The sequence below is a fragment of the Veillonella parvula genome (genome assembly GCF_040097785.1).
GTDB classification, from domain to species: Bacteria; Bacillota; Negativicutes; order Veillonellales; family Veillonellaceae; genus Veillonella; species Veillonella parvula_D.
This window is the reverse complement of sequence record NZ_JBBNNS010000001.1, coordinates 461,371-519,041: the sequence shown is the minus strand read 5'-3', so window position 1 is coordinate 519,041 and position 57,671 is coordinate 461,371. Positions and strand designations below refer to the sequence as shown.

General features: G+C 38.1%; 57 protein-coding genes and 1 tRNA gene (2 of these 58 only partly in view). 56 read left to right on the top strand and 2 right to left on the bottom strand.

Annotated elements, in window-relative coordinates; translation table 11 throughout:
* The 20 genes from AAA071_RS02455 to AAA071_RS02360 form a co-directional block, all read left to right on the top strand.
* On the top strand, positions 1-1,060 hold the 3' portion of the coding sequence (locus tag AAA071_RS02455; RefSeq protein WP_287508979.1) for a type II secretion system F family protein. 116 nt of this gene lie to the left of the window's left edge; the window shows 1,060 of its 1,176 coding nt (coding positions 117-1,176); its start codon lies off the left edge, out of view; the stop codon is at positions 1,058-1,060.
* Between the two features lie 36 nt (positions 1,061-1,096).
* Entirely contained in the window at positions 1,097-1,543 is a 447-nt protein-coding gene (locus AAA071_RS02450) for a competence type IV pilus major pilin ComGC (protein ID WP_004697182.1), read from the top strand.
* Positions 1,544-1,596: 53 nt separating this feature from the next.
* Positions 1,597-2,139, top strand: coding sequence for a prepilin peptidase (locus AAA071_RS02445; protein ID WP_287508980.1), 543 nt, complete (start codon positions 1,597-1,599; stop codon positions 2,137-2,139).
* Entirely contained in the window at positions 2,118-2,579 is a 462-nt protein-coding gene (locus tag AAA071_RS02440; RefSeq protein ID WP_024061885.1) for a hypothetical protein, read from the top strand. Before AAA071_RS02445 ends, AAA071_RS02440 begins: the two co-directional genes overlap by 22 nt.
* Before the next feature lie 7 nt (positions 2,580-2,586).
* On the top strand, positions 2,587-2,943 hold the full coding sequence (locus AAA071_RS02435; protein ID WP_120054854.1) for a hypothetical protein: 357 nt from the start codon (positions 2,587-2,589) through the stop codon (positions 2,941-2,943).
* Positions 2,940-3,584 carry a hypothetical protein gene (locus AAA071_RS02430; protein ID WP_120054853.1) on the top strand — a complete coding sequence of 215 codons (645 nt, stop codon included), beginning with the start codon at positions 2,940-2,942 and terminating at the stop codon, positions 3,582-3,584. Before AAA071_RS02435 ends, AAA071_RS02430 begins: the two co-directional genes overlap by 4 nt.
* Entirely contained in the window at positions 3,565-3,975 is a 411-nt protein-coding gene (locus AAA071_RS02425) for a hypothetical protein (protein WP_349234016.1), read from the top strand. Before AAA071_RS02430 ends, AAA071_RS02425 begins: the two co-directional genes overlap by 20 nt.
* 9 nt (positions 3,976-3,984) lie before the next feature.
* Complete coding sequence (locus AAA071_RS02420) at positions 3,985-4,839, top strand: hypothetical protein (RefSeq protein ID WP_004696134.1); 855 nt, start codon at positions 3,985-3,987, stop codon at positions 4,837-4,839.
* A 322-nt stretch (positions 4,840-5,161) separates the two neighbouring features.
* Entirely contained in the window at positions 5,162-5,419 is a 258-nt protein-coding gene (locus AAA071_RS02415; protein WP_349234015.1) for a hypothetical protein, read from the top strand.
* On the top strand, positions 5,409-5,816 hold the full coding sequence (locus AAA071_RS02410) for a hypothetical protein (RefSeq protein WP_042986426.1): 408 nt from the start codon (positions 5,409-5,411) through the stop codon (positions 5,814-5,816). Before AAA071_RS02415 ends, AAA071_RS02410 begins: the two co-directional genes overlap by 11 nt.
* Before the next feature lie 119 nt (positions 5,817-5,935).
* Complete coding sequence (locus AAA071_RS02405) at positions 5,936-6,778, top strand: shikimate kinase (RefSeq protein ID WP_302131579.1); 843 nt, start codon at positions 5,936-5,938, stop codon at positions 6,776-6,778.
* Entirely contained in the window at positions 6,750-7,664 is a 915-nt protein-coding gene (locus AAA071_RS02400; protein WP_021148252.1) for an ATP-dependent 6-phosphofructokinase, read from the top strand. Before AAA071_RS02405 ends, AAA071_RS02400 begins: the two co-directional genes overlap by 29 nt.
* A 159-nt stretch (positions 7,665-7,823) precedes the next feature.
* Positions 7,824-8,906, top strand: coding sequence for an efflux RND transporter periplasmic adaptor subunit (locus tag AAA071_RS02395; RefSeq protein ID WP_021148251.1), 1,083 nt, complete (start codon positions 7,824-7,826; stop codon positions 8,904-8,906).
* A gap of 12 nt (positions 8,907-8,918) precedes the next feature.
* Positions 8,919-9,641 (top strand): ABC transporter ATP-binding protein, encoded by a 723-nt coding sequence (locus AAA071_RS02390; RefSeq protein WP_004696122.1) that lies wholly within the window; start codon positions 8,919-8,921, stop codon positions 9,639-9,641.
* On the top strand, positions 9,634-10,845 hold the full coding sequence (locus AAA071_RS02385) for an ABC transporter permease (RefSeq protein ID WP_316581500.1): 1,212 nt from the start codon (positions 9,634-9,636) through the stop codon (positions 10,843-10,845). The genes AAA071_RS02390 and AAA071_RS02385 overlap by 8 nt, the downstream gene beginning before the upstream one ends.
* Positions 10,846-11,070: 225 nt before the next feature.
* Complete coding sequence (locus tag AAA071_RS02380; protein WP_004696117.1) at positions 11,071-11,535, top strand: PaaI family thioesterase; 465 nt, start codon at positions 11,071-11,073, stop codon at positions 11,533-11,535.
* A gap of 36 nt (positions 11,536-11,571) precedes the next feature.
* On the top strand, positions 11,572-12,594 hold the full coding sequence (gene pheS / locus AAA071_RS02375) for a phenylalanine--tRNA ligase subunit alpha (RefSeq protein WP_012864477.1): 1,023 nt from the start codon (positions 11,572-11,574) through the stop codon (positions 12,592-12,594).
* Between the two features lie 9 nt (positions 12,595-12,603).
* Entirely contained in the window at positions 12,604-15,048 is a 2,445-nt protein-coding gene (gene pheT / locus AAA071_RS02370) for a phenylalanine--tRNA ligase subunit beta (RefSeq protein ID WP_316581499.1), read from the top strand.
* Positions 15,049-15,136: 88 nt separating this feature from the next.
* Positions 15,137-17,560, top strand: a complete 2,424-nt coding sequence (locus AAA071_RS02365; protein WP_302131582.1) for a U32 family peptidase — start codon at positions 15,137-15,139, stop codon at positions 17,558-17,560.
* A gap of 13 nt (positions 17,561-17,573) precedes the next feature.
* Positions 17,574-19,952, top strand: coding sequence for an endonuclease MutS2 (locus tag AAA071_RS02360; RefSeq protein WP_302131583.1), 2,379 nt, complete (start codon positions 17,574-17,576; stop codon positions 19,950-19,952).
* A 153-nt stretch (positions 19,953-20,105) separates the two neighbouring features.
* On the opposite strand, the gene AAA071_RS02355 is transcribed toward AAA071_RS02360, so the two are convergent.
* Positions 20,106-22,196 (bottom strand): transglycosylase domain-containing protein, encoded by a 2,091-nt coding sequence (locus AAA071_RS02355; RefSeq protein ID WP_302131584.1) that lies wholly within the window; start codon positions 22,194-22,196, stop codon positions 20,106-20,108.
* Positions 22,197-22,353: 157 nt separating this feature from the next.
* On the opposite strand from AAA071_RS02355, the gene tyrS reads away from it, so the two are divergent.
* The 6 genes from tyrS (at position 22,354) to AAA071_RS02325 (ending at position 29,437) form a co-directional block, all read left to right on the top strand.
* On the top strand, positions 22,354-23,562 hold the full coding sequence (gene tyrS, locus AAA071_RS02350; protein ID WP_302131585.1) for a tyrosine--tRNA ligase: 1,209 nt from the start codon (positions 22,354-22,356) through the stop codon (positions 23,560-23,562).
* Positions 23,563-23,790: 228 nt separating this feature from the next.
* Positions 23,791-24,432: an NUDIX hydrolase gene (locus AAA071_RS02345; protein ID WP_302131586.1), complete on the top strand. Its 642-nt coding sequence runs from the start codon at positions 23,791-23,793 to the stop codon at positions 24,430-24,432.
* Between the two features lie 77 nt (positions 24,433-24,509).
* Positions 24,510-26,891, top strand: coding sequence for a phosphoenolpyruvate synthase (ppsA, locus tag AAA071_RS02340; protein WP_123137890.1), 2,382 nt, complete (start codon positions 24,510-24,512; stop codon positions 26,889-26,891).
* 98 nt (positions 26,892-26,989) lie between these two features.
* Complete coding sequence (locus AAA071_RS02335; protein ID WP_004696095.1) at positions 26,990-27,619, top strand: helix-turn-helix transcriptional regulator; 630 nt, start codon at positions 26,990-26,992, stop codon at positions 27,617-27,619.
* Between the two features lie 10 nt (positions 27,620-27,629).
* Positions 27,630-28,451 (top strand): pyruvate, water dikinase regulatory protein, encoded by an 822-nt coding sequence (locus AAA071_RS02330; protein WP_008601139.1) that lies wholly within the window; start codon positions 27,630-27,632, stop codon positions 28,449-28,451.
* The gene (locus AAA071_RS02325; protein ID WP_302131587.1) at positions 28,448-29,437 is read left to right on the top strand and encodes a deoxyguanosinetriphosphate triphosphohydrolase; all 990 of its coding nucleotides are present in this window, start codon (positions 28,448-28,450) and stop codon (positions 29,435-29,437) included. Before AAA071_RS02330 ends, AAA071_RS02325 begins: the two co-directional genes overlap by 4 nt.
* An 85-nt stretch (positions 29,438-29,522) precedes the next feature.
* Here the strand turns inward: AAA071_RS02325 and rpmB are convergent, their stop codons facing one another.
* Positions 29,523-29,711 carry a 50S ribosomal protein L28 gene (gene rpmB, locus AAA071_RS02320; protein ID WP_008601135.1) on the bottom strand — a complete coding sequence of 63 codons (189 nt, stop codon included), beginning with the start codon at positions 29,709-29,711 and terminating at the stop codon, positions 29,523-29,525.
* A 223-nt stretch (positions 29,712-29,934) separates the two neighbouring features.
* Between rpmB and recG the strand changes: the two genes are divergently transcribed.
* The 30 genes from recG to AAA071_RS02170 form a co-directional block, all read left to right on the top strand.
* Positions 29,935-31,977 carry an ATP-dependent DNA helicase RecG gene (gene recG, locus AAA071_RS02315; RefSeq protein ID WP_008714077.1) on the top strand — a complete coding sequence of 681 codons (2,043 nt, stop codon included), beginning with the start codon at positions 29,935-29,937 and terminating at the stop codon, positions 31,975-31,977.
* Positions 31,978-32,109: 132 nt separating this feature from the next.
* Positions 32,110-32,295, top strand: coding sequence for a 4-oxalocrotonate tautomerase (locus AAA071_RS02310; protein ID WP_004696087.1), 186 nt, complete (start codon positions 32,110-32,112; stop codon positions 32,293-32,295).
* Positions 32,296-32,371: 76 nt separating this feature from the next.
* Positions 32,372-33,826: an IMP dehydrogenase gene (gene guaB / locus AAA071_RS02305; RefSeq protein ID WP_004696085.1), complete on the top strand. Its 1,455-nt coding sequence runs from the start codon at positions 32,372-32,374 to the stop codon at positions 33,824-33,826.
* A gap of 15 nt (positions 33,827-33,841) precedes the next feature.
* The gene (locus AAA071_RS02300; protein ID WP_012864466.1) at positions 33,842-34,564 is read left to right on the top strand and encodes a WecB/TagA/CpsF family glycosyltransferase; all 723 of its coding nucleotides are present in this window, start codon (positions 33,842-33,844) and stop codon (positions 34,562-34,564) included.
* Positions 34,565-34,578: 14 nt separating this feature from the next.
* Complete coding sequence (locus tag AAA071_RS02295; RefSeq protein WP_004696080.1) at positions 34,579-35,220, top strand: phosphatidylserine decarboxylase family protein; 642 nt, start codon at positions 34,579-34,581, stop codon at positions 35,218-35,220.
* Entirely contained in the window at positions 35,213-35,884 is a 672-nt protein-coding gene (pssA, locus tag AAA071_RS02290) for a CDP-diacylglycerol--serine O-phosphatidyltransferase (RefSeq protein ID WP_302131588.1), read from the top strand. Before AAA071_RS02295 ends, pssA begins: the two co-directional genes overlap by 8 nt.
* Positions 35,885-35,903: 19 nt before the next feature.
* The gene (locus AAA071_RS02285) at positions 35,904-37,166 is read left to right on the top strand and encodes a glycosyltransferase family 2 protein (protein WP_221740955.1); all 1,263 of its coding nucleotides are present in this window, start codon (positions 35,904-35,906) and stop codon (positions 37,164-37,166) included.
* Between the two features lie 17 nt (positions 37,167-37,183).
* Positions 37,184-37,945, top strand: coding sequence for a 5'/3'-nucleotidase SurE (gene surE / locus AAA071_RS02280; RefSeq protein ID WP_004697320.1), 762 nt, complete (start codon positions 37,184-37,186; stop codon positions 37,943-37,945).
* Positions 37,946-37,999: 54 nt separating this feature from the next.
* A tRNA-Leu gene (locus AAA071_RS02275) sits at positions 38,000-38,083 on the top strand.
* A 94-nt stretch (positions 38,084-38,177) separates the two neighbouring features.
* Positions 38,178-38,969 carry a hypothetical protein gene (locus AAA071_RS02270; RefSeq protein ID WP_221740956.1) on the top strand — a complete coding sequence of 264 codons (792 nt, stop codon included), beginning with the start codon at positions 38,178-38,180 and terminating at the stop codon, positions 38,967-38,969.
* 68 nt (positions 38,970-39,037) lie between these two features.
* On the top strand, positions 39,038-39,409 hold the full coding sequence (gene acpS, locus AAA071_RS02265; RefSeq protein WP_302131589.1) for a holo-ACP synthase: 372 nt from the start codon (positions 39,038-39,040) through the stop codon (positions 39,407-39,409).
* 1 nt (position 39,410) lies between these two features.
* Positions 39,411-40,988: an NAD(P)H-hydrate dehydratase gene (locus tag AAA071_RS02260; protein ID WP_302131590.1), complete on the top strand. Its 1,578-nt coding sequence runs from the start codon at positions 39,411-39,413 to the stop codon at positions 40,986-40,988.
* Positions 40,985-41,929 carry a ComEC/Rec2 family competence protein gene (locus tag AAA071_RS02255; protein WP_302131592.1) on the top strand — a complete coding sequence of 315 codons (945 nt, stop codon included), beginning with the start codon at positions 40,985-40,987 and terminating at the stop codon, positions 41,927-41,929. Before AAA071_RS02260 ends, AAA071_RS02255 begins: the two co-directional genes overlap by 4 nt.
* A gap of 244 nt (positions 41,930-42,173) precedes the next feature.
* Positions 42,174-43,271 (top strand): N-acetylmuramoyl-L-alanine amidase family protein, encoded by a 1,098-nt coding sequence (locus AAA071_RS02250; protein WP_221740960.1) that lies wholly within the window; start codon positions 42,174-42,176, stop codon positions 43,269-43,271.
* Between the two features lie 3 nt (positions 43,272-43,274).
* On the top strand, positions 43,275-43,835 hold the full coding sequence (locus AAA071_RS02245; RefSeq protein WP_004696063.1) for a GerMN domain-containing protein: 561 nt from the start codon (positions 43,275-43,277) through the stop codon (positions 43,833-43,835).
* Positions 43,836-43,947: 112 nt separating this feature from the next.
* Positions 43,948-44,928, top strand: coding sequence for a thiamine-phosphate kinase (gene thiL / locus AAA071_RS02240; RefSeq protein ID WP_221740961.1), 981 nt, complete (start codon positions 43,948-43,950; stop codon positions 44,926-44,928).
* Complete coding sequence (gene tsaE, locus AAA071_RS02235; protein WP_349234014.1) at positions 44,918-45,412, top strand: tRNA (adenosine(37)-N6)-threonylcarbamoyltransferase complex ATPase subunit type 1 TsaE; 495 nt, start codon at positions 44,918-44,920, stop codon at positions 45,410-45,412. Before thiL ends, tsaE begins: the two co-directional genes overlap by 11 nt.
* Positions 45,396-46,154: a tRNA (adenosine(37)-N6)-threonylcarbamoyltransferase complex dimerization subunit type 1 TsaB gene (gene tsaB, locus AAA071_RS02230; protein ID WP_195213184.1), complete on the top strand. Its 759-nt coding sequence runs from the start codon at positions 45,396-45,398 to the stop codon at positions 46,152-46,154. Before tsaE ends, tsaB begins: the two co-directional genes overlap by 17 nt.
* Entirely contained in the window at positions 46,154-46,603 is a 450-nt protein-coding gene (rimI, locus tag AAA071_RS02225; protein ID WP_012864456.1) for a ribosomal protein S18-alanine N-acetyltransferase, read from the top strand. Before tsaB ends, rimI begins: the two co-directional genes overlap by 1 nt.
* A complete protein-coding gene (tsaD, locus tag AAA071_RS02220) occupies positions 46,600-47,631 on the top strand; it encodes a tRNA (adenosine(37)-N6)-threonylcarbamoyltransferase complex transferase subunit TsaD (protein WP_195213185.1) in 1,032 nt (343 codons plus the stop codon). The genes rimI and tsaD overlap by 4 nt, the downstream gene beginning before the upstream one ends.
* A gap of 2 nt (positions 47,632-47,633) precedes the next feature.
* Positions 47,634-49,025, top strand: a complete 1,392-nt coding sequence (locus tag AAA071_RS02215) for a sensor histidine kinase (protein WP_195213186.1) — start codon at positions 47,634-47,636, stop codon at positions 49,023-49,025.
* Positions 49,026-49,604, top strand: coding sequence for an ANTAR domain-containing response regulator (locus AAA071_RS02210; protein WP_012864453.1), 579 nt, complete (start codon positions 49,026-49,028; stop codon positions 49,602-49,604).
* Between the two features lie 131 nt (positions 49,605-49,735).
* Positions 49,736-50,017 carry a co-chaperone GroES gene (gene groES / locus AAA071_RS02205; protein ID WP_004696047.1) on the top strand — a complete coding sequence of 94 codons (282 nt, stop codon included), beginning with the start codon at positions 49,736-49,738 and terminating at the stop codon, positions 50,015-50,017.
* A 112-nt stretch (positions 50,018-50,129) separates the two neighbouring features.
* Positions 50,130-51,755, top strand: a complete 1,626-nt coding sequence (gene groL / locus AAA071_RS02200) for a chaperonin GroEL (protein WP_195213187.1) — start codon at positions 50,130-50,132, stop codon at positions 51,753-51,755.
* 332 nt (positions 51,756-52,087) lie between these two features.
* The gene (locus AAA071_RS02195; protein WP_004696040.1) at positions 52,088-52,504 is read left to right on the top strand and encodes a DoxX family protein; all 417 of its coding nucleotides are present in this window, start codon (positions 52,088-52,090) and stop codon (positions 52,502-52,504) included.
* A gap of 63 nt (positions 52,505-52,567) precedes the next feature.
* A complete protein-coding gene (locus tag AAA071_RS02190) occupies positions 52,568-53,824 on the top strand; it encodes a diaminopimelate decarboxylase family protein (RefSeq protein ID WP_195213188.1) in 1,257 nt (418 codons plus the stop codon).
* Between the two features lie 294 nt (positions 53,825-54,118).
* Positions 54,119-54,862, top strand: coding sequence for a Fe-S cluster assembly ATPase SufC (gene sufC / locus AAA071_RS02185; protein ID WP_004696035.1), 744 nt, complete (start codon positions 54,119-54,121; stop codon positions 54,860-54,862).
* A gap of 8 nt (positions 54,863-54,870) precedes the next feature.
* The gene (gene sufB, locus AAA071_RS02180; protein ID WP_004696034.1) at positions 54,871-56,280 is read left to right on the top strand and encodes a Fe-S cluster assembly protein SufB; all 1,410 of its coding nucleotides are present in this window, start codon (positions 54,871-54,873) and stop codon (positions 56,278-56,280) included.
* A gap of 9 nt (positions 56,281-56,289) precedes the next feature.
* Positions 56,290-57,336 carry a SufB/SufD family protein gene (locus AAA071_RS02175; RefSeq protein WP_195213189.1) on the top strand — a complete coding sequence of 349 codons (1,047 nt, stop codon included), beginning with the start codon at positions 56,290-56,292 and terminating at the stop codon, positions 57,334-57,336.
* Between the two features lie 12 nt (positions 57,337-57,348).
* Positions 57,349-57,671: the 5' end (the start) of a SufS family cysteine desulfurase gene (locus AAA071_RS02170; protein ID WP_195213190.1), read on the top strand. It continues 907 nt past the right edge of the window; 323 of the gene's 1,230 nt are visible here — the first part of the coding sequence; it begins with the start codon at positions 57,349-57,351; the stop codon falls past the right edge of the window.

Below are 57,671 nucleotides of genomic sequence, written 5' to 3'. Positions count from 1 at the left end.
TTATAGAATATCGTTGCAGGATGAAAGAAAGAAACATAAATGGAATCATACTATGGTGGTAGATGTGACTTATCAATTAGGTCTACTCATTGAATCTGGTGTTCCATTACGGCGAGCCTTACAGTTGCTCTGCCAGGGGAAACGAGGACTACTCTATACAGCTTTATATGAATCTATAGAGCGTGGTCAGACTTTATCACAGGCTTTACGAAGTGAAGGATGTCCTCCTATTGCTTTGGCTTTACTAGAAAGTGGTGAAGCAGCGGGCACTTTGGGTGAGAGTTTACAATATATATCCCGCCACTATGATTGGGAGAGGCAGCTGAAACAAAAGGTTATGAGTGCTATTTCTTACCCTTTATTTCTTCTTTTAATGATGAATATATTTTTTCTAGTTACCATTTTGTTTATTATTCCTTCGTTTGAAAAGGTATTTACCACTATGCATATTACATTACCTTTGATGACGCGAGCTCTTTTTGCATTAGGACAAGGGTTAAAATCGCATCCTCTAATGGTAATAGCTATACATTGTGTTGTAATAGGTTCCTTAGCATTTGCTTATAAACAGCATAGTATAAAGTGTAAAGTACATCGTTGGCTTTGGCTGTTGGCTCACCGATACCAATGGAGTACTTGTGTGTATTATACAAGTATGTTAAAAGTTTGGGCTCTCTTACTAGATTCTGGTATTTCTATCATTCAAACCATGAATATCACTCGCCCTTTGTGGGGGAATATATATGGTGTTGAATGTAGTAAACAAGTGGAAGCAAGATTATTATCAGGACACTCACTGGAAGAAAGTTTACGTAGTGGCCAGATAGGAAATGCTTTTATATGGCAAATGGTTTCCATTGGAGAAGAGAGTGGCGAATTAGTAAAAATGTTAAACCACTGTGGCTACTACTATGAATCTATACTTTCAAAATATATTGCTCGTTTAGAACGATTATTGGAACCGATTTTACTAACCATAATGGGAATCGGTGTAGCCGTATTAGTTGTATCTGTTATGTATCCCTTATTTACGTCCATTGCCAACTTAGGAGGGCAATAGACAATGTTATTACTTAACTATTAAAAGGAGAATATTATGAAGTCTGTTATGCATATGATTCATGGAGTGAATCATCGATTAGAAATGTGCGGTCAATGGGTCGTAGATCGATTACATATTTCTCGTGTTCGAGAAGGGTTTAAAAAATCGAGAAAAGGCGGATTTACTCTCGTTGAATTAATGGTTGTAGTAGCGGTTATCGCTATATTAGCGGCTATTGCGATGCCACAATTCTTATCTGCAGCGGATAAAGCTAGAAATGCTAAAGAAACAGCAGATATTCAAATTATTAAAAATGCTACTCAGTTATATATGATTGATAAGAATGTCGATACACCTCCAACAGTAGAAAATCTATATAAGGAAGGATATCTTACTGAACATGTTAAGACTGCAAAAGGAAAAGAATACACTATTACTTATGAAGTTGTCAGTGGTGGGACTTCAAAATCTGTTGTTGTTAAAGCACCTAATGAGCCTTAATTAACTTGTATAGATTATGAATTATATACGTTAGTTATATGAAAGGACAAGGTATGAAAGGGACTAATTATGTAATAGGACTTTTTGTATATATAGCATCTATATTGTTACCTATTATAGTTTCATCAAAAGCAATATCTTATACTCACATTGCTTTGTATGCTGTGTTTTCACTCATCATCATAGCAGGTGCTACCATCGATATGTATTACTATATATTGCCTGATGAAGGGGCATTAGTTCTTGTAATAGGTGGCATTATATATAGCTATATAAATGATCAATCTATGTTAGTAACCTTATTAAGTGTTATCAGCGTAGGTGCTATTACATATGGACTTCGTTTGATTAGCCATAAAGGCTTTGGCATAGGCGATATTAAATGGTTTTCTGCTATTGCAATATGGCTCACTCCATGGGAAATTATATGTTTCTTTTACGTAACTTTTTGTGTTGGTTCTCTCTATCTCTTACTCGCCGGTTATCGTAATCGATATATCCCATTTGGTCCCTTTCTATGCTTTGGCGGATGGTGTGCCTTACATGGTGGTTCCTATATGGAGGTGCTTTATCAATGGTTAAGGTGCAACTTATAAATCGTCAAAGTGGATCTTTATTGGCGGAATGGATTATTACTATTGGTTTAATCTTATTGCTCATTTCTATTGCCTTACCTATTGTGACAACACCTAGTCGTTATACTTTAAATGGTGCTACGCAAGAGGTGGCGTATATGCTCAAGAAAGTTCAACTGTGGTCTATGTTAGGGCATAAATCTAATGGTAAAGGGAGAATGCTTTTTATTTTAAATAAGGACAGTTATACCTTAGAGGAAGATGTTAATCATCATACGGTAAACATATCATTACCGCAAAATATTGAGAATGAACGGTCTATGACAATTATTTCTTTTTCAGCCTTGGGCTTACCCTATGATGGGACAGAAATTATTTTGAAAGATCGTGAAAGTGGTGAGAAAAATCGTATATGGATATCTGTACAAACGGGGCGAATTAGATGGGAAGAAGTGCACTGAAGGATTTATGTATGGTGACGCTTTAATATCAGCCGCTATAATCATGTTCATTTTACCGGTTGTATTATCTATTTTTTGGATGGCTACTCTTACGGTATATAGGGCGTATTATTGGGATCATATATTGCAAGATACCATAACGTATTTAGAAGTGGCTAAAGCTTCTTATTATAAGAATGGAGCAATAGAAACTGGTGTATATAATTCTCAATTTACAATGAGTCCCAGTGAAAAAATTACCTATAAAATACATATAAAGCCTGTAGTGATAGAAGGTGTATCTTTACAACGATTAACAGTAGATGCCATCGACAATCAATCTGTTGTCTATTCTCTATCAGTTGATTTGGAGGGGATACATTGAAGGGCGAGGATATAGAAACGGTAATTGGGAAGAATAAAGAATACAAGCAGAATCCCATAACAGATAGAAATAAAAATAGAAATGATATGGGTTTTATTTTGTATTCTACGCTTATTAGTATGATGATTTCTATCATAGTCCTTACCTTATTGTTAGGTATCGTATTCTATGCAGTTATGTGGGATGCTAAATTACTTGATAGTGTAGCTATGATGGAGGATGGTCGATATACACGGCGTATGGTTGTGGCTCATATGATATGGAATCCTGTGAAGGTTACTGTAGAAGATCGTAATACAAGTTTATATATTCACGATACAAAGCGCACAACCTTAACTGTACAACGTCATGCATTATACAGAAAATTAACGGATGGTAGCTTGCAACCTGTCAGTGGTAGTCGAATTGTAGGAACTACAGATAAAAGAAATGTGGGCTATACCCAAGAATACCCTTTTAGTGTAGATACTAATGGGACCGTGTATTTACGTTGGTATATTAATAATCGTTTTGTTAATGATAGAAAATACACAAGTGGTTATGGAGGATTATCCATATATGAGGTCTCTATTGGACAGAGTACTATTTATGATTGGTATACAAGTAAAGAGGAGACAGGTTATGAACGTAGGAGCCCATAACGCGGGCTTTATTACATATATAGCGATACTTACAATGTCCTTTTTATTATTATTATTAGCTTTTATGGGGCTGCGTATAGGACAAATATGTGAAAGTAATGTGGTAGACGAATTGCATTTGGAAGAGGCTCATTATGCGGCACAGAAAGGTGTTCATTGGTTTGTGGGCTATTGTAAATTAGGAAATGTATGGGACTTTCAAAATAAATTAGTTGTGATAGATGATGAAAATGTAGAGATTACTATTGAAGCAGACCAATCAACAGATAATCCGCGACATATTATGAGTTATGGAAAATTGAAAAATAGTGAAATCGTGAGTCGTGTACATATGTATGTGACCGTAGATAAAGAAAAACATATGCATGTTATAAAGGTAAAACCTTATTGAGGTGATTCTATGAAACGAAAAAAGAGAATACATTCTGGAGTATGTATAACTGATGAACATATTGTATGTGTTACCGCTCATATAGAAAATAAAACAATGGTCATTACTGATGCGTTAGAAATGAAGCGTACAGGACCTATTGATGAAGACGTTACAAAATTTATAGAAACGTATGATTTAGATGAAGGGGCTTATAGTATTGTTGCTAATATTGATACACAAATGCATGTAGCACCTTATGATCCTCATGATTTTGATATGAAGGAGTTTATAAAGTGGAATATAGAGGACTACTTTAGTTTTGAGGGGGATAGTTTCCAAATGGATGCTTGTCGCCGGGAATATCCACGACACAATTATCATATGTTTATGGTGGCTGTAGATCGGCATTCACTAGAGCTTTTGAAGCAAGGTATACGAGATACTTATGCACCCGTTGATGTTATTGATTTTTGGCCCATTCCTATTTGTTATTGCTTGATGCGGCGCAGCGGTACTGTAACAGGTGTTGTGGAAGAAGGCGCCATGCATTTATGGCTTTGGTGGAATGATATATGCATTCAAGAGTGTATTGTACCTATTACTAGTAGCGATGTAGCTGAAGCTATGGATAAGTTAGAAGTGAGATTACAAGACTTTGGTATAGATGAGATACAGGGAATTCGGATGTATGGGTTAGAATCTATAACAAATGAAGAACGGACAGATATGGAAGGTATAATTTCCATGTATGGAGAAACTGAATATATTCCATTATTATTTTTAGGTCGTGGTCGTAATCGTTGCAAGCAAGGACAATTAGATTGGGACATGGCTATCGGTATGGCAGCAAGGGGGCTTAAATGGATTGGATTGGGCTGGTAAGGACAGATGTATTAATTTAATGCCTCGCTCGTTACGATGGCATAGTTTATGGCATACCTATCGATACCTTCTTTATGGGATAAGTCTTATATACATTATAGTAGGGCTTGTTACTATATATAGTTGTTGGTCAAGCTATCGTAGCTATGAAAATCGAAAGATAGACTTTGTGCGATTGCAAGCAAATGCTCAGTATCAAGAAATACATCAACAATATGGTGAATTAATGGAAATAAGAAATAAAATAATAAAGAATAAAATCCTTAAGAATCAAACAGATATATTACCCAATACAATGGTCCTTTATATTCTTGATGCCGCTATGTCAGAACATATTAGTCTACAGCATCTTAGCATTAAGGATGGGCGTATCAGTATAGATGGTATAGGTACGAGTGACGAAATGTGTCGTAAATTTATTGCTATTCTCCAACAAAAATTACTAGGGATGGAGTGTCATGGAACAGTTAAAGCAGATAAAGGTGGTTATACATTCCATATGGACGGATCTAAAAGAGAGCACAACGTATCAGGTCGAGAGAATATTAACGGGCCTAGTGTTGTGGGGGATGCTCATTAGCCTTTCTATGTATGGGCATATTTATTTTGAAGACAAAAATAATAGCTTAAAAAATCAACAAGATAATTATAATATACAAATGAATGCTGAGTCAGATTATATAGTGTCTAATGAAGCAAAACTATTAGAATCTTTTACACGGAACAAGACATCTAATACGAGTTCTAATACAAATATTTTTGATTCCTTGCAAGGAGAACCATTAATGATTGTCAGTACTGATGAGCATGAAGGTATACTAGAATTAACAGTATTAGGTAGTACAGAGCGTATGATTAACTGGATAAATACTGTTGAAGAAAAGGATCCTTCACGCCGTATAGAAATAGAAGATATAGAACGTAAAGGTAATGTAGTTTATGTGCATTGTGCAATTAAATCGATTATAAAACCTTAATGAAAATCGGGTGTACTGTATAGAGACAGATTATAGATTTTATGTCTATAGTCTGTCTTTGTTTTTGGACCATTTTATAGTACAATGAAGGATATGTAATGATAAGGGGCACATAATAGATGATAATAAAACGGAATATTATGCTCATCGGTTCTATGGGAAGTGGCAAAAGTCACTTTGGACGGAACCTTGCAGAACGCAAGGGTTGGCAATTTGTAGATACCGATCGCGTATTAGAAAGTCGTTTTGGGTTGCCCATTGCTGAGATTTTTAAAAAGATAGGAGAAAAAGCATTCCGCCGCGCCGAAATGGATGTACTAAAAAAGGTTTGCTTATACCATGAAGCAGTGATTTCTGTGGGTGGGAATTTTCCTATTGAACATCGCACCTTAAAGGTATTAAAAAAATATTCCTATATTATTGGTATCCGAGCTGCACAATTCCGTATTGTCAGTCGTGTGAATCGCCGTGTTGGGAAACGGCCTACCATGGACTATAGTAATGTGAATGCCTTTGTACATGCTATGATACAATCGTGGAAGCCCGTGTATAAGCAGTGCGATTTTGTACTAGATACAACAAATGGCCGGACCTATGATTTTATACAGCGTATTGAGGATGAATTAGATGCCTCAGATGTGCAATTTAAAGCAAGACGTCAACCCAATGATACAAACGATGTAGATGCTAAAGAAGCATCTGAAGATATACAATTTAATAATCAACAAAGTAGGAAAAAAGAGATTTCTGAAGCAGTATCAAAAAGAGCAATGTCTAATAAAATTCGTTATGATAAGAGGTATAAACAAAAGACTTCTAATCAAACGAATAAAAAAGGTAAAGCACATAGTATATCCAAACAACGTACACCACAAGGGGGTAATGGATATGAGAAGAATCGCAATATTAACAAGCGGCGGAGACGCACCAGGAATGAACGCCGCCATAAGAGCGCTAACTAGAAAAGCTATACATGAAGGTTTTGAAGTATTTGGTATTGAACGTGGCTATTTAGGTATCATTGAGGAAAAGATATTTCCCTTATCGAATCGAGATGTTGGTGGCATCATAACACAAGGTGGTACGATGCTGAAAACGGCTCGTTTTCCAGAATTTCAAAATGAAGAAATTCAACGCAAAGCTTATGATATTTTGAAAGCTTATGACATCGACCATCTAGTCGTTATCGGTGGTGATGGCTCCATGCGTGGTGCTGCAAGTTTATCTAAACTTGGTATGTCTACTATGACCATTCCATGTACGATTGATAATGACATGGGTGGCACACAATATACGATAGGCTATGATACGGCTCTTAATACGGTAGTTGATGCGGTTGGGCGTATTCGTGATACATCAAACTCCCATGAACGTGTAGCTATTGTGGAGGTTATGGGGCGCAAAGCTGGACATATTGCATTAAAGGCAGGCCTAGCTTGTGGGGCAGAAATAGTTTTGGTTCCTGAAAATCCCATGCCTTTACATGCGGTTTGTCGTCATTTAAAGGAAACACAAATTCGGGGTAAAGAATATAGTGTTATTCTCGTTGCAGAAGGTGCCTATAACAGCGGTGAGGTGAAAGCTTTTATCAAGGAGCATACAGAATTTGATCCTAGCCTAACTGTGTTAGGCTACTTACAACGTGGCGGTGGTCCATCGGCATTTGATGCTATTTTAGCGGCTCGCATGAGTGAAGTCTGTATTAATTTATTGATGAGTGGTGTCGCTAACCGATTAGTAGGTTATATAGATGGTCATATCCGTGCGCTATCTTATGAAGAGGCAGAACGTCTTGAATTTCCAATCGATGAGAAGGATTATAGATTATTGTCAATATTGAGTAGTTAATGGCCCGTAAGGGCCATTTTTTATATATCATAATTTATTCATTAATGAAATTATATTGCGTAAAAGCAATTGGTGCTGTATAATTTAAAAATACTATATGTGTTGATATAGAATAAATGTCTTTTTAATATATCTTCATCTTAAAAAAAGGAGATCATAATGAAAGAGTTCTTACAAAAGCATCGTAAACGTATAGTAACAGGTGCTGTTGTTCTTTGTGTTCTTGGTGGCGGCACATATTACTACATGGATAGTCTAAATGCAAATCAAGCACAAACGTTATACACTACTGGCAAGGTTGAAAAGGGTGATGTAAAAACTAGTATCAGTGCCACAGGTACTATTAACCCTGTAAATTATGTAGATGTTTCTACAAATGTTGCTGGTAAACTTGAAAAAGTTTTAGTTAAAGAGAATGATCAAGTTACGGCCGGTCAAGTTATTGCTTATATTGATACACGTCAATTACAAGCATCTGTTGATGATGCTCGTGCGGCGTTAGCCAAAGCAGAACTTGATATGAATCGTTATAAATCCTTGGCGGCTCAAGATGCTATTGCACAACAAACATATGATGATTCTGTAACAACTTATGAACGTGCTAAATCTACTTATGAACGTGCGGCCGCAGATTTAAGTGATGCTACTATTACAGCTCCAATGTCTGGTACTGTTGTTGGTACACCGCTAAAAGCCGGTCAAACTATTAGTACTGGTATTTCCACACAAATGATCATTGCTACCATTGCAGATTTAAAAAATTTAGAGATTTATCTTACTGTAGACGAAACTGATATTGGCAATATTAAACAAGGTGCTAAGGTAGAGTTTACTGTAGATTCTAAGCCAGGTGAAACTTTCACAGGTTACGTTTCTGAAATTGCAAAAGGTACAAAGGGTAATATGGGCACTACAAGTACAAGTGTAGTGTACTATACGGTTAAAGTTCAAATTCCTGAAAATATTTCAGGTAATTTCTTACCATCTATGACAGCTCGTGCCACAATCTTTGGTGAAGATATTAAAAATACATTGGTAGTTCCTCTTACTGCTGTACGTACGGATAAACAAGGTGAGTATGTATATGTAATAAAAGATGGTCAACCAGTACGTACCGCTGTTTCTACAGGTGTAACTGGGGATACTAATGTTCAAATCCTAAAAGGTTTATCTGAAGGTGATGAAATTATCGTAAGCGGTGATGTGAATGCACCAAAGAATAATGTAGCTGGACCATTCTAAGGGTAGGTGCTTATGAACCAAACAGTAATTGACATACAAGGGATTACAAAAACCTATGTGAATGGCAAATTATCAGTACCTGTTCTGCATGGCATTGATTTAGTTGTCAATAAGGGTGAATTTGTATCCATTATGGGGCCATCTGGATCTGGTAAATCAACCTTTATGAATATTCTCGGATGTTTGGACCGACCTACAACTGGTTCTTATCGACTCAATGGAGACGAGGTTGCTACCTTATCTGATGATGAACTTGCGTATGTACGTAACAAACAGATAGGTTTTGTATTTCAAAGCTTTAATTTGTTGACAAAATTGACAGCCCTAGAAAATGTAGCGCTTCCTATGATTTATGCCGGTGTAAATAAAAAGATGCGCATTGAACGGGCCACTCAATTATTACAGTCTGTCGGCTTGGGCGAGCGTATGGACCATTTGCCATCCGAGTTGTCTGGTGGGCAACGTCAACGCGTGGCGATTGCTCGTGCATTGGCAAATAATCCTGCTATTATCATGGCTGATGAACCGACAGGGAATCTTGACTCCAAGTCAACCATTGACGTTATGAACATCTTTCGAGGCCTTCATGATGAAGGCCGTACGATTCTTCTAGTTACACATGAACCGGATATTGCTACGTACGCGAGTCGTAATGTAGTCTTGAAAGATGGGATAATCGTAGAGGATTCGATCAATTCTAATATGACTCCTATAAAGGAGGTGCCTAATGTATAAAGAAAGTTTTCTAATGGCATGGGCTTCCTTGATTGCTAATAAATTGCGCTCCCTCTTGACCATGTTAGGTATCATTATCGGTGTAGCAGCTGTTATTGCCTTGGTATCTATCGGTAATGGGGTGAAGCAAGATATTGAGAATTCTATTTCTAGCTTAGGCTCTAACTTGTTGGTAGTTCTGCCAGGGGCGCCGCGGACGCCAGGTGCTAGATCTTCGCAGGGGTCCATGAAATCGTTGAAAATATCTGACTATGAAGCTATTGCTAAGTTAGAAGGTGTAAAAGCCGCCAGTCCTATGACAAATGGCTCTTATGTGGTGATTTATCAAAATAAAAACTGGACTACATCTGTTGCGGGGGTTAATTCTAACTTTCAGGACGTAAATAATTGGACTATGACATCTGGTCGATTTTTCTCCGATAAAAATGTTCAGAACCGAGAACGTGTAGCGGTTGTGGGACAAACGGTAGTAAAAAATTTGTTTGCTGATGAAGATCCTGTAGGCAAGGAAATCCGTGTTAAAAATATTCCATTCCGTGTCATTGGTGTTCTCAAAAGTAAAGGGAACGGAACCATGGGTAATGACCAAGACGATACGGTGTTAATTCCATATACAACATCAATGGAGCGCGTAGAGGGCATTGACTATCTTCGCAGGGTGTATGTTGTGGCTAAGGATGATGGGGGCATTGACCGTTTGCAGGCAGATATAGAGAATTTGTTGCGTGTTCGTCATAATATTAAAGATACAAATTTGGATGATTTCAATATTCAAAATATGAAATCCATTATGGAAACAGTGGCTCAGACGACGGGAACATTTACGTTATTCCTAGGAGCTGTAGCTGCAATTTCACTCGTTGTAGGTGGCATTGGTATTATGAACATCATGCTTGTATCTGTAACGGAACGGACTCGAGAAATTGGCGTGCGTAAAGCTTTGGGAGCTACGTATAGCGTAATTGTTACACAATTCTTAATAGAAGCCATTGTAATCAGTTTAATGGGGGGCTTTATTGGTATCGCTTTTGGTATAGGCGCCTCAAAAGTAATTGGAATGGTATCTGGAATGAGTACAGTTGTATCTGTTCCAACAATCATAATGTCCTTTGCCTTTTCTATGGCTATTGGTTTGATTTTTGGGATTTACCCAGCCCGTAAAGCGGCTAAGCTCAATCCAATTGATGCATTGCATTACGAATAGTTTTGAGTTTATAAATGTATTTTCTTAAGAACATACTATATAATTAGATAGAGTTATTCGCATATGGTGCGTTGCATGATACAATATGTATGATGTAACGCACCATTTTTATATGTTTGTATTGAATTTTGACATATAACTATAAAGATTTTCATACAGGTAATGTAATAGACTTAGTATTTAGATTAGTTAATCTATGGGTATGTATATAGAATGGAGAACCTTATGGCTACAACATTGTTAGAATATTTCAACGAATTACGAGATCAAAACCCATTTTCTTGGGTGAAAGATTCTGAGATTACAGCAGTGGAACCAGGTCATGCGGAAATGACATTGCAAACAAATGAAACAGATTACTGCAATTTTAGAGGGGATTTGCATGGTGCCGTATGTATTGGCTTAGCAGATAGTGTGATGGGGACTGCTTGTTTTACATTGGGAAAATCTGTTAGCACAATTGATCTTAACGGTAACTATGTGAAAGCTGTTAAAGGCGGTGCTGTATTGCGTGGTGTAGCCAATGTAGAGCACAATGGTAAAACTACTATGGTTGCTACCGCTCGTATTTATAATGAATTAGGTGAACTTGTTCACTTGGCACGGGGTACATTTTTTGTACTAGAAGAGAAGCCATTACCTGATTTACCATGGCGTTTTATTGAAGAAGACAACCCTGATTTGGTATAATATAAGTTAGACTTTTACAAATAGGAGGATGCTTGAATGGAACAAGAATTACAACGTATTAAGGCAGAAGCCCTTGATGCCATCAAAGGCGCTGCTGATCAACAAGCGTTGCAAGATATACGTGTTAAATATTTAGGTAAAAAAGGCGAGGTAACGGCTTTACTAAAAGGTCTTGGTAAATTATCTCCAGAAGAACGTCCGAAGGCTGGCGCCCTTGTTAATGCTGTTCGTGAAGCGTTAGAGGCTGAAATTGATACGGTTAAAGCTCGTATGGAAACTGCAGAGTTAAATGCTCGTTTAGAAAAAGAGCGCATCGATATTACATTACCTGGCCGTGCACAAAAAGCTGGTCATATCCATCCATTAACAAAGGTTAATGAAATGATTGAGGACTTCTTCATGAAAATGGGGTATACCGTTGAAGAAGGTCCAGAAGTAGAACAAGATTACTATAACTTTGAATGCTTAAACTTGCCTAAAGATCATCCTGCACGTGATATGCAAGATTCCTTCTATATTACAGAAAACTTCTTATTACGCACGCATACATCTCCAGTACAAGCTCGTACAATGCAACGTCATGAACCTAATAGCCCAATCCGTATGATTGCGCCTGGTAAGGTTTACCGTTGGGACTATGATGCGACTCATTCCCCTGTATTCCATCAAGTGGAAGGTCTCATCATCGATGAGCATATTACATTTGCTGACTTAAAAGGCACATTAGAGTCCTTCTTACGTCACATGTATGGTGATGACACAAAGGTACGTTTCCGTACAAGCTTCTTCCCATTCACAGAGCCATCTGCAGAGGTAGATATTTCTTGTGTAATGTGTGGTGGTGAAGGTTGCCGTGTATGTTCTCATACAGGTTGGCTTGAAATTTTGGGCTGCGGTATGGTTCATCCCGATGTATTGCGTATTAATGGGTACGATCCTGAAAAGGTTAAAGGCTTCGCCTTTGGCATGGGCGTAGAACGTATTGCTATGCTTTTATATGGCATTAACGATTTACGTCTATTCTTTGAAGATGATGTACGATTCTTGGAACAATTTTAGGAGGAACTCATGAAAGCAAGTTTACAGTGGATGAATGAATACGTGCCTGTGGATATGAATCGTCCTGCACAAGAATTGGCCGATGAATTAACACAAGCTGGTATTCCTGTAGAAGATGTCATTGCTATGGATAATGGCATTAAGAAAATTTATACTGGCAAAATCGTGGAGATTACAAAACATCCAGATGCAGATAAATTACAAGTATGCCAAGTTGAATGCCTTACAGAAGAAGGTGAACCTGTTACAAAACAAATCGTAACGGCTGCTACAAATGTTGCAGTAGGCCAAATCGTGCCTGTAGCATACCATAAATCTCGCTTAGCTGATGGTACAGAGATTAAAAAAGGTAAATTGCGTGGCGTTGTTTCTGAAGGCATGTTCTGTTCCGTTGCAGAATTTGGTATCTCTAGCGACTTAGTATTGCCAGAAGAAGCTCAAGGCATTTACATTTTCCCGGAAAATACACCAATTGGTCTTGATGTAAAAGAGGTTTTAGGCTTAAATGATACAGTATATGAATTTGAATTGACTGCTAACCGAGCAGATTGCTTTTCCATGGTTGGTTTGTCCCGTGAATTTGGAGTCATGACAAATCAAAAAGCTTTATTCCCTGTTATCATGGTTAACGAGAATGGCGAATCCATTGAAGGCAAAGCATCTGTATCTATCGAAGCTGATGATCTTTGTACGCGTTTTACAGCTCGTGTAGTAACTGATGTTAAGGTTGAGCCATCTCCATTGTGGATGCAAAACCGTTTACGTAATAGCGGCATTCGTCCTATTAATAATGTAGTAGACGTAACAAACTACGTTATGTTAGAACTTGGTCAACCTATGCATGCCTATGATTATGATCATGTAAAAGGTCATAAATTAGTGGCGAGACGTGCTAAAAATGGTGAAGTGCTTGTTACACTTGATGGTTCTGAACGCGAATTGAATGACTCCATGCTTATCATTGCTGATGCTGAACGTCCAGTAGGTGTAGCAGGTATCATGGGTGGCTTTGATAGTGAAGTGACAAACGAAACGACCACAGTTATGTTTGAAGCTGCTGTATTTAATGGTCCATCTATTCGCCGTACAGCTAAAGCTCTCGGCATGCGTTCTGAAGCATCTGGACGTTTCGAACGTGGTGTAAATCATAAATACACTGCCTATGCTATCGACAGAGCAGCTCAATTATTACAACAAATCTGTCCTACTTGTAAAGTTGATGTAGGCGTTATCGATGTATATAAAAACCCTGTAGAACAACATACAGTTACTTTTACAGCAGAACAAATCAACGATTACTTGGGTACAAATATTGAAAAAGACGAAATGGTTCGTATTTTGACTGCCCTTGAGTTCGTTGTAACCGAAGAAGGAGACAAATTGTCTGCCCTCGTTCCAACATGGCGTGGCGATGTAACGGTGATGCCTGATATCGCTGAAGAAGTAGCTCGTATTTACAACTACGATAATATTGCGCCTACAATTCCGGTAGCCGTATTATCCTCTGGTGGTATGACACCTAAGAAAGCTCTTACTAAAGAGGTAACTCATGCATTGGCTAAATTGGGTATGACTCAAATCATTACATTTAGCTTCATGCATAAAGATGGTCTTTCCAATATGATGCTTCCTGAAGGGGATAGCCGTTATACAGCCATTCCAATCTTGAACCCTATTTCCGAAGAATTCCCTTATATGCGTACAACATTGGTACCGGCTGTTATTGAAGCAGCAAAACGCAATATTGCGCAACAAAATAAGGATCTTTGGTTATTTGAAACAGCTAATGTATATGAACCAAAAACGTTACCTTTAACAGAAGTACCTCATGAACGCCCTATGGCTTGTGGTATTTTGATGGGGAAGGCAAACCAAGCTGGTTGGAATCAAGCAGAACGTACTACAGATTTCTATGATATAAAGGGTATTGTAGATGCGTTGTTAGCTGAGCTAGGCGTTACAAGCTATGAAATAAATCGTGGCACTGAGCCATACTTTCACCCAGGTGTAAGCGCTCAATACGTAGTTGATGGTAAAATGATTGCTCAATATGGTGAATTACATCCACAAGTGAGCAAAAACTTTGACTTACCTGGCAAAGTATATATGTTTGAAATCGATTTGGAAGCCGTATTATCCTTAACGATTCCACCGTTCCGTTATACATCCTTCAGTAAATTCCCAGGCACTAGCCGTGACCTTGCCATCGTTGCACCTGTGTCCGTATTCAGTGGTGAAATTTTATCTATCATTAAAGAACATGGTGGAGAATATTTAGAAAGTGCATCTATCTTTGATGTTTATGAAGGTGAACATATCGAAGCAGGTTACCGCAGTCTCGCATACAACTTACAATTCCGCTCTATGGAAGGTACGTTGAATGATGAGGATATTGACGGTAATATTCAAGCTATTATTGATGTATTAGCAGAAATTAACTGCAGATTACGTTAATTTTAAGCAGTATATTGAAAGGGTTTACCGTATGGTAAACCCTTTTAGTACTATAGTTATGCCTTTAGTTAGGTAGAAAGGACTGTCCATGGAATTATTGGCTCCTGCCGGTACGATGGAAAACTTTATAGCCGCTTTAGAATCTGGAGCAGATGCCATTTATCTTGGTGGCAAAGGTTTTAATGCCCGAGCTCATGCAGCAAACTTTGGAATTGAGGAATTAACCGAGGCTATTCGCTTGGCCCATATTCTAGATGTGTCTGTATATGTAACGGTAAATATTCTCATAGGTGACTCCGAATTATCTGCTCTTGAGGCATATTTAAAGGACTTAGAGCGCATCGGCGTGGATGCTATCATCGTTCAAGATTTAGCAGTGGCTAAATTGGCGCAGCGAGTGGCTCCTAAATTACACTTACATGGCAGTACACAAATGACTGCAGCTACGCTCGATGCGGTTCGTTTTTATGAAAGTCTCGGTTTTACACGTGTCGTTTTAGCTCGTGAATTAAGCCTCGCTGAAATTGAACATATTTGCAAGAACTGTACAGCTGAAATCGAAGTCTTTGTACACGGTGCGTTGTGCGTATGTTATTCTGGTCAATGCTTAATGAGTTCTTTCATCGGTGGTCGCAGTGGTAACCGTGGTGCTTGTGCACAGCCTTGTCGGTTGCCTTATGAGCTATTGGATTCTTCAGGTACTAGCTTGTTGCCAAAACACGAAGCCTATCTATTAAGTCCAAAGGATCTTAACTATAGTGAATATATGAATGAACTTGTGGCGGCCGGTGTTACGTCCTTTAAGGTAGAAGGGCGTATGAAAAAGGTTTCCTACGTGCGTCAAGTTATTGGAACCTATCGTCATATTTTAGATACGGCTCATATAGATTCTACTGATGCCGATGCATTAGCTTCTGGATTTAATCGTGGATTTTCTACGGATTATTTAACAGACCATGTAGGAAAATCAATGATGACCGTGGTGGCCCCAAATAATCAAGGGAAATTGATTGGCAAAGCTGAGGTCAAAAAGGGTCAAGTTCATTTATTCCTAACAGAACCGATTGAAAAAGGATCACTCTTAAAGGTCATGCAAAGTTCTGGTAGTATTACGTATTATCAAATCGATCAGAACTGGTCTCTAGTGGATGAAAAGCATATTGTAGGTAAACCGGATGAAGGCTTTGCTGCGGGGCAAGTATTCCTTGCATCAGGCCCTAAAGCTAAAAAGCAACGGGGACTACAAGACTTTACCGCTAAATTAGAGGTACATGGTTATTTATCTATTAATACTGAACGAGAAATACCTTATACAGAACTAACCTTTGTATTAAATGATGGTCGTACTGTGACTATATCTAACGAGTTTGAACCTGTTTATGCTAACAATAAACCGACTACATTAGAGAAGGTTAGAGATCAAGTAGGTAGATTAGGGAATACATTATTTACACTAGGCTCTATGTCTATTCCTGATGGACCGTACATGTGGCCCGCTAGTGTTTTAAATGCATTGCGTCGTGATGCTGTAGAGGCGCTAGAAAACTTGTTGATTACAGACCATGAAGCAGCTTGGGCAGAACATGCTGTAGAACCCAAAAATATGTCATCGTTAGTAGCTAAAAGTAAGGTTCAATACACAGAGCTTATGGTGAGTGCTCGCGTTGATGAACTCGATGGTGTAAAAGCAGCGATCGAAGGGGGCGCTAAGAAGATTATCTTCGGTGGTGACCGTTTGCAACGTAAGCCTTATGAAATTAGCATCTACGAGCAGGTAGCCAAACTTTGTAAAGATTATAATGTACTCTGTGTATTTGCTACGCCTCGCGTCGTTAAAGATGATGAGGTAGACGCGTACATGAATACGCTTAAGGCCATAGTTGAGTCTAAACCAGATAGCATTTCTATTCATGTACCACAAGCATTACTGTGGCTTCGCGATTTAGGGTATACAGGTGCTATTGAAGCTGATACAGGTCTCAACATATTTAATAGCTCTGCATTACAAGTATGGGATGACTTCAATTTGAGTAGCATAGCACCATCCTTAGAGTTGACCTTGGCGCAACTAGTAAATTTACAAAAATCTACTCATTTGCCATTAGAGGTAATGGTACACGGTTATACAGAAATGATGATTTCTGAGTATTGTGCCATCGCTAGCTTTGTTGGTACTGGTAAAAAGGAAAATTGTCCTATGCCGTGCGTAATAGAAGATTACGCATTAAAGGACCGCAAAGGGGAAGTGTTCCCACTTCGTACTGATCCATATTGCCGTATGCACATTATGAACAGCCATGAAATAGATATGCGTGCTTACGTGCCTGAGTTACATCGTAAAGGTCTACATATCTTGCGCATCGATGGGCGTCATATGGATCCACATCGATTGCGTAACATTGTAGCAGATTATGTATCCATTCAAAATGGAACAAAAGAGGCTCCGCCTAAGAGTATAGGTAAAGATGATACACCTATTACAAGGGGCCACTATTTTAGAGGTATTTTATAAAAGAGGTAGTACATTGTTTAACGAAGATGTATTAGACTTTCACCATATAAAAGAACAATTACAACAGCATTGTAGTTCTACTATCGCTAAAGAATTGGCTATGAATATTGAGCCAATGACGGATGCTAAAGCTATTCAAGAGAACCTTGATGAGACGGCAGAAGCCATGCGTTCTTTGCAAACAGAGGTAAAACAGCCGTTAGGCGGTACACGCGATATTCGTGAATCTTGCAAGAAGAGTCGCAAAGACTTTGTTCTTACACGTGAAGCCTTGTGGGACATTTATTTGACCATTGGTGCTTATAAGCGCATGACAAAGTTCTTTAGAACGAAATATATGGATTATCCATTGCTATCCCTATGGGTACAGGATATGCCAAATACAGATCGCATTGAAAATCGTTTTAAACGCGTCTTTGATGAAAAGGGGGAATTGCTTGATACCGCGTCTCCTAAATTGGCGAGCCTTAGAAATACGATTATTAAAACTCGTGAAAAGATTAAAAATGATATTCAAGCTATCCTGCATGATAAAGATAATCAAAAGTATTTCCAAGAAACCATCATTACGCAGCGTAACAATCGTTACGTAATTCCTGTAAAACAGGAGTATCGCCAATACTTTGATGGTCTCATTCACGACCGTTCTGCAACGGGTCAAACCTTATATATTGAACCGATGCGCTTGGTGAATCTAAATAATGAATTACAAGAGGCATTAATTGGTGAAGAGCAAGAGGTATTGCGTATTTACCGCGAATTATCGGCCCTTGTCAAACAACATAGCAATGATTTGATGGATGCTTGTGAAAAGGTATCCCATATCGAATTTGTATATGGTAAGGCAAGTCTTGCTATTTCTTACAAGGGGGTACCGGCAATCTTAAGTACTGACAGAACAGTTAATCTCATGAGAGCTCGTCACCCATTAATTCCACCAAATATGGTAGTGCCTACAAATATTCAATTAGGTACATCGTACCGTATTTTACTAATTACTGGTTCTAACACAGGTGGTAAAACAGTTTCCCTTAAAACATTGGGCCTGTTGAGCTTGATGAATCAATGTGGCCTATTTATCCCTGCTGATCACGGTTCTATGTTACCAGTATTCCATAATATCTTTGCCGATATTGGAGACGAGCAAAGTATTGAGGCCAGCCTTAGTACGTTCTCTGCTCATATGACACAAGTTATTTCCATCATCAAACATTGTGGTCCTAACGACTTGGTTTTACTGGATGAACTTGGGTCTGGTACTGATCCAGAAGAAGGTAGCGCATTAGCTGTATCTATTCTTGAGTTCTTCCGTAAAAAAGGTGCCCTTATGATGGTAAGTACCCATTATAATGAGCTTAAAAATTATGCTTACCATACGAAAGGTATTGAAAATGGTCACGTAGAGTTTGATGAGCGCACCTTAAAACCTACATATCGGCTCCATATCGGCGTAGCCGGCAGTAGCCATGCGTTAAGCATTGCTGCACGTTTAGGCTTACCAAAGGACATTGTAGAACGCGCAACAGAGTATAAATCTCAATTTGGTAGTCATGAAATGGAAGAAGTTCTTTCCGACTTAAACGAACAACTCCGTAAAGCCTCTGAACGTGAAAGAGCGTTAAAGAAAGAACTTGATGAAACACGTCGTATGCGTGGCCAATTAGAGAAGGAAAAGAAACAGTTTAATGAAAAACGTAAACAAATCTTAGCCAAAGCTCAGGCCGATGCAGAATCCATGAAACGTAGTTTACGCGTTGAAGGGGAAGCGATTATCAAACAATTGAAAGCGCAATTCTCTGAAACAAATAAGGATAGGCGTCAATCGGCTATTAATGCAGCACGTAAGGGGATTTCTAGTGTTCATGTACCAGAAGCTCCAGTGGATGATGATCGTAAGTCGTTAACCGCAGATGCTATTAAGGTTGGCCAGGCTGTTTATGTTACGTCCTTGCGTTCGTTGGGTACTGTGTTATCTATCAATGGTAACCGTGTAAATGTCGATATTAATGGACTAACAGCTACCGTTAAGGTTAGCGAATTACAATCAACTACACGTGAAGAAGGCAATAAACTAGCTCGTGAACAAAAAGTAGCCATGCCTAAAACAAGAAAACGTATGGGTGGCTCCGCCGTACAACGTCAAAAAGAGGTTCGTACTGAAATCAATATTCTTGGCCAAACAGTAGATGAAGCGACCGTTACTGTAGGTAGATTTATTGACCAAGCTTTGCTTGGTGGTGTTAATCAAGTGCGTATTATTCATGGTAAAGGTACAGGTGCATTACGTGAAGGCGTTCACCAATATTTACGTACCTTGCCTCATGTAGCGCACTTTGAAACAGCCGGTTATGATGAAGGTGGTGCAGGGGCTACGAATGTAGTTCTTAAATAAAAATATAATTTTCAAAATATTGTATATGGAAATAAAAAGGTAGTAAGCTCCTAGGGCTTGCTACCTTTTTGTATAGATAATATTTGGATAGTAAATATGTATAAAAGAAAGGGCGGAACACTGAGTTCCGCCCTTTTAGAAACTACTGTTGAATTAGCGTTCCTTTTTAGACTTTTTATTTTTCGATGAATTTGATTTTTGTTCTGTAACCTCTTCTTTTTGAGGCTTGTCATTACTTTTTATTTTTTCATCTGTTGTTTTGCCTGTATCGTCTTTCTTATCTGCTTTTTCGTCCTTTTTACCTTCTTTTTTAGGTTGTGCCTTTGCAGGATTGACGTAACCTTCAGAGATTGCTGATTGTGCGCTAGCTGGGACAGGGAAGTCAGATGCTGGAGTATTGGCAAGAGCATTGGCCATGAATTGACCCCACATAACAGCAGGTGTACTACCACCTGTAATACCGTGTAATGTTTCGGTGCCGTAGTCATCACCAATCCAAACAGCAGCTACTAAATCTGGAGTGTAACCTATGAACCAAGCATCTTTGGAATCATCAGTAGTACCTGTTTTACCTGCTGCAGGACGACCGATGGCTGCATTACCGCCAGTACCGCCATTTATAACAGATTCTAGCATATTAGTCATGATGGCCGCATCTTTTTCATCAATAACGCGTTTTTCTTGGATAGAGTTTTCTTCTACAACTTGGCCATTGCGATCTACAATTTTAAGGATGGCTGTAGGTTGAACCTTGATACCGCCATTAGCAAGTACACCGTAAGCCTGTACCATATCAAGAGGTGTAACACCATGAGTTAAACCGCCAAGTGCTGTCGATAAGTTGTAATCTTGATCAGTTAGAGTAGAGATACCCATTTCTTTAGCAAGATTAATAACTTTAGTCATACCTACTTCATCGGCAACTTTTACAGCTGCTACGTTGCGAGAATGTTGTAATGCGTAGCGGTATGTAATATTACCTTCGTAGTCGTTTTCATAGTTTTTAGGACTCCAATTACCGAAAGTAACAGGACTGTCCTCAACTATAGAACCAGGAGTTTTACCTGATTGAATAGCTGCTAAGTAAACGAAAGGTTTCATAGTGGAACCAGGTTGACGTTCTGCTTGTGTAGCGCGGTTGAAAGCGTCGTCACCGCGACCACCGACCATGGCTACAATGTAACCATTGTGAGGGTTCATAGCTACTATAGCACCTTGTGGTTGAGATAATCCATTTTTATCAGTGTAGTAATTAGGCAAGTTTTGCATTGCTGCAACTGCAGCATTTTGTGCATCCATATCGAGAGTAGTATAGATTTTTAATCCATCTTTATAGATGGCATCATCGCCGTACTTTTCAGAAATTTGAGAAATAACATAGTTAATGAAGTAAGATGCATTAGATTTCTCATGAGCTTGTTCTTGTTTAGCTATCAAACCTAAATCTGCTTGGCGAGCTTCGTCAGCTTGCTCTTGTGTAATATAACCATATTTTACCATTTGGCCCAATACGACGGCTTGACGTTTTTTACTAGCCTCCAAATCATTAAATGGGGAGTAATAGTTAGGGCTTTGTGGTAAACCAGCAATGAGAGCCGCTTGTGCAAGTGTTAACTCACTAGCATCCTTACCAAAATATACATGAGATGCAGATTGTACACCGTAAGCCCCTTGACCAAAGTAGATTTGGTTCATATACATTTCAAGGATTTCATCCTTGGTGTAATGTTGTTCAATTTTAAGGGCTAATAAAGCTTCGGAAATTTTACGTTTTAATGTTCTATCTTGAGATAAGAATGCATTACGAGCTAACTGTTGAGTAATTGTGGAACCACCTTCAGATACGCCGCTATGTACAATGTTTACCCATACGGCACGTAAAATACCAATTGGGTCAATACCATGATGCGTATAGAACCGAGAATCTTCTGTAGCTACAAAGGCATTCTGTAAATCTTTTGGTACATCCTTTAGAGGTACTGGTAATCTATTTTCTGTGGAGTGAACCGTAGTAATGAGATTGCCATGCACGTCATAAATCTGAGACGATGCAGAAGGGCGTACATTGGATACATCCGGTAGATTTGATAATGTGGCACTTATGAAACCACAGCCACCACCGGCTACGATGAGTATAAAGAGAAGTGTACAAATCCAAAATAGACGCTTAGGATTTGTTTTCTTCGGTGTAGAACCATTACCATTTGAGCGGCGATTGGTTCTCGTATTTGAGTTACTACTCATAGAGTCACCTCTTTTTTCTTTTAGTAAATATAACGTAAATTCTATTACGCAGTTATAAATATTATATCATAAATGGTTTAAATCCAATACTATATATAATTGTGAAAGTTTTTAGATAATGGTATACTTAAACAATAGTATTTCTAGGAGGATTATCATGATTAGTGCTCAAGAACAAGTGCGCCAAATTAAACATGGTGTAGCGGATTTAATTAACGAACAAGATCTTGTAAAAAAAATAGAGAAATCCATTAAGGAAAATAAACCACTAGTTGTAAAACTAGGTTTGGATCCAACGGCTCCAGATATTCATTTGGGACATACTGTTCCTCTTCGCAAGCTGCGTTTATTCCAAGAATTTGGTCATCAAGTAGTGATCGTCATCGGTGGCTTCACTGCTCGTATTGGTGATCCTACTGGTAAAAGTGTTACTCGTCCACCATTAACAAAAGAAGAAGTATTGAAAAATGCTGAAACTTATAAGACACAAATCTTCAAGGTATTAGACCCAGAAAAAACAATCGTTCGTGACAATAGTGAATGGTTAGAATCTATGAACTTTGCTGACGTACTTCGTTTGGCTAGCTCCTATACAGTTGCCCGTATGATGGAACGCGATGATTTCAGCAAACGCTTTAAAGAAGGTCGTCCTATTGGCGTGCATGAGTTCATGTACCCATTGATGCAAGGTCACGATTCTGTTGCATTACATGCAGACGTTGAATTTGGTGGCACAGACCAAACTTTCAACCTGTTGATGGGGCGTCATTTACAAGAGTTAGAAGGTCAAGAGCCACAAGTTGTTATTACAATGCCATTGCTTGAAGGACTTGACGGCATTCAAAAAATGAGTAAATCTTTGGGCAATTACATCGGTATTGATGAAGAACCTAAAGAAATGTATGGTAAAGCGATGTCCATTCCTGATGAATTGATGATGCGTTATTTTATGCTCGTTACAGATATGTCTATCGAAGATCAAGAGGACATGGCAAAACGTCTAGAATCCGGAGAGTTACATCCACGTGATGCTAAAATGCAATTGGCTCGTACCATCGTTCGCTTGTACCATGGTGAAGAAGCTGCTCTCGAAGCGGAAGAAGAATTTAAACGGGTGTTCCAACAACGCGCCATGCCTACAGATATTCCTGAGTACGCTATGGATGCACCAACAGAACCAATCTTTGTCCCACAATTCTGTACAGATGCTGGTTTAACTGCGTCAAATGGTGAAGCACGTCGATCCATTAAAGCAGGTGCTTTCAAAGTAAACGGTGAAAAATATACGGAAGAAAACCTTAAGCTAGAAGATGGCATGATTGTTCAAGTTGGTAAACGTAAATTTGTAAAAATTAAATTTAACTAATATAAAACTGTGATGAGGTTTAGATTTCTCATCACAGTTTTTTCTGTCTATTTTGTCTATAATATTATCTATTTATTGAATCTGTTGTTTGTGAAGCAAGAAATTGACTTACAAGTTAATGTATAATGAATATACAAAGACAATATAAAAATAAAATACAAATTTGATACATAAAAGATTTTTACAAATATTGTATAAAATAGATTATAACTTGTGAGAGGACCATTTATGGACAAGAAATTAAGTAACCTTTTATCACAACGAGAACATACTGTTCTTACAGATATTGATGTTATCACAGCTGCAGTAGCCGTGCCTCTATTAGAAATCGATGGAGAAGATCATATGGTGTTTACCGTGCGTAGTAATACATTGCGACGTCAACCCGGTGAAATCAGTTTCCCTGGTGGGCACTGTGAACCTAATGATAAAAGTGGTGCTCATACAGCCATGCGTGAATGCTCTGAGGAACTTGGTATAGACTTAGATCAAATTGAACTGCTAGGAAATTTAGACTGTTTAGTATCTGCTATAGGTGTAAAACTATATGCGGTCGCCGTGCGCCTACATACAAGTGATTTAAAACCAAATTCCGATGAAGTAGGCGAGGTATTTACAGTTCCCTTACAATATCTATTAGATATGGAACCGACCGTAGGTCACCTAGACATTGGAACTAAGCCGTTAAAAGACTTTCCATTCCATCTATTAGAAGGATATAATATCGACTGGAAAATTAGACAAAACTATTCCGTCTATTTCTATCCTTATAAACAATACACCATATGGGGATTAACAGGACGAGTGTTGAAGAATTTTTTAGATATATATAGGGAAGTTCATTTACATAATAATGCCCATAAAAATTGACAGATTGTAAATTAAGGTATACTATTTATGTGTAAAAGGTTTAATGTGTTGCACTAATTAATCTAGGAGGTTCTCACATGAATCGCGAAACAGCATACGTACTTTGGTTTGATGAATTACAACGTGAAGATGTTAATTTAGTAGGTGGCAAGTCTTCTTCATTAGGGGAATTGACATCCTCCACTAATGTACCTGTACCTTATGGCTTTGCAACAACTGCTCATGGTTATCGTGAGTTTATGAAAGCTACAGGTTTGGAAGATAAAATCCGGGCTGAACTTGATGCTTTAGATGATGTAGAAAATTCTGCATTATTGCGCGAAGTGTGTGCTAAGATTCGCCGCATGATTTGTCAGGAAGAAATGCCAAAAGACTTGGCAGATGCTATCCGTCATGCTTATGAAGAACTTGGTAAAAAAGTGAACGAAGAAAATCCATTTGTGGCTGTTCGTTCTAGTGCAACAGCAGAAGATTTGCCAGATGCAAGTTTCGCAGGTCAACAAGATACGTATTTAAATGTACGCGGTGCGGACGTAATTATCGAAAAAGTAAAAGAATGCTACGCATCTACATTCACAGATCGTGCCACATATTACCGTGTAAAACAAGGCTTTGATCATATGACAGTAGCATTGAGTGCTGCGGTTCAAATGATGGTGTTTTCTAAAGCAGCTGGCGTAATGTTTACTGTTGATCTTGTAACAGGCAATGATAACAATATTCTTATTGAAGGCTCTTGGGGTCTTGGTGAATATGTTGTACAAGGTACGGTTACACCAGATAATTTCCGTGTGGATAAAGAAAAGATGGAAATTACGGACCGTATGATTAACGATAAACATGTTCGCCTTGTTCGTAAAGCCGATGGTGACTGCGTTGAAGAAGTAGTTCCAGCCGACGAAGCAAAACAACAAGTTATTACAGATGCTCAAGTTTTGGAACTTGCAGAATATGCAAAAGCAATTGAAAAGCATTATGGTTGCTACATGGATATGGAATGGGGCGTAGATGAACGCAATGACAAGATTTGGATCTTGCAAGCTCGTCCAGAAACAGTTTGGTCCCGCAAAGAAAAATCAGAAACGTCTGAAAAAGCTAGCACATTAGATGCAGGTAATCGCGATATTATTGTAAAAGGTTTGCCAGCATCCCCTGGTAATGCAGCAGGTAAAGCTCACGTTATCATCAATCCTGAGGATATCGATGAGTTCAAAGAAGGCGAAATCCTTGTTACAGCTATGACAGCTCCTGATTGGGTGCCAGCCATGAAAAAGGCAAAAGCAATTGTTACTGACGCTGGTGGTATGACTTGTCATGCGTCTATCGTTAGCCGTGAGCTTGGTATTCCTTGTATCGTAGGTACTAAGAGCCGTAGTCATGAAGCGACTACCTCTATTAAAGATGGTCAAATGATTACTGTAGACGCTACAAATGGTATTGTATATGATGGCGTATTAGAAGATATCGTTAAAAAGCCTGAAGCTCAAGTATCTACAGGGGCAGCAGCTGAATATGTACCTGTAACAGGCACTAAGATTTATATGAACCTAGGCGATCCTGATTTGGCTCAAAAATATGGTGTACTACCATGTGATGGCATCGGTCTCATGCGCGAAGAGTTCATTTGGACTACCTTTATTCATGAACATCCATTACATCTTATTGAAACAGGTCGCAGTGACTTCGCTGTAAATACATTGGCGGAAGGCATGCGTAAAGTATGCCAAGCATTAGCTCCTCGACAAGTAGTAGTTCGTTTAAGCGACTTCAAATCTAGCGAATACCGTGACCTTAAAGGTGGCGATAAATATGAACCACATGAATCCAGTGCATTACTTGGCTGGCGTGGTGCATCTCGCTACTATGATCCTAAGTATACACCTGCTTTCAAATTAGAATTAGAAGCAATCAAAAAAGTACGTAACGAATTTGGTTTCAAAAATCTACAGGTTATGATTCCATTCTGCCGTACTGTGGAAGAAGCTGAATTAGTAACTAACTTAATGGCTCAAGAAGGTCTTGCACGTAGCAAAGACTTTAAAGTATGGCTCATGGCGGAGATCCCATCCAATATTATCTTAGCTGATCAATTTAATAAATACGTAGATGGTTATTCTATCGGTTCTAATGATTTGACTATGCTTGTACTCGGTTGTGACCGCGATAACGAAACAGTTCAACATATCTATGATGAACGTAATTTAGCAGTTCGCAGAGCAATTCGTCACCTCATTGAGGTGGCCCATAAAGATGGTAAAACTGTATCTATCTGTGGCCAAGCGCCAAGCGTATATCCTGAACTTTGCGAATTCCTTGTGAAGAGCGGTATCGACTCCATTTCTGTTAACCCAGATGCAGTAGTTAATACTAAGAAAATGGTGGCTCAAATCGAACAACGAATTATGCTCGATGCTATGACTGGTCGTGGTCGTCAAGAATCTGACGAACTAATTTGGTAATAATATAGTTATAGTGAAAGAGGAGGCCTGTGGGTCTCCTCTTTTTCTGAATGGTAACTTAGGATATAATACAAACAGAGATGAAAGGGGGTTACCGTGTGAAACTGTCGAAACGACAAGAACAAATTGCTCAAATCGTTCGCGAAGAAGGTCCTGTAACAGGTAGTGCCATTGCTGAACATTTAGAGGTCACAAGATCTGCGTTACGCTCAGATTTATCTGTATTGACCATGTTAGGTGTGTTAGATGCACGTCCAAACGTAGGCTATTACTATGTAGGACTTTCAAAAGAAACACAAACGGCTGAGCGATTAAAGTCATTTCTGGTAAGTGATGTATTATCTCAAGCCGTTGTGGTCAATGGGGATACGAGTTTGTATGATACAATTGTCACATTATTTACAGAAGATGTAGGTACCATATTAGTGTGTGATGGCTCATACCTAGTAGGTGTGGTATCTCGAAAAGATTTACTACGCGCCTCTATGGGACAAACAGATTCGCATACTATGCCTATATCTATGATTATGACCCCTGTAAGCAAGGTTATAGCGGTGGAGCCTACCGATACTTTGGTAGAGGCTGCACAGAAAATGATAGATTATGAAGTAGATTGTTTACCTGTCGTCGCTCGTGAGGATGTGGGTAACAAGAAACGTTTAAAGGTTGTGGGCCGTGTATCAAAAACGACGGTAGCAAAAGTATTTTTAGAATGTAGCATACACTGAGGTTGATAGAATGGCAGAAAAAATTATTTATGCAATATCGGATTCTCTGGGAGAAACTGCTGAGGCTGTAGCAAGAGCTACGGCGAGTCAATATGATAAGGAGCAAATTGAAATTGTTCGTGTTCCCTATATTGATAGTGAAAGCCAAATTGATGAGGTCATAGACGACGCAAAACGTGGGAATCATGTTATTTGCCATACCATTGTATCTGCGTCTTTACGTAAGTATTTGCATGAGAAGGTGGCTGAATATAATATTCCGGCTGTGGATATCATGGGGCCTGTTCTCGATGCAGTTGGTACTATCGCGACTACTAAACCTCGCATGACAGCAGGTATGGTTCATAAGCTCGACCAAGAGTATTTTAAAAAGGTTGAAGCTATTGAGTTTGCCGTGAAATATGACGATGGTAAAAATCCATCTGGTTTTGAAAAGGCCGACATAGTTATTATTGGTGTATCTAGAACTAGTAAGACACCATTGTCCATGTTCTTGGCGTACAAAAAGATTAAAGCCGCAAATTTGCCACTAGTTCCAGAGGTACCGTTGCCAGAGGAATTATTCAAAATTCCGGCAAAAAAAATCGTGGGCCTTATTATAGATCCATACAAATTAAATAATATTCGTAGTGAACGTTTACGCGCTATCGGTCTTGAAGACGAAGCAAATTATGCATCTATTGAGCGTATTCAATCTGAATTGGATTATGCAAAGGCTATTATGCGTCGTTTGCACTGCCAAGTGTTAGATGTTTCTAATAAATCCATTGAAGAAACAGCTTCCCTTGTTATGCAATTGATTGATAAAAATCGCGCGTCGGAGGGTAAATGAATATACGTGAACAAATAGAGGAGAGGGAGGCTTTGCTTCTGTCTCCCTATGCAGCTAAAAGCCGCGATGCAATCCGTGATATAGAAGAAAAGCCTGATCCACTTAGAACCGCGTTTCAACGCGATCGGGATCGCATCATTCATAGTAAATGTTTTAGACGGTTAAAGCATAAGACACAGGTATATATTGCGCCAGGTGACCATTATCGGACACGCATGACTCATACCCTTGAGGTAGGTCAAATCGGTCGTACTGTAGCTCGTGCATTACGTTTAAATGAGGATCTTGTGGAAGCTATTGCCATGGGTCATGATGTGGGACATACACCATTTGGTCATGTAGGCGAATATGCATTGCGAGATATGGTGGGGCACTTTAATCATAATGAGCAAAGTTTACGCATGGTTGAGGTATTAGAAAGACATGGTGATCATCAAGGACTCAATTTAACCACCGCTGTTCGAGATGGAATCGTAGGTCACACAGGAACTACAATTCCTGTGACCTTGGAAGGTCAAATTATTCGTATTGTAGACCGCATTGCGTATTTATGTCACGATTTTGATGATGCACAGCGAGCAGGTATGTTGACGGCAGAGGCGTTACCTTTTGAAGTGCGCGAACATTTTGGCATGACTCCATCCAGTATGATTACTGCAATGGTAGAGGATATGGTACGGGAATCCTTGGATAAGCCAGCTATATCTATGTCTGCTGATGTGGAAATGACGATGAATCTATTCCGTCAATTTATGTTTAAACATGTATATTTGGCACCAGCTTTAATTCCGGATCGCAAAAAGGCATCCCATGTGGTGAAAAATCTATTTACTCACTTCATGGAACACCCTGATGATATGGAAGGCTGTGAAACAGGTAAAGCGTTTTACTCTACACGTGATGTAGTTGATTATGTAGCAGGCTTAACAGATCAATATGCTATTAAGTTATTTAAGCAATATTATATTCCCAATATTACATTATAAATAACAAAAAAAGCAGTTAGTTCATTTTGAACTAACTGCTTTTTTTGGGGCTCTAGAACCCCAAAGAGTACATGTACTTTTTATTTTACGCGCGTGTAACTTTATTAGAACGAAGGCAGCGAGTGCATACGTTTACTTTTTTTGTAGCACCGTCTACAACCGCCCGTACTCTTTGAATGTTCGGTTTCCAAGTTTTTCTTGTGCGAATGTGAGAATGACTCACGTTCATACCGCTAGATGTGGATTTACCACATACTTCGCAAAGGTTTGCCATAGTTTCCACCTCCAAGCTTAATCTATAACATAACAAAAGTATATTATCATAAAGAATAGCTTAAAGCAAGTGTTTTTGTCGTACATATTGCTCTTTTTATGAAATATACTACAATATAAGGTATACTATATATCATATTCTAAGATATAAATGGACTTTTACACAAGGATATACAGAAATTGGATATATCTCATGTGTTTATCGTATATTTAAAGGAGTTTTTATGGATGAACGATTGACGACTATAAAAGGAATTGGTCCTGGTCGCGAGAAACAATTGCATAAATTGGGAATTACTAATGTTACATCCTTATTGACTTACTTCCCTAGAACCTATGAAGACCGCCGTACGATTTATAGTATTGGTGATTTAAAATCAGGTATGACAGGTGGTGTCGTAGGTACTGTTATTGCAGTACAAGAAAAACGCCCTCGCCCTCGATTGTCTATTTTAGAGGTGGTCATTGCAGATGGTACAGGACCTTTGAAGATTGTTTTGTTTAATCAAGGATATAAAAAGAACTTTTACAAAAAAGGACAGCGTATATATGCATATGGTAAGGCTGAGTTTCAATATGGTTACATGCAAATGAATACACCGCAAATGGAAAACTTAGGAGACGGTGGTGAACCAGATCGAGGTATCGTTCCTATTTACGCGCTTGCTGATGGGGTATCTCAGTTTGTGGTTCGTTCAACTGTACGTAATTGGTTCGCAGCTAACCATGAATTGCCAGAGATTTTACCTGTGGAGGTTCGTGAAGATCATCATTATATGAGTCGCTATGATGCTTTTAAGATGATGCATTTCCCAGACTCCTCAGAGCTCTATGAAAAGGCTCGTTATCAATTGGCCTATGAAGAGTTGTTCGTCATGCAAGCTGGTTTAGCTTTGTTGCGAAATAAAGAACAATGCCATAGAGGGTCTAAAATGGGACCAAATGGGGAACTAATGGCTCAGTGTATAGAGAATTTACCGTTTTCTTTAACAGGTGATCAACAACGAGCGTTAGAGGATATTCGTATTGATATGGAAGATGAACGACCTATGCAACGTTTGTTGCAAGGAGATGTAGGCTCTGGTAAAACTATTGTGGCTACCTTGAGTTTATTAAAAGCCATTGAAAATGGGTATCAGGGGGCATTGATGGCCCCTACGGAGATTCTAGCGGCTCAACATTACGAAGGGATACGAACTGTATGTGCTAATTTAGGTATTACCATAGAATTATTAACGGGATCCTCTACGAAAAAAGAGAAAGAATGCATCTATGAGGGCTTAGCAGATGGCAGAATCCAAATGATTATTGGAACGCATGCTCTTATCCAAGAGGGGGTTAATTTCCATAATTTAGGCCTTGTTATCATTGATGAGCAACATCGCTTTGGTGTAGATCAACGGGCGAGATTGCAACAGAAGGGAACATATCCTCATGTACTTATCATGACGGCTACACCAATCCCTCGTACCATGACATTATCCGTATATGGAGATTTAGCAGTATCTTTAATTAAAGAAATGCCACCAGGGCGAAAACCTGTTAAAACATATGCTGTAGATAGTTCTTATAAAGAGAGATTACGCACTTTCTTTGGTAAGGAAATGGCGGAAGGGCGTCAGGTCTACGTGGTGTGCCCTCTTGTAGAAGAATCCGAAAAATTAGACTTGCAAGCTGCTGAGGAATTGTATCTAGAATTAAAAGAGTACTTTTATAAGGCCTATGAAGTGGGCCTCGTTCACGGTCGTATGAAGCCGAGTGAAAAAGATGAAGTGATGAATGCCTTCCATAGGGGTGAAATTTTATTACTTGTTTCCACAACAGTTATAGAAGTGGGTGTTAATGTGCCAAATGCGACCATTATGTGCGTTGAAGGGGCAGAACGATTTGGCCTGTCTCAGCTACATCAGCTGCGGGGCCGTGTAGGTCGTGGCGCTCATCAGTCCTATTGCATTCTTGTTAGTGATTCTAAAAATGATGTAAGTCAAGAGCGTTTAAAGTTGATGGAACAAATCCAGGATGGATTTGAGCTTGCAGAGCAAGATTTATTGATTCGTGGATCTGGTCAATTGTTTGGATTAGCTCAATCAGGACTACCTGATTTGCGCGTTGCTAATATCATCAAAGATATTGAGATTTTAGTAAAGGCTCGCAAGGATGTGCTAGATTTTGCAAATCAATTCGGAATAGAAAAATTAGAATCTATCATGAAAGAAGAATTAGAAAAAAGATTTGGTGAAAAATTTCTAAGAATATTGTATAATTAAGAGGTAGGATTAATAAGTATATAAGCATCGATAATATTAGATTTTATCTGGTTTTTTTCCTTGTTTATATGTCCTTCATACCGTATAATAGAACAAACAATTTATTTCATTTTTTCATCTATGGAGGTTAATATGCCAATTATTCATGTAGAGCTCGTCGAAGGGCGTACAAAAGAACAAAAGAAACAATTAGGTGAAGCAATTACAAAGGCTGCGGTTGATATCGTAAATGTTCCTGCTGATGCAGTAAAAGTTATCTTCGTAGATATGAAAAAAGACGATTATATGGAAGGCGGCATTTTGCGGTCTGAACGCTAAGGCTACGACTGACCGCCTAGTCCATAGGGACTAGGCGGGTCGTAGTTTTGTTTTATTATACGGAAAGGAAAGAAATATGAGAGACGATAAATTCGGTATGCGTGGACTAACTTTTGATGATGTATTATTAATACCAGCAGCTTCGGATATACTGCCTAATCAAGTAGAGTTAAAAACTCAATTAACTCGTGATATTACATTAAATATTCCTATGATTAGTTCTGGGATGGATACGGTTACTGAATCACGGATGGCGATTGCAATGGCTCGTGAAGGAGGTCTTGGCGTTATCCACAAAAATATGTCTATTGAAGAGCAAGCTCATGAAGTTGACAAGGTAAAACGCTCTGAACACGGTGTTATCGTTGATCCTATTTTCTTAAGCCCTCAAAATTTACTATCCGATGCAGCAGAACTTATGGAAAAATATAAAATTTCTGGTGTACCTATCACAGAACATGGTAAACTAGTAGGGATCATTACAAATCGCGATATGCGTTTTGAAACTGATTTAAGCCGACAAATTGGGGAATGTATGACAAAAGATTCCCTAGTTACTGCACCGGAAGGTACATCTCTTGAAGCGGCGAAAGCTATCTTAAGCGAACATCGTATTGAAAAATTACCTCTTGTAGATGGCGACGGTAACTTAAAAGGCTTAATTACGATTAAAGATATTGAAAAAGCGACTAAATATCCAAATGCAGCAAAGGATGGTAGTGGCCGATTATTAGTTGGTGCTGCAGTAGGTGTTTCTCAAGATTTGTATGATAGACTTGATGCGCTTGTATCTGCTAAAGCTGACGTAATTATTGTTGATACTGCCCATGGGCATTCTGCAGGTGTTCTTCGTACGTTGAAGGACATTAAACAAGCGTATCCTCACATTCCTGTAATTGCAGGTAATGTGGCAACTGCAGCAGGCACTGAGGCTCTTATCGAAGCCGGAGCTGATGCAGTTAAGGTTGGTATAGGACCTGGTTCTATTTGTACAACTCGTGTCATTGCTGGCATTGGGGTACCTCAAATCACAGCAGTCTATGAGTCTGCTCAAGTGGGGCGTCGCTATGGAGTTCCTATCATTGCTGATGGGGGGATTAAATATTCTGGAGATATTGCTAAAGCTATTGCGGCTGGTGCTAATGTAGTTATGATGGGTAATATTTTAGCGGGTACTGATGAAAGCCCTGGAGAAACAGTGATTTATCAAGGCCGTTCTTATAAAGTATATCGAGGCATGGGTAGTCTAGGGGCTATGAAACTCGGTAGTAAAGATCGATATTTCCAAACAGAAGCTAAGAAATTAGTTCCTGAAGGTATAGAAGGTCGTGTACCATATAAAGGTATGCTGGCCGATACAATTTTCCAAATGGTTGGTGGTTTGCGTGCAAGTATGGGGTATTGTGGATGTCATAACATCCAAGAAATGATTGAAAACACTCAATTCATTCAAATTACAGCGGCTGGTTTGAAAGAAAGTCATCCGCATGATGTAAGCATTACCGTTGAAGCACCAAATTATAGTGGTTGATAATGGAGTATTACATTGAATAAACGTATTTCTGTTTTATCTGTGCCTATCGATTGTGTCACAATGGATGAGGCAGTCCAACGTATTTTACAATTAACTGAACAGCCGGGGCTACATTTAGTAGCAACGGCTAATGCAGAAATGGTTATGTTGGCTAATGAAAATCCTACATTGCACTCCATATTGAATAATGCTAGTCTCGTCGTTCCCGATGGGGCTGGCATTTTGTGGGCTGCAGAGCGTCAAGGAGAACATGTGCCTGAACGTGTAACAGGCGTAGACGTAACTAAGGAATTGTTTAAAGTTGCGGCGACTCATCAGATTCCTGTATACTGCTTGGGGGCGGCACCAGGTGTTGCTCAACGAGCGATTGATAATGTATCTGCTCAGGTAGGTGTATTAAATATAGCAGGAATTCATGACGGATTCTTTGATAGTGCAGAGGAACAAGAAATCATTAAATCTATAGCTGATTCTAAGGCAAAATTGGTATTTGTTGCCTTAGGTGTGCCAAAGCAAGAACAATGGATTGCAGAAAAGTTGAGTCACCTCGATGGCGTAGTTGCCATCGGAATTGGTGGTTCCTTTGATGTCTTGGCAGGTAATATTCCTCGGGCCCCAGAATGGATGCAACAAAATCGACTTGAATGGTTGTATCGATTATATTTAGAACCTCAACGGATTGGCCGCATGTTGGCTATTCCAAAGTTTATGTGGACCGTTATTAGAAATAAATAGAGGAGTGTTGAATCGTGCCTACAGGACCAATAATTAAGGAAGGGTTTCCTCTGATAGGAGCCATGCTCATTATCACTGTGGTGTTAGGATATTTAGGACATTATGTAATTGCGATTATTTCATTTATTCTGGCATTATTTTTCGTCAATTTCTTTAGAAATCCTAAACGTGTAATCCCTCAAGATCCAGATTTGATTTTATCCCCAGCGGACGGTAAAATCATGGATATTTCTGATGTATACGAAGATATTTACTTACACAAAGAGTGTAAAAAAGTAACTATTTTCTTATCTGTTTTTGACGTGCATGCTAATCGTGCGCCTATTGATGGTAAAATTACGTACCGTCACTATACGATGGGTAGTTTCCTACCAGCTTTCAAAGATGATGTAGGTTTTGAAAATGAACGTCATACTATTTGTATTGAAAATGATCGTACTTCCGTATTAGTAACGCAAATTGCGGGCCTTTTAGCAAGACGTATCGTATCTTGGACAGACCTAGATAGTGTACTTGAACGCGGTCAGTTGTACGGGATGATTAAGTTCGGTTCCTGTACTGAGCTCTATATGGATAAGGATGTAGAGTTGTTCGTGGAAAAAGGTCAACATATTACAGGCGGTGATACTGTTATCGGGAGGTTACGACATGAATAAATCTATTATTCCAAATTTATTTACTAGTGCAAATTTAGCATTTGGTGTTCTTGGTATTACGTTGTCTGCTACTAATAATACATTTTGCGCAGCTATATGTATATTATTGTCTCTAGTAGCAGATGGGTTAGATGGGCGCGTAGCAAGAGCTTTAAATGTTGCAGGACCAATGGGCCGGGAACTTGATTCTCTGTCTGATGTAGTGGGATTTGGTGTAGCTCCTGCCTATATGCTTTATATGAAAGAATTATATGGTTTAGGATGGATTGCATATGTGCCATTACTAGCTTTTGCAGTGCTTGGTGCATTTCGTTTAGCGCGATTTAATATTAAAACTGACGAAGTTCATGGCTATTTTGAAGGTTTGCCAATTCCAGCCGCTGGATGTTTAGCAGCGACATACGTGTTGTGTGGCGTATCGGTACCTCAATTTGTGTTGGTAGTTTGTATGATTGGTATAGGTCTCCTTATGGTTAGTGAAGTTAAATATCCCGATTTTAAAGGTAAAAGTGAGATTTATATCAATAAATTTTCTATTGTACTCACAGCCATATTTGTTGTAGCTTGTCTCGTGTATGATTGGCATACATGGGCCGTTATGATTTTTGCTGGTTATGTAATGTTTGGGCTTATTAACGGGGCTTTAAATATAGTGCGTAAATAGATGTGTGGAGGAGAATAGTATGAATTACCTACTGGATCTATTACTGATTCCTATGCAGGTAATAATCGTAATTTATACGGTTTATTATTTTATACTCGCTGTCGTAGGGATGTGGCGATCGCGAGTACATAAAAATTATACCCCTAAAAATTCCTTTGCCATCGTTGTATGCGCTCATAATGAGGAAGCTGTTGTTGGTGAGTTAGTTAAAAACTTACGTGGCCTAGATTATCCAGATGATCTGTACGATATTTTTGTAGTTGCCGATAACTGTACAGATAAGACTGCGGAAGTAGCAAGTGCTGCTGGTGCTAATGTACATGCACGTGAAAATAAACAAGAAATTGGTAAAGGTTATGCCATGGGGTGGATGTTTGATCGGGTAGAACAAATGGATCGGAAATATGATGCATTCCTGATTTTTGATGCCGATAATTTAGTACATCCTCAATTTATGTTAGAAATGAATGATCATCTTGAAAAAGGTGAGTCTGTAATTCAAGGTTACTTGAACTCTAAAAATCCAACTGACTCTTGGGTAGCCGGTACGTTCTCTATCGCCTTTTGGATGGTTAACCATATGTGGCATTTAGCAAAATATCGTCTTGGATTATCTACGGCTTTAGGTGGTACAGGCATGTGTATTCGTACATCTATTATTCGCGAATACGGTTGGGATTGCAATAGCTTAACCGAAGATATGGAATTTTCCATGAAACTATTGACTCATGGTATCCGTACTTGTTGGGGGCATGATGCTATCGTATACGATGAAAAGGTTACGACTATGATGGCTTCTTGCAGACAACGTTTACGATGGGCTCAGGGGCAATTTGACTGTGCGGGTCGATATATTCCTAAATTATTTGCTATTGGTATCAAAACAGGGAATATTATGATTTTGGATGGTATATTCCAAGTGAGTCAACCTTATTTCTTATTGTTGACAACCGTATACTTGGTGTTATCCTACATCAATGCGTATACTCCAATTTATACAAATATTTTGTATCAAATTATGCCTATGTCTGTATGGACAATTATAGGTGTTGGTCAATATCTATTCCCATTAATTGTATTGTTGAAAATCAAGGTACCACCAAAGATTTGGTTCTACTATTTACTATATCCATTATTTGTTTATTCTTGGATTCCAGTAAATATTTTAGGGTGGTTCCGCCGTCATAATAAGGTATGGTCTCATACAGTCCATACGAGAGCTGTGGGCTTAGATGATGTTAAATTAACACGTATGGGCAATATGAATAAGAATGAAAAATAGAATCTGTAGGAGTGACTATGCATATTTTAATGTGTAATGACGATGGCATTTTAGCAGATGGTTTACGTCATCTTGCATCGTATTTAAGTCAATATTATAGAATTACCGTTGTAGCACCTGCTAATGAGCAAAGTGCTAAATCCCATGCATTGACGACCGAGGTTCCATTGAAATTAGATGCTTGCAATGGCGAGGATGAAAATCCTCGCCTTTATGCTCTAACGGGAACGCCGTCCGATTGCATGAAGTTCGGCCTCAGTTATTTATTGACTGATGATATGCCAGATCTTGTAATTTCTGGAATTAATCATGGATTTAATTTAGGCTCTGATGTATTGTATTCCGGCACTGTTTCGGCAGCTATGGAAAGTGGTTTTTACGGTATTCCCGGTTTAGCATTATCTGTTGAGAGATATTCTGTTGAACGGGGAGACGAGATGCATCCATTTATACATGAATTGATTGAGAAAATTTATGTGGCGGGTCAGTTTAGCGGTTTACTAAATGTGAACTTCCCATTACGTGGCACATGTGATTGGGACCATTTTAAAATGGTGAGCCAAGGCTTACAAACCTACAGTAATATTATCGAAGCTCGCATTAATTCAAGAGGACAGGATTATTATTGGTTAGCTGGCGAGCTAGACTATGGTGCTGAAAGTGTTCCTACAGATGTAGAATTTGCCCGTAAAGGCTATATTACAGGTGTCGCACTTACATGGAAACAACAATGTGATACGGATATGAAAAGGGTTCAAAATATTTTAGATGAAATATAAAAAATATGTTGACATTGCTTAGGGATGTCTGTATAATAACAAATGTTCCGATACGCCGGAGTGGCGGAATGGCAGACGCACTTGACTCAAAATCAAGCGGGTAACACCGTGTGGGTTCAAGTCCCACCTCCGGCACCAACATTAGGCGGTAAGACTTTTGTCTTACCGCCTATTTTTATATTTATGAATTTATATACTATAATATACATTATTAATTTCATGAGGTGACAGTATGGATCAAGGTGTAATTGATTATATTACAAATATCTTCGATATTCCTAAACTTACTCAACAGGTTAGCGCTGTACAGATGCCATTGCCATTATCTCGCTTGGCAGAAATACCATTAGATGGATCTGTAAATCAGTGCCAAGGATTTTGTTATAATTCCAAAAAAGACGTTTTTGCTTTAGCTTGTATTAATTCAGATAATACGAAGCAAATTATTTATGAAATTAATCCAAAAACTTTTACTGTTGTTGCAAAATATGAGTATAGTTATAAAAGTTTATTAGGTCATATGAATACCTTAACTTATAATTCTGTCAATAATCGTTACTATACAACAAATGCTGTTGTAGACGGATATAACCTTACTCCTATTGAAGCGGATAGCATGATTGTTGAAGCACCGATTAAACTAAAAGAGAAAGTTTTTAATTTTGCATATGATAAAGTACGCAATGAATATGTATCAATTGTGCCTTTAACAAACTCTGAACGGACAATTAATTATTACGACTCCAATTTTAATCGTATTCGTTCTTATAAAATTGATGCTAATCATACAAACTTAAATAATAACGGTGCTTACGCAACTAATGGAAATACTTTATTTACAACGTTGACAACCTTTGTATACGTCGATGAAGAGGGGGTTGTTAAAAATATTAGCCCTTATGCTTCTGGAATGGAAGTAGAAGACATGGATTGTAGAAATGGTCAAATGTATATGGCGGTCAATCGCAAAGGTAAAGTTGAAATTTATAGTTTGTCTAGCCTACCATTTTCGGTAAATGTCTAGATATTACCTATGTTTTAATCCCCTTTATGAGTGTATAATAATAGTATTAGGGTATTTTAGGAGCTATTATGAAATTAGGGAATGATATTATAGAGATTGACCGTATACGTCAAGCTATAGAGAAATCAAGTTCATTTAAAGCGCGCGTTTATACGATTCATGAGATTGAATATTGTAAAAGTCGGAATAAAGGATGCTACGAATCCTTTGCAGGTATATATGCTGCAAAAGAGGCTTTTATTAAAGCTTTAGGCACAGGGATGAGGCATGGATCATGGCAAGATATAGAGATTTATCATGATGAATGGGGCGCACCCTTAATTCGTTTACAAGATACTTTCAAAGATATTTACGAAACATTAGGTTATACTGATATTCATGTATCGATTAGTCATTGCAAGGATTATGCAATGAGTACAGTTATACTTGAAGGAGCATAAGATGAATATTTTAACTACAGAAGATGCTCGATTTATAGATCGAGAGGTTCCTAAGCAATTAGGAATCTCTTTAGAAATCCTCATGGAAAATGCTGGACGTGGTATCGTAGATGCCTTATGGGGAGAGTACGATTTATTTTTCCTGAATAATGGCCGTTCCATAAATAGTTTTGTTTTATTCATATGTGGTATGGGTAATAATGGGGCAGATGGCCTTGTAGCGGCTCGCCATTTGATGGAGCAAGGCGTACCAGCACAAATTGTACTAGTAGGAGATATAAAAAAGTGTAGTGATCTTTTTGCACTGCAAATTGAGCGCTGCAAAGCTATGGGCTGTAGCATCGATATGTATGATGAATTCAATGATTGGTCCAACGTAGCCATCGCTGTGGAAGGCATCATGGGAACGGGCTTTACTGGAAGGTTAAGAGAGGTGACTATCGATATATTGAACGATATTGATACTATGCGTAGTCAGTATAATTTTGATTTGTGGGCTATTGATGTACCTGCAGGTTTGGATGCTACTACTGGTCAAGTAGCAGAAGGCACACTGACCTATGATTATACTGTTACTTTTGGGGCAATCAAACAAGGTTTGTTATTATATCCCGGAAAGGCTATAGGAGGAACCTCAGTGGTTGCTCCATTGGGGGCTCCTTGGCAGCATGTACTGGGTGAACATGTTAGAACTTTAACCATTGATTCTGATTTAGCCGAAAAAATTATCAACTATCGTATCCCAATGGCGCATAAAGGCGTCAATGGAAACACTTTAATTATTGGTGGTTCAAATGATATGATAGGAGCCCCTATTTTGGCTGCTGAAGCGGCAGTTCATAGTGGTGCTGGTAAAGTAACATTAGCTGTACCCAAAATAATTAAACAGATTGTACAAAGCCGTGTCATACCTGAGGTGATGGTTAGTTCCACAGAGACTAATAAAGAACTTTTTGATTGTCGCCAAGTTGTTGCTATGGGACCTGGTTTAGGTCGCACCCGTGAAATCTGTGATTTAGTGGATTATATTTTAGATGCTTACGAAGGAGCGTTAGTACTAGATGCTGATGCTTTGTATGCATTGGGACATGTTGGTTGTGTTAATAAAGATGCTTTGCGAGATGGTGATATTGAGTCTGCATATACAGTGGAAAGAGAACTTCCATATTGTGTCATGACACCGCATTTAGGTGAATTTAGTAGACTTATTGATTTACCTATTAAATGGATTGAGCGTCATTATATCACGTTGGCTAGAGAATTTGCTAAGGCTCATCAAGTTATTCTTGTACTAAAAGGAATTCCTTCAATTGTGGCATTACCTGATGGAACAGTGTATGTAAATACTATCGGTAATGCGGGCATGGGTACTGGCGGTATGGGAGATGTGCTGACTGGTGTAATTGCTGGTTTTATAAGTCAGGGTTATTCACTACAAGATAGTGCTGTTCTCGGTGTATATGTACATAGTCGTAGTGCAGATATTCTGAATGAAACAAAGAGTTGGGGTTATACTCCGAGTGATGTCAGTACTTCTTTAGGTTGTGTTATTAGTGAATTGTTGGGAGATTATGAATGACAAATAGAATACAACGATTTATAGCTTTCTTGCTAGTATTATGTATTCCTATCTTCGCCATTGCAGGATGCACAAATAAGGATGTAGCAAATGCAGCAAATCAGGTAACCACTAATGCTAATGGGGCTTACTCTATCGATACTAAGACGACTACTCCTGAAGGCAAGCTAGATGTATATATGCTAGATATTGGTCAGGGGGATGCTATATTGCTTAAGGTAGGCGATGAGTATAGCATGATTGATACTGGTGATATAGAACATCGTGAAAATATTGTGGCCCAACTTAAAGCTATGGGTGTAACGAAGTTAAAAAATATTATTATCACGCATCCTCATGCTGATCATATGGGTGGTTTTTATGCTATTGCAAAGGCTATGCCTATTGAACATGTATATGATGATGGTATTGCCGTTGATAATAATATGTACAAAACCTATGAAAAATGGATTGAGAAAAATAAAATTCAACGAACTACTTTGAGAAGTGGAGATGTAGTTGATTTTGGACATGGTGCTGTCTTTGTAGTATATGCTCCTTGGGTTGAACCTTTGACTGATAAAAAAGGAGAGACAGATCTTAATAATAATTCTATTGTAGGTAAATTAATCTTCGGTAAATTTTCTATGCTCTTTACGGGTGATGCTGAATTACAAGAAGAGAAAAAACTTATAAAAGAGCAGAATTCTAGATTGTTTTCTCGTATTCTTAAGGTAGGTCATCACGGTTCTCGTACAAGTAGCTCTGAAGATTTTTTGAAATCTATTAGGCCTGAAAGTGCATTAATTTCAAATGGCATGTATAATAAGTATGGTCATCCTCACGATGTGACATTACGTCGTTTACAGGAAAATAATATTGCTATTTACCGTACAGATACGATGGGGCGTATTCATATTAGTACGGATGGGAATGAATGGCAAATTACAACTGAACGTTAGTTTTGATTACTTATACAAAAAATAATTTTATGAAACTGTTTTTTGTGTATTCTGTATAAGGTCTTTATATAGTAATATGTGTAATCGGCATACTAATCTTCATGTTTGTATGAAATAATCTATTTATAATCTAACATTAGTTTATGGATAGATTGGAACGATGAGATTTTGATAGATAAAAATATCATCGACTCATCTCTATGGTTTGGACACTATGTATGTCAGTTAGATTGGAGTGAATGTATTGCGTAAACTATTTTTAATGTGCCTTGCAGTCTTGATGGCGATACCTTTATTATTGACGCAAGCAAAGGCAGCTAATTTGGAAGATGCTCGATGGGTGACTAGAACAGATGCACCTGTACCATATGTTCGTATTGTTATGGACTTATCGGCACCTATAAAGGCATCTGCATCAATTAGCAAAGATGGGAAAACTACGACTGTTACTTTAAAGAATACAAAGCTAAAGACGGCTAAAGAGAACATTTCTATGGACTCAGCTATTGCTAGCTCTGCTAAACTTTCACAAGATGGCAGAGACGTTAAAGTAACAATCAAGACACCTTCATCTATTGATACTAGTGATGTAAAGGTTTTTTCCTTGAAAAAAGATACGGTTAATAAGAAACCGTATCGTATCGTTGTTGATGTTCAGAAAAAAGGTGCTGTAGCTAAGCCTGCTTACTATGGTAAAAAGCCATCTCAATCTGCGCATCCAGCAAAAAATGTACCTACAGGATCTGGTAAATACTCTACTAGTGGTGGTTTATCTGGCAAAACAATTACTATTGACCCAGGACATGGTGGTAGTGATTCTGGTGCTATTGGACCTCACGGTGTACAAGAGAAAAACATTACACTACCAATTTCTATGTATTTGAAAAAATCTTTAGAAAATCGTGGTGCTAAAGTACTTTTGACTCGTACTACCGATGTAGATGTATATGGCCCTAATGCAAGCGGTGTTGATGAATTGGGGGCTCGTGTTAACGTGGCTAACCGTAGTAATTCTGATGCTCTTGTAAGCGTTCATATCAACGCATTTAATAATCCTAGCGTTGGTGGTATTGCAACATATTACTATAGCAAAACCGGTAATGATGCTCGATTAGCACAAAAGGTACAATCTCAAATTGCTAACACACCTGGTTTCAATGGTGATCGTGGCATTCAAGAAGGTAACTTATACGTGTTGAGACATTCTAATATGCCTGCAATTCTTGTAGAGCTTGGTTTTATTTCTAACCCTAATGAGGAACGTGTGCTACAATCTCCTCAAACTCAAGAAGACTTTGCTAACCGCATTGCAAATGGTATTGCTAATTACTTTGGAGGTTAATCGATGAAATTACGTAAACAAGTTCTATCGATTCTCTGTGTAGGTATGCTGGCATTTGTAGTGGGTTGTACACATGAACAAGCTCCTACAACAGGTAAAAGTGAACCTACGCAAGAGACGAAAGTCAATAAGGATGCAGAAACAAGTAAAGTATCTCAAGAAAAGGTTAAGATGGCCTTCTTTGTTCCTACAGAGGATGGTTCTGGGGTAAAACAAACTACCGTTGAGATAGAGGCGAATAAAGTTACGCCTAAAGCAGCTCTTTTAGCAATGTTAAATGCTGATAGAGCACAAAAATATCCAGTCTTCTCTAAGGATATTGAAATTACATCTGTTACTGTAAAAGATGGTATTGCTTCTGTTGAAGTAAATGATGCATTCGTAAAGGGTAATGGCGGAGACTTAACTGTTAAGTTACAAATGGCTGCTATTGTAAATACATTGACATCCTTTGATAATATTAATGGTGTTCTATTCGTCAATAATGGTAAAAAGGTGCCAACTGTAGGTTCCTTTGATACTAAAGAACCTGTTAAGAGAATGACGAATCTAATTAAAAAATAATTCTTTTAAGGACATTTATAGCAGATAGTTGATATATCAACTATCTGCTATTTTTGTTGTCTTTTATATATGTTACAATACAATAAGTAATAATCGGAAATTAGGTGATCAGATGCAATTAAAAGATGTAGGGGAATTTAATTTCATTCGTCAAATTCAAGATAACACGATTTATAATCCTAATACCGTAGTGTACGGTATTGGTGATGATTGTGCTATTTATAAAGCAGATCAAAATACAGAGCAATTGATAAGCACTGACACAATGGTGGAAGGTGTTCATTTTAGCTTTCACTATATGATGCCCTATGATGTAGGGTATCGCCTTATGACGGCTAATTTAAGTGATGTTGCGGCTATGGGTGGTATACCTAGACAAATTGTATTATCTGTAGCCGCACCAGACCATGTTGATACAGTCATTCTTGATGAAATTTATAGGGGAATTAAAGATCAATGTATGAGATATCAACTCAATATATTGGGTGGAGATACGGTACGTACGGAAGGCCCCATGGTTTGGACTGTAACAATTATCGGAGAGGTTCCTAAAGGCACTGCGGTTATGCGAAGTGGTGCGAAAGTAGGAGATGTTGTAGGTGTTACAAACTATGTAGGTTATGCAGCTACAGGCTTAGGAGCGTTATCATATAATTTAGTAGGCTATGATATGACCAAAGTGGGGCATCAACGTCCCGAACCACAGATTGAATTGGGGCAAAAATTGCGACGACTTGGTATCCATAGTATGAATGATATTAGCGATGGACTAGGAAGTGAATTGAATGAAATTGCTGTAGCTGGTAATGTATCCATTGTAATCGAAGAACAAGCAATTCCTCTCCATGAGGAGACTTACGCATTAGCTAAGCATTTACAAACTAATCCAGTAGATTATGCTTTGTATGGTGGTGAAGACTTTCAATTAGTCTTTACAGCGCCAAAATCACTACTTTCGGAATTGGAAAAGCTAGCAGGCATTACGTTGATTGGAGAAGTTTTATCTGGCCCTCCTCGGGTTCAAATGGTAACACCTGATAAAACGATTAAGACTGTAGAAGCGAAAGGATATAATCATTTTCATGAAGGGTAAGGTTCAGGTCCAATTAGAGACTCATACAGTAGAAGATACACAACAATTTGGCCAATTATTAGGCGAATGGGTTAAACATAATGGGCATCCTCTTTGTATAGCACTCAGTGGTGACTTGGGGACAGGAAAAACACATTTGTCACAAGGCATTGCAAAGGGCTTTGGGGTTACTGAAGAAATTACAAGTCCTACCTTTGCCATCATGAATACCTATGATGTGAATCGAACTCATTTATATCATTTTGACGTATATCGCTTGGAAGATATTAGTGAACTGGAAAATATTGGCTTTTATGAATATACAGAAGATTGCGTATCCATTGTAGAATGGGCTGATAAATTCCCTCATGAATTGCCTGATGAAACACTATGGATTTATTTAACGCGCATTGATGATACAAACCGATCCATTACATTAGTTAGTGATTACCTTACAGCGGATGATTTAGTAGAAATAGGAGGCCCATATGTGGTTGGGAATTGAGACGAGCTCACTCGTGTCGAGTGTGGCTTTAATGGATGAAAGTTGCCTAATTGGGGAATTGACCATTCAATCTGGATTGACTCATTCTGAGCAGTTGGTACCTCATATTGATATGTTATTACGAGCCTCTCAAGTTAAAAAAAGTGAATTAAAAGGTATTATGGTCAGCATTGGACCTGGTTCTTTTACAGGGTTACGGATTGGTATGGGGACAGCAAAAGCTATGGCTTATGCCTTACAAATTCCTTTATATGGCGTAATGACCATGGATAGTTTAGCTCGTAATGTAGTTTATACAGACCGCACGATTTGTACCGTTATTGATGCTCAGAAGAAACATGTCTATGCAGGTATCTACAAATATGATGGTAATGAACTAGTCTGCAAAGAGGAACCTTTTGTCATTGCTGCTAATGATTTATTAGATCGACTCCGAGCATCTGAAGAGCATGTTGTATTCCTTGGGGATGGCGTTAAGCGAATAGAGAAGCTACTAGATGAAAGTGATACAAATTTAACGATTTTAGATATATCGCAACGTATTCCAAAAGCTAGTTCTCTATTACTGACTGGCCGTAGATTGGTAGTCTCTGAAGAAAGTTCTGACCCTATGGATATGGTTCCTTATTATATTCGACGGTCAGAAGCAGAAGTGTTATGGGAAGAACGCCATAAGGATAATCCTGAAATGTTGAACCAAAATCCTGCAGTTATAGTAACTGAGGCAGGGGGAGTCGAATAATGGAGATTCGTTTGGCTACAATAGATGATGCTCAAGCTATCTATGCTATTGAACAACAGTCTTTTTCTGTTCCTTGGAGTTTAGAATCTGTTCTCGTTGAGTTAGAAGGGGCATCAAATAAATTATATATGGTAATTTGTGAGGAGAACAAAATTGTTGGATATGCAGGTGCTTGGCTTGTATACGATGAAGGTCAAATCACGAATATCGCTATTATTCCTTCCGCACGAGGTAAGGGATATGGATCAAAACTTACCAAGCAATTAATAGATGAATGTCTTATGAGAGGTATGAAAGAAATTTTCTTAGAGGTGCGCATATCTAATTTAGCAGCATTGGCTATGTATAGAAATTTAGGATTTTCTGTAAAAGGAATTCGTAAAGATTATTATTCAGAGCCTACGGAAGATGCTTATATTATGTCTCTTGTTTCAGAGGAAATAGAATGAGTATATACACATTAGCCTTGGAAAGTAGCTGTGATGAAACCGCTGCTTCTGTCCTTAAGGACGGGCGCACCGTTTTGTCTAATGTTATTTCAAGTCAAGTACCAATACATAGAAAATTTGGTGGCGTTGTACCTGAAATTGCATCACGTCATCATATAGAACAAGTTATACCCGTTATAGACCAAGCATTACGTGATGCGAATGTGACTCTACAAGATATCAATCATATTGGTGTTACGTATGGGCCAGGTCTTGTAGGGGCTTTATTAGTTGGTGTTGCTGCAGCAAAGGGACTATCTTTTGCTACAGGGATACCCTTGGTGCCAGTGCACCATATGGAAGGTCATATTTTTGCTAACTTTTTAGCTAATCCAGAACTAGAGCCTCCGTTTTTAAGTCTCGTTGTATCTGGTGGTCATACCATGTTAGTACATGTAAAAGGATATGAAGAATTTGATGTTCTTGGACAGACACGTGACGACGCAGCTGGAGAGGCTTTTGATAAGATTGCACGGGTCATGGGATTCCCTTATCCAGGGGGCCCTCATATCGATGCCCTTGCCGCTGAAGGGAATCCAGAGGCTATTGAATTTCCAAAGGCTTTAAGTGAACCAGGTAATTTTGAATTTAGCTTTAGTGGTTTAAAGTCTGCCGTTTTAAACTATTTAAATAGTAAGCAACAAAAGAATGAACCTATCAATCAATCTGATGTGGCCGCATCATTCCAGAAGGCCATCGTTGATGTATTAGTAGAAAAGACGAAAGATGCCGCACATACTTTAGGTGAAAGTCGTATTACTATTGCTGGTGGTGTATCAGCCAATAAAGGATTACAAAAGGCTTTAGAAGCTATGTGTGTAGAAGAAGGTTTTACTTATTACAAACCACATAAAATTTTGTCTACTGACAATGCGGCCATGATTGGATGTCGAGCTTATTATATGGCGCAGGCCGGTAAATTTGGCGATTTAACATTGAATGCAAAGCCTAGTGTTGAAATTGGATACGTATCTTGGAAAGAGGATTAATCGTGGATATTGGTCAAGATATTTTAAATAGAACACCATTAGGACCATTACAAACCTCATTACTTGAGCATATTAGTAAACTCATATCCTTTGGCGAGTCTTTAACTCGTCAAAGGATACAGATTTTTACACCCCTACTAGAGACAGGACAAGGTGAAAGATCACAACAATGTGTAGATATGCTATGCATAGAACGCAGTGATCAAGGGATTACTACACGTCAATTAAAAGGCAGTCATACGTGGCATACTATGATGAAAGATGGTCAGCCACTTATCGGGTTAGATGATAAGCAGCGTCAACATGTCTTTCCTATCGTAGACAACGGAGGTCGTATTATTGGGGGCATATCTTTTACATTATCACCATCTATTAAGGCAGAACAATATGAGCAAGAATACGTTTTGTCTGATACGATGCAACGTCTTATGCTGACAGCTACTGATGAACAAATATTGTCTTACGAACCCATGTCCTATTTTGATGGTTTAATTATTTTCGACGACACTTATAAAATACTGTATGCTAACGATGCAGCTATGAAGTTAGTAGATGTATTAGGCTTTGACCGTCGCTTGGTTGGTTCATCAATTTTTAGCAGTACCTTAAAGATGTCCGCTATACAGCAGGTATTATCAGATAGAAATATACTTACAAATGAAGAAATCTATCAAGATATGGTAATTCGTCAGCATATGATTCCTATTGCTATGGGGCGCAATGAAACGAGGTGCTTTTTAGTTCTTCATGATTGTACTCGTGAAAGTAAACAGCAACAAGAATTATTAGTTAAAAATTCCATTATCAAAGAGGTTCATCACCGTGTAAAAAATAACTTACAAACAGTAGCAGGTTTATTGCGCATGGAGGCGAGACGCTCTAGCTTGCCAGAGGTAAAACAAGCACTCCAAGAGGGGATTAATCGCATCGAGAGTATGGCTCTAGTTCACGATATAGTCTCCCATTACGATGAGGATTATATTGGTATACGATCGATCTACGATGAATTATGTCGATTGTTGCGTATGAGTATGGTGCGACAAGACCAAGAGGTTACTTTTACTTACAGTGGCGAAGATATGCTAATTTCTTCTCATATGGCAAGTTATGTATCTCTTATTATTAATGAATTGATTACGAATAGCTTAGAACATGGGTTAGACGGTAGAAATGGTCAAATTCATTTGACTGTAACGGATATAAACGGGAGTATCGAACTAATCTTTTGGGATAATGGTAAAGGATTGCCTAGTGATTTTTCTGTTTCGTCTAATAAACGGTTAGGTTTAACAATTATTAATAATTTAGTTACTCATGAGTTGAAAGGTAGTTTATCCATAGAAAATACTGGTACAGGTGTATTGGTGACGATACATATGAAGAAGGAGGCATAAATGCGCGTTTTAATCGTGGATGATGAATCTCTAATACGTATGGACTTACGGGATATTATTGAGTCTTGTGGTCATGAAGTCGTTGCAGAAGGTACAAATGGTGTTGAAGCTTTAGAACTTTGTAAAAAACATAAGCCAGATATTATATTGATGGATGTTAAAATGCCAGAATTAGATGGTATTGAGGCGGCACGTCAAATTGGCTTTCACCATGAAGCACCTGTAGTATTATTAACAAGTTATAGCCAGCAAGATTTAATCGATAAGGCTCGAGATTCTGGTGTATATGGCTATTTAATTAAACCAGTACGGGAGGAGCAGTTAGTTCCTTCCTTAGAGATGGCTTTAGGCCGCTATAAAAGTGATGCTCAGTTGCGCGAAAAGATGGCTGAGCTAGAACAGTCATTAGAAGATCGTAAAATCATTCAAAAGGGAACTGGTATATTAATGGAACTATATTCTATATCTGAAGCGGAAGCGTATAATCGCATTCGCACCTTAAGTATGAATAAACAAATATCTATTATAGAAACATGTAATCTCATTATTAAACAGTCTAATAAGTCAAATAACATCTAAAAAGTCAAAAAATCAAAATTAGTACTTGCAATTATTTTAACTTCGGTTATAATAATACTTGTGATTAGCACTCAATGAGTTAGAGTGCTAATAAATTATGGAGATTAACTATTAAAAAGGAGTGACATTATATGTTAAAACCATTAGCTGACCGCGTTCTTATCCGTCTAGAAGCAAAAGAAGAAAAAACTAAAAGTGGTATCTTCCTTCCTGATACAGCTAAAGAAAAGCCTCAAGAAGGTGTAGTTGTAGCTGTAGGTGCTGGTAAAGTATATGACAATGGTCAACGTGTAGCTCCAGAAGTTAAAGTTGGCGACACTGTTATGTTTGCAAAATATGCTGGTAGCGAATTAGAAATCGATGGCGCTACTCATTTGATTATTAGCGAACGCGATATTTTAGCAGTATTATAATCGCTGATTTATAGTCTATATGACTATAAAAACTGATGATACATTCTATATTGCCTAAAGGCACATATATTTCGTTACATTGGATAGTGTTACTATTTAGGAGGTAATACATATGGCAAAAGAAATCTTGTTTAATGAAGAAGCTCGTCGCGCTTTAGGCCGTGGCGTCGATCAATTAGCAAATGCTGTAAAAGTTACATTAGGTCCAAAAGGTCGTAATGTTGTGTTGGATAAAAAATTTGGTTCCCCAACAATTACAAATGATGGTGTAACCATTGCTCGCGATATTGAACTTCCAGATCCATTTGAAAACATGGGTGCTCAATTAGTAAAAGAAGTTGCTACTAAAACTAACGACGTAGCAGGTGATGGTACTACTACCGCAACAGTATTGGCGCAAGCTATGATTCAAGAAGGTATGCGCAATGTAGCAGCCGGTGCAAACCCAATGATTTTGAAAAAAGGCATTGAAACAGCAGTAAAAACTTTAGTTGAAGAAATCAAAAAACGCTCTATTAAAGTTTCTGGTAAAGCTGAAATTGCTCAAGTTGCAAGTGTATCTGCTGCTGACGAAGAAATCGGTGGTTTGATTGCTGAAGCTATGGAAAAGGTTGGTAATGACGGTGTTATTACTGTTGAAGAATCCAAAGGTTTGCAAACTGCATTAAATGTAGTAGAAGGTATGCAATTTGATCGTGGTTACATTTCCCCTTATATGGTAACTGACCCTGATCGTATGGAAGCCGTTATGGATAACCCATATATCTTGATCACTGATCGTAAAATCAGTGCTATCGCAGATATGTTGCCAACACTTGAAAAAGTAGTAAAAGTAGGCAAAGAACTTCTTATTATCGCTGAAGATGTAGAAGGGGAAGCGTTGGCTACATTAGTAGTAAACCGTTTGCGTGGTACATTCAAAGCTGTAGCTGTTAAAGCTCCTGGCTTCGGTGATCGTCGTAAAGCTATGCTTGAAGATATTGCTATCTTAACTGGCGGTACGGTAATCACTGAAGATATGGGCCGTAAGCTTGATTCTGTAGAACTTGAAGATCTTGGTACAGCTCGTCAAGTTCGCATCACTAAAGATGAAACTACAATCATTGATGGCGCAGGTGATAAAGATGTAATTACTAAACGCGTTAACCAAATCCGTGTACAAGTTGAAGAAACTACTTCTGATTTCGACCGTGAAAAATTACAAGAACGTCTAGCTAAATTGTCCGGTGGTGTTGCAGTTATCGAAGTAGGTGCTGCTACAGAAGTTGAAATGAAAGATAAGAAACTTCGCATTGAAGACGCATTGAACGCAACCCGTGCAGCTGTCGAAGAAGGTATCGTAGCTGGTGGTGGTACTACATTCATCGATATCATCCCTGCATTGAATACATTGAAAGCTACTGGTGATGTTCAAACTGGTATTAACCTTGTAAAACGCGCTGTAGAAGAACCACTTCGTCAAATTGCATACAACGCTGGTCTCGAAGGTTCTGTAGTAGTAGAAAAAGTTAAAAATACTGAAGCTGGTGTAGGTTTCAATGCCTTGACTGAAGAATACATCGATATGGTTAAAGCTGGTATTGTTGACCCTGCAAAAGTTACTCGTTCTGCCCTTCAAAATGCCGCATCTATCGCATCTCTTGTATTAACTACTGAAACAATCGTAGCTGATAAGGTAGATGAAAATGCAGCAGTTCCTGCAATGCCTCCAATGGGTGGTATGGGCGGTATGATGTAATCAGCTGCTTAGAATTAATTTTATAAGAAATATAATAATCCTAATGAATTGTGAATTACATTTTTTCATATTCATTAGGATTATTTTTTACTGATAAATTAATCTATTGTAAGGGTGTAATATTTTAAATTTCAAATTTCAAAAAAACTATGATTGTATTTAAGCTGACTATATTATGTTGATTACATCGATAAAATTGATTTTGTATACAATGTATGATATAATTCTATAGAATTTAATAGTGAGTCTTATTGACATAGTTATTCTCTAATAGTATAATTAATGTATCGAATTTATTCGATTTGCTATATTTGAATTGAAAGAAGGACACTATGTTGAACTTTATTTTTAAAAGTAAACCTAATTATGTAAACTTTGGCTTATTGATTTATCGCCTTGCATTGGGCATTTCCATGTTTTATCATGGTTATTTAAAATGGCTTAGCGGAGCTGAAGGGCTCTACAAAGTAGGGACTATGTTAGCACCTTTAGGTGTATCCGGTGGTTATGAGATGCTAGGCACTATGGCAGCACTTGCAGAAATGATTGGTGGTATTCTCATTGCAGTAGGATTATTTACACGTATTGGTGCTATTCTAGTTGTAGGTACTTTAGCAACTGCGACTATTGTGAGTTTGAATGGTAGTTTCTTTAGCTGGGACTACCCATCTCAATTAGGGTTTGGTGCACTTATGTTATTCTTTGCTGGTGCTGGTCGCTTTAGTTTAGATAAAGCTTTATTTAAATAATTAGGAAATTAGAATAAAAGACTCATCGGCTGATGAGTCTTTTATTTATGTAGAAAGGTTATCATGAACAAAAAAACAGTTCCATTCACGTCAGAACAATTAGAAAATATTATTGCTCAGTATCCAACTCCATTCCATATTTATGATGAAGAAGGAATTATTGAGAATATGAAATCTTTCATCAATGCATTCTCTTGGAATAAGGGATTCAAGCAATATTTTGCAGTTAAAGCAACTCCAAATCCATATATCATGCGTTTATTACAAAAACTTGGAGTTGGTGCAGATTGCTCTTCCTTAGCGGAATTAATTTTATGTGAAAAGGTGGGTATTACGGGACATGATATTATGTTCACATCTAATGACACACCATATGTGGAGTATAAAAAAGCACTTGAAATGGGTGCAATCATCAATCTTGATGATATTACGCATATAGAATATTTAGAAAATAATCACGGCTCTTTGCCAGATACATTCTGCGTGCGTTATAATCCGGGTTCTTTAAAAGAAGGGGGCAATACAATTATTGGCCTTCCTGAAGAAGCTAAATATGGTATGACACGCGAACAAATATTTGAAGCGTACAAACAATTACAAGCTAAAGGTGTAAAACACTTTGGTATTCATACAATGGTTGTTTCTAACGAACTTGATATTGACGGTTTAGTTGGTACAGCAGAGCTTTGCTTTAATCTTGCTGTAGATATTAAGAAAGAACTTGGTATCACTGTTGAATTTATTGATTTAGGTGGAGGTGTAGGTGTAGCTTATAAACCAGAACAAACACCAGTAGACTTCCGCGTATTAAGCAAGGGTGTAGAAGAAGCGTATAATCGGATTTTAGTAGCTAATGGACTTAATGATGTAGCATTGGCTTATGAATGTGGGCGTATGGTAACAGGTCCATTTGGTTACCTTGTTTCTACTGCTATTCATAAAAAAGATATTTATCGTCATTACATCGGTTTAGATGCTTGTATGGCAAATCTTATGCGTCCGGCGTTGTATGGCTCTTATCATCACATTACCGTAATGGGGAAAGAAAATGCTCCCAAGGATCATATATATGATGTAACAGGCTCCTTATGTGAAAATAATGATAAATTTGCTATTCAACGAGAGCTGCCAAAAATTGATATTGGAGATCGTGTCATCATTCACGATGCTGGTGCACATGGACATTCTATGGGTTTCAATTATAATGGTAAATTACGTTCTGCAGAGTTATTGCTACATAAAGATGGCTCTGTTACACAAATTCGTCGTGCTGAAACATATGATGATTTATTTGGAACTCTTGATTTTTCAAACCTATAATTTAATATTGAGAATCGAATAGGATGAGAACTAATATTAATAAAAACCTATCAATATATGTAATACTTGATATTCTTTTAATTCCTGTATATTTTAGTAGGAATATCTTGCTATCATTTAGATAAGAATGTATAATGAGTATAGATTGTTATGCACATACTTGCTAAGTTGGCGAGAATTACGGCGGTATTCACGTTAGTGCGTACCGCCTTTTTATATGTGTCAGTATATACATTTTATATATAACGAGTGTATGTTTCTTATGGTTACATACAAATAAAAGGAGTGAACATTTTGGCTGAATTACTTCAGATAAAAGATTTAAAGGTATCTGTTGAAGAGAAACAAATCTTGAAAGGTATTGATTTAACAATTAATAAAGGTGAAATTCATGTTGTGATGGGGACAAATGGTGCTGGTAAATCTACACTTGCTAATGCAATCATGGGTAACTCTACATATACAGTAGATAGTGGTTCTATCATTTTTGATGGTAAGGATATTACGGAAGATGCAGTAAACGATCGTGCAAAAGCGGGTATTTTTATGTCCTTCCAAAATCCAATTTCTATTCCTGGTATTACTGTAGAAAACTTCATTCGTACAGCTAAATCCACAATTACTGGTGAAAATGTACGTGCATTATCTTTCAAAAAAGAATTGAAAGAAAAAATGGATGAATTGTCCTTTGATTTATCTTATGCGCAACGTTATGTAAATGAAGGCTTCTCTGGTGGTGAACGCAAGAAGAATGAAATTCTTCAAATGTCCATTTTGAATCCTAAATTGGCTATTCTTGATGAAACTGATTCTGGCCTTGACGTAGATGCGGTTCGTATCGTATCTGAAGGTGTACAACGTTTCCATAACGAAGAAAATGCTGTATTAATCATTACTCATCATAACCAAATCTTGCAAAAACTAAAACCAGACTATGTTCATGTGTTGATCAATGGCAAGATTGTTAAAACTGGTGATGCTTCTCTTGTACGTGAAATCGAAGAAAAAGGTTATGACGCATACAAAGCATTAGCATAGGAGGCATAATGGAAGAAAGAAAGAAAACCCAAGTCGCGGATATGGACCGTGGCGTCTATGATATAAAGAACGAATTTGAATATTCTTATATCTCTGATGCCGGTTTAACAGAAGATATTATCCGTGAGATTTGGTCTAATAAAAATGAACCAGAATGGATGCTCGATTTCCGTTTAAAATCTTTGGAAATCTATAATCGTATGGGCATTCCAAATTGGATTCCTGATATCTCAGGCTTGGATATGGCAAATATTCATACGTATGTTAAGCCTAAAGTAGATATGAAAGAAAACTGGGATGAAGTTCCAGAAGAAATTAAAAGTACTTTTGACCGCTTAGGTATTCCAGAAGCGGAAAAAACATCTCTAGCTGGTGTTGGTGCTCAATATGATTCTGAGGTTGTTTACCACAGTATTCAAGAAGATCTTGTTAAGCAAGGTGTTATCTATACTGATATCGAAACAGCATTACATGAGCATGAAGAAATCGTAAAAAAATACTGGATGACATTAATTCCGCCTACAGACCATAAATGGGCTGCCCTTCATGGTGCCGTTTGGTCTGGTGGTTCCTTCGTATACGTTCCTGCAGGTGTACAAGTAGAGATTCCATTGCAATCTTATTTCCGTTTGAATGCACCAGGTGCTGGTCAGTTTGAACATACGATGATTATCGTAGAAGAAGGGGCTAAATTGCACTTTATCGAAGGTTGTTCTGCTCCTAAGTATGATGTGTCTAACCTTCATGCAGGCGCTGTTGAACTGTTCGTTAAAGATAATGCTACATTGCGTTATTCTACAATTGAAAACTGGTCTAAAAACATGTACAACCTTAACACAAAACGTTGTGTAGTAGGTAAAAATGGCACAATTGAGTGGGTATCTGGTTCCTTTGGCTCCAAAGTTTCTTGTTTGTATCCAATGAGTATTCTCAACGGTGAAGGTGCACATGCTGAATTTACAGGTGTAACATTCGCTGGTGAAGGACAATTCCTCGATACAGGCTGTAAAGTGGTACATAATGCACCATATACAACAAGTAATGTAAACTCTAAATCCATTTCTAAATCCGGTGGCGCTGCAATTTATCGTGGCCTTTTGAAGATTGGCCCTAAAGCTGAACATTCCAAAGCAACCGTTTCTTGTGAATCCTTGATGCTTGATGCTGAGTCTCAATCTGATACAATCCCAGCTATTATCGTAGAAAATGACAATGTGGATTTAGGTCATGAAGCTAAAATCGGTCGTATTTCCGACGAGGCAATTTTCTATCTTATGACTCGTGGTATTAGTGAAGAAGAAGCTCGTGCGATGCTTGTTCGTGGCTTTGTAGAGCCAATATCTAAAGAATTGCCACTTGAATATGCAGTAGAAATGAATAATCTAATCAATCTTGAATTAGAAGGTTCTATCGGTTAAGGAGGAATTATGAGCGAATTACTATTTAATGAACTCCCTAGACCGACATTCAGATGGTTGCGCGTTAATCATACTGTAAGCTCTCTAGCTGGAGAAGATACAGCGGTACAATCCATCGCTGTGGAAGCGAATAAAGATATACTTTCACCATTACCTGTTGGTACAGCATTACTAGATGGTAATTATGAAGGTGCTAATAAAGAAGCTGTTCAAGTATTAGTTGAAAAAGCGGAAGGCTATGCTATCAATGTGCCTCCTAAGGCGAAAGAAGTTGTAGGCATCCGCATTGATGCTAATGCTCGTGTGGCAAACCGTTTCCAATTTATCGTTGGTGAAGGTGCTGAGCTAGAAGTACAATTCTATGTAACTGGTTCTGGCGATGCATTGACAAATGTTAGCTATTTAAACGAATACGATGTGAAAGAAGCTGGTAAGGTTGTAGTAAAAAAGGTAAATCTTTTGCCTGAACATGTACAACATATCGAGCATCGATACACTAAATTAGAAGAAAAAGCAGATGTAGAATACATCAATATTGAAATTGGTGGCAGTGAAAACATCTTGAATTACTATCATGATTTAGTAGGTCAAGAATCCCGTATGGTTCATGACATTGCTTATCTTGGTAATAAAGAGCAAAAATTTGATATTTCTATGGTTATGAGTCATGGTGGTAAAAAATCATTTAGTGATATTCATACCTTAGGTGCTCTTAGTGGCAATTCTAAAAAATCCTTCAGAGGGACCCTTGATTTTCTTAATGGAGCAACAGCTTCTGAAGGTGCGGAAGAAGATACTTGCTTATTGTTAGATCCAACTGTAAAATCTGTTTCGTTACCACTTTTATTGTGTAAAGAAGATAATGTAGTTGGTAATCATGCAGCAAGTGCAGGCCAAATTGATCATAATAAATTGTTCTATATCATGAGCCGTGGCTTTAGTGAGGTAGAGGCAAAACATATCATTGTTGAATCTATGATTCGACCTATTATTGATCGCATTGGTGATGAAACGATTGAAGAAGCAGCGTTAGCAGCTGTACGTAATAAAATTTAAAGAGGCGTTTTTATGAGACCAATTGCAGAAGCATACAAAGACTTTCCTATATTACATAAAGAGCATAATGGGCATCGTGTTATCTATTTAGATAGCGGTGCTACTGCTCAAATTCCACAGTCCGTAATTGACCGTGTTGTGGAACATATGACACAACGTAATGGTAACCCACATCGTGGTTCTCATATTTTAGCCATTGAAGCATCTGAAGACTATGAAAATGCACGGGATCGCGTAGTTGAATTTATCAATGCTCGTGAACGCGAAGAGGTTATATTTACACGTAATAGTACGGAGTCAATGAACTTGATTGCCCACAGCTATGGCCTTCATAA

Coding starts and splice junctions, on each gene's coding strand:
- AAA071_RS02245 (WP_004696063.1), top strand. CDS start 43,275: ATGAAATTACGTAAACAAGTTCTATCGATTCTCTGTGTAGGTATGCTG.
- ppsA (WP_123137890.1), top strand. CDS start 24,510: ATGAATCGCGAAACAGCATACGTACTTTGGTTTGATGAATTACAACGT.
- AAA071_RS02285 (WP_221740955.1), top strand. CDS start 35,904: ATGAATTACCTACTGGATCTATTACTGATTCCTATGCAGGTAATAATC.
- AAA071_RS02440 (WP_024061885.1), top strand. CDS start 2,118: ATGGTTAAGGTGCAACTTATAAATCGTCAAAGTGGATCTTTATTGGCG.
- pheT (WP_316581499.1), top strand. CDS start 12,604: ATGAAAGCAAGTTTACAGTGGATGAATGAATACGTGCCTGTGGATATG.
- tyrS (WP_302131585.1), top strand. CDS start 22,354: ATGATTAGTGCTCAAGAACAAGTGCGCCAAATTAAACATGGTGTAGCG.
- AAA071_RS02195 (WP_004696040.1), top strand. CDS start 52,088: ATGTTGAACTTTATTTTTAAAAGTAAACCTAATTATGTAAACTTTGGC.
- pssA (WP_302131588.1), top strand. CDS start 35,213: ATGAATAAATCTATTATTCCAAATTTATTTACTAGTGCAAATTTAGCA.
- acpS (WP_302131589.1), top strand. CDS start 39,038: ATGAAATTAGGGAATGATATTATAGAGATTGACCGTATACGTCAAGCT.
- AAA071_RS02255 (WP_302131592.1), top strand. CDS start 40,985: ATGACAAATAGAATACAACGATTTATAGCTTTCTTGCTAGTATTATGT.
- AAA071_RS02190 (WP_195213188.1), top strand. CDS start 52,568: ATGAACAAAAAAACAGTTCCATTCACGTCAGAACAATTAGAAAATATT.
- AAA071_RS02395 (WP_021148251.1), top strand. CDS start 7,824: ATGAAAGAGTTCTTACAAAAGCATCGTAAACGTATAGTAACAGGTGCT.
- thiL (WP_221740961.1), top strand. CDS start 43,948: ATGCAATTAAAAGATGTAGGGGAATTTAATTTCATTCGTCAAATTCAA.
- tsaE (WP_349234014.1), top strand. CDS start 44,918: ATGAAGGGTAAGGTTCAGGTCCAATTAGAGACTCATACAGTAGAAGAT.
- rimI (WP_012864456.1), top strand. CDS start 46,154: ATGGAGATTCGTTTGGCTACAATAGATGATGCTCAAGCTATCTATGCT.
- AAA071_RS02325 (WP_302131587.1), top strand. CDS start 28,448: ATGAATATACGTGAACAAATAGAGGAGAGGGAGGCTTTGCTTCTGTCT.
- AAA071_RS02390 (WP_004696122.1), top strand. CDS start 8,919: ATGAACCAAACAGTAATTGACATACAAGGGATTACAAAAACCTATGTG.
- AAA071_RS02450 (WP_004697182.1), top strand. CDS start 1,097: ATGAAGTCTGTTATGCATATGATTCATGGAGTGAATCATCGATTAGAA.
- AAA071_RS02410 (WP_042986426.1), top strand. CDS start 5,409: ATGCTCATTAGCCTTTCTATGTATGGGCATATTTATTTTGAAGACAAA.
- AAA071_RS02355 (WP_302131584.1), bottom strand. CDS start 22,196: ATGAGTAGTAACTCAAATACGAGAACCAATCGCCGCTCAAATGGTAAT.
- AAA071_RS02330 (WP_008601139.1), top strand. CDS start 27,630: ATGGCAGAAAAAATTATTTATGCAATATCGGATTCTCTGGGAGAAACT.
- AAA071_RS02210 (WP_012864453.1), top strand. CDS start 49,026: ATGCGCGTTTTAATCGTGGATGATGAATCTCTAATACGTATGGACTTA.
- AAA071_RS02435 (WP_120054854.1), top strand. CDS start 2,587: ATGTATGGTGACGCTTTAATATCAGCCGCTATAATCATGTTCATTTTA.
- tsaD (WP_195213185.1), top strand. CDS start 46,600: ATGAGTATATACACATTAGCCTTGGAAAGTAGCTGTGATGAAACCGCT.
- groES (WP_004696047.1), top strand. CDS start 49,736: ATGTTAAAACCATTAGCTGACCGCGTTCTTATCCGTCTAGAAGCAAAA.
- AAA071_RS02345 (WP_302131586.1), top strand. CDS start 23,791: ATGGACAAGAAATTAAGTAACCTTTTATCACAACGAGAACATACTGTT.
- AAA071_RS02380 (WP_004696117.1), top strand. CDS start 11,071: ATGGCTACAACATTGTTAGAATATTTCAACGAATTACGAGATCAAAAC.
- tsaB (WP_195213184.1), top strand. CDS start 45,396: ATGTGGTTGGGAATTGAGACGAGCTCACTCGTGTCGAGTGTGGCTTTA.
- guaB (WP_004696085.1), top strand. CDS start 32,372: ATGAGAGACGATAAATTCGGTATGCGTGGACTAACTTTTGATGATGTA.
- AAA071_RS02405 (WP_302131579.1), top strand. CDS start 5,936: ATGATAATAAAACGGAATATTATGCTCATCGGTTCTATGGGAAGTGGC.
- AAA071_RS02415 (WP_349234015.1), top strand. CDS start 5,162: ATGTCAGAACATATTAGTCTACAGCATCTTAGCATTAAGGATGGGCGT.
- AAA071_RS02270 (WP_221740956.1), top strand. CDS start 38,178: ATGGATCAAGGTGTAATTGATTATATTACAAATATCTTCGATATTCCT.
- sufB (WP_004696034.1), top strand. CDS start 54,871: ATGGAAGAAAGAAAGAAAACCCAAGTCGCGGATATGGACCGTGGCGTC.
- AAA071_RS02420 (WP_004696134.1), top strand. CDS start 3,985: ATGAAACGAAAAAAGAGAATACATTCTGGAGTATGTATAACTGATGAA.
- AAA071_RS02365 (WP_302131582.1), top strand. CDS start 15,137: ATGGAATTATTGGCTCCTGCCGGTACGATGGAAAACTTTATAGCCGCT.
- recG (WP_008714077.1), top strand. CDS start 29,935: ATGGATGAACGATTGACGACTATAAAAGGAATTGGTCCTGGTCGCGAG.
- AAA071_RS02445 (WP_287508980.1), top strand. CDS start 1,597: ATGAAAGGGACTAATTATGTAATAGGACTTTTTGTATATATAGCATCT.
- AAA071_RS02175 (WP_195213189.1), top strand. CDS start 56,290: ATGAGCGAATTACTATTTAATGAACTCCCTAGACCGACATTCAGATGG.
- AAA071_RS02400 (WP_021148252.1), top strand. CDS start 6,750: ATGAACGCCGCCATAAGAGCGCTAACTAGAAAAGCTATACATGAAGGT.
- AAA071_RS02260 (WP_302131590.1), top strand. CDS start 39,411: ATGAATATTTTAACTACAGAAGATGCTCGATTTATAGATCGAGAGGTT.
- groL (WP_195213187.1), top strand. CDS start 50,130: ATGGCAAAAGAAATCTTGTTTAATGAAGAAGCTCGTCGCGCTTTAGGC.
- AAA071_RS02425 (WP_349234016.1), top strand. CDS start 3,565: ATGAACGTAGGAGCCCATAACGCGGGCTTTATTACATATATAGCGATA.
- pheS (WP_012864477.1), top strand. CDS start 11,572: ATGGAACAAGAATTACAACGTATTAAGGCAGAAGCCCTTGATGCCATC.
- AAA071_RS02385 (WP_316581500.1), top strand. CDS start 9,634: ATGTATAAAGAAAGTTTTCTAATGGCATGGGCTTCCTTGATTGCTAAT.
- AAA071_RS02310 (WP_004696087.1), top strand. CDS start 32,110: ATGCCAATTATTCATGTAGAGCTCGTCGAAGGGCGTACAAAAGAACAA.
- surE (WP_004697320.1), top strand. CDS start 37,184: ATGCATATTTTAATGTGTAATGACGATGGCATTTTAGCAGATGGTTTA.
- rpmB (WP_008601135.1), bottom strand. CDS start 29,711: ATGGCAAACCTTTGCGAAGTATGTGGTAAATCCACATCTAGCGGTATG.